The organism is Ancylobacter koreensis, assembly GCF_023016525.1.
Taxonomy (GTDB): Bacteria; Pseudomonadota; Alphaproteobacteria; order Rhizobiales; family Xanthobacteraceae; genus Ancylobacter; species Ancylobacter koreensis.
In genome coordinates this window covers 113,088-168,717 of the sequence record NZ_JALKCG010000006.1, presented here as the reverse complement: position 1 = coordinate 168,717, position 55,630 = coordinate 113,088, and the positions used below count along the sequence as shown (strand labels likewise).

Here is a 55,630-nt window from a genome sequence, read left to right as displayed (position 1 = left end):
ATGCTTTGCTCATATGCGCCTCCTCAGCGACGGACCTTGATGACGAACAGGCCCTGGGGCCGCAGCATCAGGATGATGACCACGCCGAGCAGCGTGAGGACCTTGGCCATCGAGCCGGAGAGGAAGAACTCCATGGTCGACTGGGCCTGCGAGATGGTGAAGGCGGAGGCGATGGTGCCGAGCAGGCTCTGCGCGCCGCCGAAGACGACGACCAGGAAGGTGTCGACGATGTAGAGCTGGCCGGAGGTCGGGCCGGTCGAGCCGATCATGGTGAAGGCCGAGCCGGCAACGCCGGCGATGCCGCAGCCGAGGCCGAAGGTGTAGCGGTCGATCTTCTCGGTGTTGATGCCGACGGCGCCCGCCATGACGCGGTTCTGCACCACGGCGCGCACCTGCTTGCCCCAGGCCGATTTGTACATCAGCAGGGCGACGGCGATGGTGATGGCGATGGTCAGGCCCATGACGAACAGGCCGTTGATCTGCACCTCCACCACCTCGGTCACGGGCAGCGAGCCCATCATCCAGTTCGGCAGCTCGACGCCGACCTCGCGGGGGCCGAAAACGGAGCGGTAGACCTGCTGGAGGATGAGGCTGAGGCCCCAGGTGGCGAGCAGCGTGTCGAGCGGGCGCTTGTAGAGGCGCCGGATCATCAGCCATTCCACCGCCATTCCGAGCGCGCCGGAGGCGAAGAAGGCCAATATCATCGCAATGAAGAAGTAGATGCCGAACAGAGAGGGAATGTAATGAAGAAAAAGCTGTGAGGTGAAATAGGTGACATAGGCGCCGAGGATCATGAACTCGCCATGCGCCATGTTGATGACGCCCATCTGGCCGAAGATGATGGCCAGGCCCAGCGCCATGAGCACGAAGACCGAGAACAGGATAAGGCCGGCGAAGCCTTGCATGATGAAGATCGAGCCGAGCTCGGCCAGCGAATAGTCGGAAAACATTCAGGAATCCCCCGGCGTGCGCGCGTGCGGCGCGGTCCCCGTCAACGGAAAGAGCCCCGGAGAGGGCGAACCCTCTCCGGGTGGGAGCTTCAGGCGATCACTGGTAGCCCTTCGGGAACGGATCCGGCTCGATCAGCTCGGGGGTCTCGAACACCACCTTGAACTGGCCGTCGGCCTGCGCCTGGCCGACGCGGGTCTTCGACCACAGGTGATGGTTCGGGTGGATCTTGACGTAGCCTTCCGGCGCCTTGGTGAACTCGATGCCGGGCGAGGCCTCGGCGATCTTGTCGACGTCGAAGGAGCCGGCCTTCTCGACGGTCATTTTCCACAGCCACGGGCCGAGATAGGCAGCCTGGGTGACGTCACCGATCACGGTCTTCTCGCCCCACATCTTCTTGAAGGCGGCGACGAAGTCCTTGTTGTTCGGGTTGTCCAGCGACTGGAAGTACTTCATGCAGCTATAGGCGTTGACGAAGTTCTCGCCGCCGATGCCGTCGATCTCGTCCTCGGTCACCGAGATGGTGAGCAGGGTCTGCTTGGAGAGGTCGATGCCGGCCGCCTTGAGCTGCTTGTAGAAGGCGACGTTCGAGCCGCCGACGACCGCGGCGTAGATCACGTCCGGCTTGGTGAGCTTGAACTTGTTGATCACCGAGTTGAACTGGGTGTGGCCGAGCGGGAAGTAATCCTCGCCGACGACCTTGCCGGACAGCTTGTTCTCGATGTGCTTGCGGGCGATCTTCATCGAGGTGCGCGGCCAGATGTAGTCCGAGCCGATGAGGTAGAAGCTCTTGGCGCCCTTGGTCTTGTTGACCCAGTCGAGGCCGGCGAGGATCTGCTGGGTGGCTTCCTGGCCGGTGTAGATGACGTTCTTGGACTGCTCGAGGCCTTCATAGAAGGTCGGGTAGTAGAGCATGCCGTTATACTGCTCGACGACCGGCAGCACCGCCTTGCGCGAGGCCGAGGTCCAGCAGCCCATGATGGCGGCGACCTTGTCGTTGACCAGCAGCTTCTTGGCCTTCTCGGCGAAGGTCGGCCAATCGGAGGCGCCGTCTTCCTGGATGAACTTGATCTTGCGGCCGAGCACGCCGCCCATGGCGTTGATCTGCTCGATGGCGAGCTTCTCGGCCTGCACCGAGCCGGTCTCGGAGATCGCCATCGTGCCGGTGACCGAGTGCAGGATGCCGACGGTGACTTCGGTGTCGGTGACGGCGAGGCCCGTGGTGTTCACGGCAGACGTCGCGGGCGCCTGGGCGAAGGCCGGCGTCGAAAACAGGCCGGTATTCGCCAGAAGAGGCGCGGCGGGCAACGCGGCCATGCCCATCAGTAGCTTTCGACGCGTGCTCGAAAACTTGGAAGAATTGTCGTTATTCGAAGACATAAGTTCCCCTCCACGGGTTTGACGTGGCCTTAACAAGCTTATCTGTGGGCTTGCATTGGCTGGATCGTGGAGGCCGATGACGCGATGCAGCAATACGTCGATTGACGTATAGGGGTTTCGCCCCCGCTCCGACACAGTGTCTCCCATAAGCTCGGCGGCGCGTGTGCGTTCGCCGGTGAACTTGTTCGCGCGCGCGTGAAGAAGTTCCATGATCTGGCGACGGTTAACGGGTAAGAGGCGTGCTCCGTTTGTGTTTAATTTGAAAATAAATCATTGACAGTCGCGTCGTGCGGGCCGCCGATACAGAGATGCGACGGGAAGGTCAGCGTGACGCGGGGGATAACGACTTAACTGGAACGGATCGTGCTTGATCCAGTCCGGTGAGGCCGGCATTCCGGCGGTTTCGGCGCAGTGCGGCAGAAAAGCAAAAGTCCGGGGGAGGGTGAGCGCGCAGGCATGTCTGGCGTCGATACGGCGAGGCGGAACCCTATGGCGGCGGAGCAGAAGATCGTTCGCGTACGGCGCCGGTACAATCAATGGGTCGTCAACGAGACGCTGGAAGACTACGCGCTGCGCTTCACGGCCAAGAGCGCGCGCCGCTGGTCGGCGCTGCGTGTGGCCAACACCGCGCTCGGCGCCGTCTCCTTCCTGGCGCTGGAGGCGATCGGCGGGGCGATCACGCTCGCCTACGGCTTCCAGAACGCGGTGGCCGCCATCCTTGTGGTCTGCGCCATCATCTTCGCCGCCGGCCTGCCGATCAGCTACTACGCCGCCAAGTTCGGCGTCGACATCGACCTGCTGACCCGCGGCGCCGGCTTCGGCTATATCGGCTCCACCGTCACCTCGCTGATCTACGCCTCCTTCACCTACCTGTTCTTCGCCATCGAGGCGGCCATCATGGCGCTGGCGCTGGAGATGTGCTTCGGCGTGCCGCTGATGGTGGGCTATTTCATCAGCGCGCTGGTGGTCATCCCGCTGGTCACGCACGGCATCACCTTCATCAGCCGGTTCCAGCTCTGGACGCAGCCCTTCTGGCTGGTGCTGAACATCATTCCGTTCGTCTTCATCTTCGCCATGGCCGACGATCCGCTGGCCGGCTGGACCTCCTTTACCGGGCGGCTCGGCCCGCGCGACGGCTCCTTCGACCTCGTGCTGTTCGGCGCGGCGACGACGGTGGTGTTCGCGCTGGTGGCGCAGATCGGCGAGCAGGTCGACTTCCTGCGCTTCCTGCCGCGCCGGGCGCCGGGGCGCAGCGAGACCGCCCGCAACGTGCTGTGGTGGGTCGCGCTGCTCAGCGCCGGGCCGGGCTGGATCATCCCCGGCGGCATCAAGATGCTGGCCGGCTCCTTCCTTGCCTATTTCGCGCTTACCCAGGGCGTGCCGCTGATCCATGCCACCGAGCCGACCCAGATGTATCTGGTGGCGTTCAAGACGGTGCTGTCGCCCGAGCTGTCGCTCGCCTTCACCGGCGTCTTCGTCATCCTCGCCCAGCTCAAGATCAACGTCACCAACTCCTATGCGGGCTCGATCGCCTGGTCGAACTTCTTCTCGCGCCTGACGCACAGCCATCCCGGCCGCGTCGTGTGGCTGGTGTTCAACGTCACCATCGCGCTCACCCTGATGGCGCTCGGCATCTACAAGGCGCTGGAGCAGATCCTCGGCCTCTACGCCATCGTCGCGGTGGCGTGGGTGGCGGCGCTGGTGGCCGACCTCGTGGTCAACAAGCCGATGGGCTGGAGTCCGCCGGGCATCGAGTTCAAGCGGGCGCATCTCTACGACATCAATCCGGTCGGCGTCGGCGCGGTGCTGGCCGGCACGCTGGTCGGCATCATCGCCTTCGCCGGCTTCTTCGGGCCGACGCTGAAGGTGTTCGCGCCGTTCCTCGCGCTCGCCGTCTCCTTCGTGGCGGCGGCCGGCATCGCCTTCGCCACCGGCGGCCGCTACTACATCGCCCGGCGCACGGCCAAGAACTGGGATGCCCGCCACACGATCAAATGCTGCATCTGCGAGCACAAGTTCGAGCCGGAGGACATGGCGCACTGCCCGGTCTATGCCGGGCCGATCTGTTCGCTGTGCTGCTCGCTGGACGCGCGCTGCAACGACCGCTGCAAGGAAGATGCGCGCTTCCCCGACCAGATACTGGCGGCGATGCGGGCGACCCTGCCGGGCTGGGTGGTGGCGCAGGTCAATTCCCGCCTCGGCCATTACATAGGCGTCATGTCGCTGCTCGCTCTGGTGATCGGCGGCATATTGGGCGTGATCTATTTCCAGGCGACGTTCGCGCCGGCGCCGGAGAGCGAGGCGGTCGGCAACGTCCTGTTCACGCTCTACTTCATCCTGCTGATCATCGCCGGCGTCGCGGCCTGGCTGTTCGTGCTGGCGCAGGAGAGCCGCAGCGTCGCGCAGGAGGAGAGCAACCGCCAGACCTCGCTGCTGATGCGCGAGATCGAGGCGCACAAGCGCACCGACGCCAAGCTGCAGAAAGCGAAGGAAGCCGCCGAGGCCGCCAACCTCGCCAAGAGCCGCTACGTCGTGGGCATCAGCCACGAGCTGCGCACGCCGCTCAACGCGATTCTCGGCTATGCCCAGCTTCTGGAGCGCGACACCGCCATTCCCCCGCACCGGCGCGACGCCATCCGGGTGGTCCGCCGCTCGGCCGAGCACCTGTCCGGCCTGATCGACGGCCTGCTCGACATCTCCAAGATCGAGGCCGGGCGCCTGCACCTCAACCGCGACGAGGTGCGCATCGGCGACTTCCTCGACCAGCTCGTCGACATGTTCCGCCTGCAGGCGACCGCCAAGGGCATCGATTTCGTCTATGTGCGGCCGGACCGGCTGCCGGCGGTGGTCTATACCGACGAGAAGCGGCTGCGGCAGATCCTCATCAACCTGCTCTCCAACGCCATCAAGTTCACCGCCAGGGGCCGGGTGGCGCTGCGCGTCGCCTATCGCAACCAGGTCGCCGAGTTCGAGGTGGAGGACAGCGGCATCGGTATTCCCGCCGCCGACCACAAGCGCATCTTCGAGCCGTTCGAGCGCGGGGAGCGGGCGGGCACCTATTCCACCGCCGGCATCGGCCTCGGCCTCACCATCACCAAGCTGCTCACCGAGATCATGGGCGGGGAAATCTCGCTCTCCTCGACACCGGGGGAGGGCAGCGCCTTCCGGGTGAAGCTGATGCTGTCGGAGGTGACGAATCCGTCCGGCGTTGCCCCGATCCAGCACCGGCACATCGCCGGCTATACCGGCCCGCGCCGCACCGTGCTGGTGGCGGACGACGACACCGCCCATCGCGACCTGATGCACGAGCTTCTGGTGCCGCTCGGCTTCACCGTGCTCGCCGCCGCCGATGGCGTGCAGGCGCTCGACATGGTGCGCGAATGGGATCCGGACCTGCTGCTGCTTGACATCTCCATGCCGGGTCTGAACGGCTGGGAGGTGGTGCGGCTGCTGCGCGACGAGGGGCGTGTGCGCCCGCGCATCATCATGATCTCCGCCAATGCCGGCGAAATCCACGGCGACGGGCTCTCCCAGCACGACGACCATCTGGTCAAGCCCGTGCATCTGCGCACGCTGCTGGAGAAGATGGCCGTCCTGCTCGATATCGAATGGGTGGGCGAAGCCGAGATCACCGCCCGCGCGGTGCAGGAGGTGGTGCCGGTCGGCAGCCTTCAGGCGCCTTCCGGCGTGCATATCGACGATCTCGTGAAGCTCGGCGAGATCGGCTATGTGCGCGGCATCCAGGCCAAGCTGAGCGAGATCGAGAACGCCTCTCCCGACAACCGGGCGTTCGTCACGCATATGCGCGACCTGATGGAAACGTTTGACCTCAAACAATACATGGCCGTCCTGGAGGCGTTGCGCAGCAATGATGCATAGCGTGGAGCGCCGAGACATCGTCCTCGTCGTGGACGATTCGCCCGAGACCCTCAGTCTCCTCACCGACGCGCTGGAGGCGGCCGGCGCCACCGTGCTGGTCGCCACCGAGGGCGCCAATGCGCTGGCGCTGGTCGAGCGCATCACGCCCGACGTCATCCTGATGGACGCGGTTATGCCGGGGATGGACGGCTTCGAGACCTGCCGCCAGCTCAAGCGCAACAAGTCGGTCGCCCATGTCCCGGTCATCTTCATGACCGGCCTTTCGGAGACCGAGCAGATCGTGAAGGGGCTGGAGGCGGGCGGGGTCGACTATGTGACCAAGCCGATCTCGCCGGACGAGCTGATCGCGCGCATCCGCGTGCATCTCGCCAATGCGCGCCAGACCCACAGCGCCCGCGCGGCGCTCGATGCGGCCGGGCGCTACCTGCTCTCGGCGACGCGCGAGGGACGGGTGCTGTGGTCGACCCCGCAGGCGACCGCCCTGCTGACCTCGATCACCGCCTCGCCGCCGGGCGACAGCCTGACGCTCCCGGAGCCGGTACGGCGCTGGCTGGAGGGGCGCAAGGGCGAGGCTGCCGCCCAGCCCGACGCCATCGAACTGGCGGTCGACAGCTCGGCGCGCCGGCTAAGGCTCTCCTATGTCGGGCAGATCGGCCCGGAAGAACTGCTGCTGCGCATCGTCGAGGACGACCACCTGCCACCCGAACAGGTGCTCAAGGTGAAGCTGAACCTTACCGTGCGCGAGGCCGAGGTGCTGATGTGGCTGGCGCGCGGCAAGGCCAATCGCGACATCGGCGAAATCCTCGGGCTGTCGCCACGCACGGTGAACAAGCACCTCGAGCAGATCTACGCGAAGATCGGCGTCGAGAACCGGGCCGCCGCCACGGCGCTCGCGGTGACGGCGTTGACCAGCCGCTGAGAGCACAGCCGCACCTTCCGACGCGAAGACTGTGGCCGCCCTCTGGCAGCCCGCGACGGGCCTCGATCCCCAAACCTTCTCCGCTGACGCGAAAAGAAGCATCGCAAGCGGCTGCAAATCCGTTAGGCGGTCTGCCGGACGGTGTGTGCACACCGCGCGCGAAGATATCGGATGGCACCGAAAAATTCGAATATCGCGCGAAAAAGACGAAAAATAATTTCAAATTTGTTGCCATAAGGGCAACGAAGTGTAAATTCTGCTGCCATATCCACGCTCGACGGGGGTCGGTACGATGGACAAGAAGACTATTCTAACGGGTGGAATGGCACTGGCCTGCGGCGCGACGCTGCTGGGCGGAGTAGCCGTCGCGCAGCCTCGCTGGGCCGGCAGCGATCTGCAGGGCGCGGTGGAGCGCACCTGCGTGGTCGAGATCAGCGCCTCTCCCGGCCGCATCGAGCTGCAGAACCTCTGCTACAATCCGCGCGCGGTGCGCATCAGCTGGGGCGAGGGGCGGCTGGTCGACTACTGCCTCAACAGCGGGGGCGACGTCCGCTTCGTCGCCAAGCTCTCCGACACGTACCGGCTCGTCCGCGAGCAGGACATCCTGCTCTGCCAGTGACGGTCTCCGGCCCGTTCGGGCCGGGGTCGCGCAGCCGGGAATGACGAAACGCCATCCGTCGCCGGATGGCGTTTTTCGTTTATGCGGCGCCGTGCGCTCGCGGGCGGGCTCAGCCGTCCGCACCCTGGCGGGTCGGCACCAGCCGGTCGAGCTCGTCCTCGGCGAACAGGCGCGAGCGGGTGAGGAAGCGCTGGTCGCGCCCGTTCTCCAGGCTGAACATGCCCCCGCGCCCCGGCACCACGTCGATGATGAGCTGGGTGTGCTGCCAGTATTCGAACTGCGACGGGCTCATGTAGAAGGGCGCGCCGCCGATCTCGCCCATCCGCACGTCGCGGTCGCCCACAATGTAGTCGCCCCGCGGGTAGCACATGGGCGAGGAGCCGTCGCAGCAGCCGCCGGACTGGTGAAACAGCACGGGGCCGTATTCGGCGGTGAGCGTGGCGATGAGTTCGAGCGCGGCCGGCGTCGCCAGCACGCGCTCGACCTTGGCGCCGCCGCTCGCGCCTGTCTTCTCCGTCAGCGCCGTATCTGTCAGGGCTGTATCGGTCATGCACCTCTCCCCGAAGAAAAAGGCGCCGCCCCGGGGAAGTGTCGGGGCGGCGCCGAGGCGGGCTGTGGGATCAGAAGAAGCCGAGCTTCTTCGGGCTGTAGCTGACCAGCATGTTCTTGGTCTGCTGGTAGTGGTCGAGCATCATCTTGTGGTTCTCGCGGCCGATGCCGGACTGCTTGTAGCCGCCGAACGCCGCGTGGGCGGGATAGGCATGGTAGCAGTTGGTCCACACGCGGCCGGCCTGGATGGCGCGGCCGAAGCGGTAGGCGCGGTTGCCGTCGCGGGTCCACACGCCGGCGCCGAGGCCGTACAGCGTGTCGTTGGCGATGGAGAGCGCCTCCTCGTCGTCCTTGAAGGTGGTCACCGAAACCACCGGCCCGAAGATCTCCTCCTGGAAGATGCGCATCTTGTTGCTGCCCTTGAACACGGTCGGCTTCACGTAGAAGCCGCCGGCGAGGTCGCCGCCGAGATTGTTGCGCTCGCCGCCGGTGAGGACTTCCGCACCCTCCTGCTTGCCGATGTCGATATAGGACAGGATCTTGTCGAGCTGCTCGGAGGAGGCCTGCGCGCCGATCATGGTCGCGGGATCGAGCGGGGAGCCCTGCACGATCGCCTCGACGCGCTTCAGTGCTTTCTCCATGAAGCGGTCATAGACGCTTTCCTGGATCAGCGCGCGGCTGGGGCAGGTGCAGACCTCGCCCTGGTTGAGCGCGAACATGACGAAGCCTTCGACGGCCTTGTCGAAGAAGTCGTCATCCTCGGCCACCACGTCCTTGAAGAAGATGTTCGGCGACTTGCCGCCCAGCTCCAGCGTGACGGGGATGAGGTTCTGGCTGGCATACTGCATGATCAGCCGGCCCGTCGTCGTCTCGCCGGTGAAGGCGATCTTGGCGATGCGGTTGGAGCTGGCGAGCGGCTTGCCGGCCTCCAGGCCGAAGCCGTTGACGATGTTGAGCACGCCGGGCGGCAGCAGGTCGGCGATCAGCTCGACCAGCACGAGGATGGAGGCCGGGGTCTGTTCGGCCGGCTTCAGCACCACGCAATTGCCGGCGGCGAGGGCCGGGGCGAGCTTCCACACCGCCATGAGGATGGGGAAGTTCCACGGAATGATCTGGCCGACCACACCGAGCGGCTCATGGAAGTGATAGGCGATGGTGTCGTGGTCGATCTCGCTGATGCCGCCTTCCTGGGCGCGCACCGCCCCGGCGAAATAGCGGAAATGGTCGATGGCGAGCGGCATGTCCGCCGCGGTGGTCTCGCGGATCGGCTTGCCGTTGTCCCAGGTCTCGGCCAGCGCCAGGAGGTCGAGATGCTCCTCCATGCGGTCGGCGATCTTGTTGAGGATCAGCGCGCGCTCGGCGGCCGAGGTCTTGCCCCAGGCGTCCTTGGCGGCATGGGCGGCGTCGAGCGCCTTCTCGATGTCCGCCGCGTCCGAGCGGGCGACCTCGCAGATCACGCCGCCGGTAACGGGCGAGGTGTTCTCGAAATAGCGGCCGCCGACCGGCTCGACGAACTGGCCGCCGATGAAATTGCCGTAGCGGGCCTTGAAGGGCGACTGCTTGGTGATGGAGAGTTCTGGCTTGTTCATTGGGTCCTCCCAGACTGGGAGTCCGAGAATTGCAGCGCCTGTGCCAGTCCTTTGCGGCAATGCACAAATTCGATACTGCACGGCGGCAAGATGTTGGTATTGCTGGCGCCGGAGCATCTCTCCCGAAGGGGTGATGATGATCCGCATGGACGCGCCGCGAAAACTTTGCAACAACTGTCCGAAATAACAACAAGACCTGCGACATGTGTGGCATTTTGCAACACTCCGGGAGGATCGCATGCGCCAGGAGGTCTCGTCGCGAACGGTGCTCGCCGCGCGAAAGCAGTTCTTCCAGCACGCCCGGCAGGACCGGCCGCTGGACGCGCTGGTGCCCGAGCCGATCCTGCGCTCGTGGCAGCGCTGTCAGGAGCGCGGGCTCGACAGCGCCGCCCTGCCGCGTCTCGAACCGCTGACCGCCCATGAGCTCAGCGCTATCGCCGAGCGGCACGAGCGGCTGCGCCGGCTGTGCCGGCCGGAGATCGAGAGCCTCTATGCCGACGCCATGCAGACCGGCTGCGTGGTCATCCTCACCGATGCCGACGGGCTGATCCTCGACGCACTCGGCCATGCCGATTTCGCCGCCCGCGCTGCGCAGGTGGCGCTGCGCCCCGGCGTGCTGTGGGGCGAGAGCACCACGGGCACCAATGCGGTGGGCACCGCGCTGGTCGAGGGGCGGCCCATCGCCGTGCATGGCGGCGAGCATTATTACGACCCGCACGGCATCCTTTCCTGCTCGGCGGCGCCGATCCTCGATCCTTATGGCCACACCGTCGGCGCGCTCGACCTGTCCGGCCCGGCGGCGGTCGATCATCGCCACGCGCTCGGCCTCGTGCGCATGGCGGTGGCGCAGATCGAGCACCGCTTCTTCGACGAAGGGTTTGGCGGGCGCCGCGTCCTGCGCCTGCAGGCCGACCGGGCGCTGCTCGGCACGGCGCGCGAGGGCGTTCTGGTGTTCGAGGACGAGCGGCTGGTGGCGGCCAACCGCACCGGCCTCGGCCTTGTTGGCGCCGACTGGTCGGCGCTCGGCGCGGCGCGGGCGGGCGAATTGCTGGAGCGCCTGCCGCGCGCAGATGGCGAGACGGCGGCGCTGCGCGGCGCCGGCGGACAACCGCTCTTTGTCCGGCTCGATGGCGGCGCCGGCGCATCCCACGTGGTCCGGCCCGCCATCCCGGTGCCGGCCCCGCGCGAGACCGGCCCGCTGCTCGGCGCGCCGGAGCGCGAGGCGATCGGCCGCGCCGTGCGCATGGTGGACGCCGACGTGCCCGTGCTGGTGCGTGGCGAGACCGGCACCGGCAAGGAACTGGCGGCGCGCGAGATACACCGGCTGAGCGGCCGCGCGGGCGGGCCCTTCGTCGCCGTGAACTGCGCCTCGATCCCCGAGACGCTGATCGAATCCGAGCTGTTCGGCTATGAGGACGGCGCCTTCACCGGCGCGCGCCGGCACGGCCGCAAAGGGCTGCTGCGCGAGGCCGATGGCGGCGTGCTGTTCCTCGACGAGATCGGCGACATGCCGCTCGCCCTTCAGTCGCGGCTGCTGCGTGTGCTGCAGGAGCGGGAGGTCGCCCCGCTCGGCGGCGGGCGGCCGGTGAAGGTGGATTTCGCCTTGCTCTGCGCCACCCATCGCGATCTGCGCGCGCTGGTGGAGGCCGGCAGCTTCCGGCAGGACCTCTATTTCCGCATCGCCCATTACACGGTGGAGCTGCCGCCGCTGCGCGCGCTTGCCGACCGCGCCGTCCTCGTGCGCGCGCTGTGGCGCCGGCTGGTCGACGATACGCGGCTCACCCTGTCGGAGGGCTGCGAGCGGCGGCTGGCCGCGTATGGATGGCCGGGCAATTTCCGCCAGCTCGCCGGCACGCTGCGCGCGCTCGCCGCGCTGGCCGAGCCCTACCGGCCGGTGGGCGAAGAGATGCTGCCGGCCGACATTCTCGCCGCGCCGACTGCGCCGCCCGCACCGGCGGCAGCCGACACGCTCGACGCGCTGACGGTGGAGGCGATGCGGCGCGCGCTCGACGCCTGCGGCGGCAATGTCTCGCAGGCCGCGCGCCGGCTGGGCGTCAACCGCTCGACGCTCTACCGGCGGCTGTTCCACGCCTGAGGGCGAGGGAACCCGCCAGCCCGCCCATCCGTTGCTCCACACATGCAACGGAGGCCCCCATGGTTCGCGATCCCCGCCAGCTCGACCAGAATCCCGTCGTCATCGATCCCGCCAATGTCGACGCCGTGCTCGACGACCGGCTGACCAAGGTGAGCGATCCGCTCGCCCCGCCGCTCGACGAGGTGGACAACGACAACCGCCCCAGCGACGGAAAGGACACGCGTCGCGACGGCGGGCGCTTCCACAAGGATACGCTGGGAACGGTGGACGGCTCGCTCGACGGCACGCCCGAGGAATCCGAAGATCCGCGTCGATGACTGCGCGCCGCTGACGCTGCGCCGCCGGCCGGGCCTCAGAGCTCGGTCGGCTCGGGGTCGTGCTCGGGCGCGGCCCTGTTGCCTTCCACGCGGTCGCGGTAGAGCGAGGCGCGCGCCAGCAGCATCAGCGTCACCGGCGTGGTTAGGGTGACGAACAGGCCGATGAGTACCTCATGGATCAGAGGCCGGCTCTGCAGCACGGAAAAGCAGATCATCGAGCCGATGAGGATCGCACCGGTGCCGAGCGTGGCGCCGAGCGAGGGCGCGTGCAGCCGCGAATAGAAGTCCGGCAGCCGCCACAGGCCGATGGAGCCGATCAGCGTGACCAGCGCGCCGGCGATGACGAGGGCGGAGACGAGGAGCGCCGCCCAGAGCGGCAGGTCGGGCGCCGCGCTCATTCGATCACCTCGCCGCGCATGAGGAATTTCGACAGCGCCACCGTGCCGACGAAGCCGAGCATGCCGATGACCAGCGCCGCCTCGAAATAGAGCGTCGCGCCGCTGCGTATGCCGAGCGTGAGCAGCACGAGCATGGCGTTCACGTAGAAGGTGTCGAGGCCGATGATGCGGTCCTGCGCGCGCGGGCCGCGGATGAAGCGCATCGCTGCGCAGGCCATGGCCAGCACCAGCAGAACCTGCGCCAGCGTGATCGACCAGCCGAGGATCGCTGCCGCGTTCATTCGAAGATCTCCATCAGCAGGGCCTCGTATCGCTGCTTGATGATGCGCACCCATTCCTTCTCGTCCACGAGGTCGAGCACATGCAGCATCAGGACGCGCCGCGCGGGGTCGTAATGCACCCATTGCGTGCCCGGCGTGCAGGTGAGCACCACGGCGAGGATGGCGAGGCCGTAGCTGCTGGTGAGGTCGAGCCGCAGGCTCATGAAGCCGGAATGGGTGCGCCGCTCGGCATCGCCCAGGATGATGCGCCCCACCGCGACATTCGAGCGGAATACGTCGACGAACACCCGGCCGGCGAGCCGGATCGCCGCCTGCGGGCGCCGCATCCGCACCGGCGGCGGATCGAGCGCCACCATCACCCAGCAGCCGCCGAACGCGACGAGGGAGCCCAGCAGCAGCTGGCCCGGCGAGAGGCTCTGCATCAGCAGCAGCCACATGGCGAGCAAAGCGAGGAAGAGCAGGGGATGAGGCAGTATCCTGCGCAGGAGGCTCACGGCGTGCCTCCCGTTATCGGATGGGTGGTCTGGGAACGGCCGGGCGAGGTCGGCCCGCTTCCGAGCACCTCGCGGGCATATTCGCGCGGCCAGTAGAGGATCTGCGCGGTGGCCTCCATGTAGCGCATGGTCGGCCCGCCCGCGACCGTCATCGCCGCGCACAGGAAGAGCAGCCCGGCGACCGGGATCGCCTCGATGGCGCGCACGCGCGGAATCTCGTTTTCCGCCGGCACCCACAACGTGCGGATGCCGTTGCGCGTCATGGCGATGAGCGTGCCGAGGCCCGAGAGCATCAGCAGCACCACGAAGGCCCAGTGCGAGGCGGGGATGTCGCCGGCCTCGTTGATGAGGGCGGAGAGCATGGCGAATTTGGCGATGAAGCCGGAGAGCGGCGGCAGGCCGGCCAGCAGCGCGGTGCAGGCGACGAAGGCGCCGCCCAGCACGGCGATGGTGGCGGGAATGGCGACGCCGACCTCCTCGTCCTCGTCCTCGATGTCCTCCTCCGGATCGCCGAAGATCTCCAGCGTCACGGCGAGCACGTCGGCACCGGCCGCCTGGCCGCGCTCGATCAGCTCGACGAGGAGGAAATAGGCGCTGATCGCCAGCGTCGAGGTCGCCATGTAGTAGAGCGCGCCGGAGATCACCGCGCTGTTTCCGGTGCCGATCGCGGCGAGCAGCGTGCCGGACGACACCAGCACCGCATAGCCGCCCAGCCGCTGCATGGACTGCGAGGCCAGCACGCCGATGGCGCCGAAGGCGATGGTGGCCATGCCGCCATAATAGAGCCAGAGCGCGCCGAATTCCTCCGACGCGCCCGCCTCGTCGCCGAAGCACAGCAGGAACAGGCGCAGGATCACATAGACGCCGACCTTGGTCATGATGGCGAACATGGCCGCGATGGGCGCGCAGGCGGCGGCATAGGTGGTCGGCAGCCAGAAGCTGAGCGGCCACATGCCGGCCTTCACCAGGAAGGCGATGCCGAGCACCGCCGCGCCCGCCTCCATCAGCACCCGCGCCTGCCCGTCCAGCGTCGGCACGATGCGGCTCAGGTCCGCCATGTTGAGCGTGCCGGTGACGCCGTAGATCACCGCCACGCCGATGAGGAAGAGCGAGGAGGCGACGAGATTGATCGGGATGTAGTGCAGCCCCGCGCGCACCCGCGCCGTGCCCGAGCCGTGCAGCACCAGCCCGTAGGAGGCGGCCAGCAGGATCTCGAAGAACACGAACAGGTTGAACAGGTCGCCGGTGAGGAAGGCGCCGTTCAGCCCGGTCAGCAGCAGCAGGAACAGCGTGTAGAAGCGCGGCCCCGCCTTGTGCCAGCGCGCCAGGGCGAAGAGCAGCGTCGCGCTGCCGAGCAGCGCCGTCAGCAGCAGCATCATCGCCGCCAGCCGGTCCACCACCAGCACGATGCCGAAGGGCGGCGGCCAGTTGCCGAGCGGGTAGACGAAGATGGTGGACCAGCGGTCGCCCGAGGGCATGTTCACCATCACGATCAGCGTGATCGCGATGATAAGCAGCGCCAGCACGGTGGCGAGGCTCAGCACCATCTTGAACAGGCGCCGACGCTCGTCGAACAGCAGCATGAAGGCGCCGACCGCCAGCGGCAGCAGCACCGGCAGGATTGCGAGATGCTCGACCAACGGGGTCGTCGTTCCGGTCATCGCTCAGGCTCCCGCCCGTCGACATGGTCGGTGCCGGTGCGCCCGCGCGCGGCGAGCAGCACGACGAGGAACAGCGCCGTCATCGCGAAGCCAATGACGATGGCGGTCAGCACCAGCGCCTGCGGGATGGGGTCGGCAAGGGCGGAAGGGTCGCCCGCCGTGCCGGAGGCGATGATCGGCGGCGCGTCGACGCGCAGCCCGCCGCCCGCCATGGCGAAGATGAACAGGTTGACCGCGTAGGAGATGAGAGAGAGGCCGATGATCACCTGATAGGTGCGCGGGCGCAGGATGAGCCACACGCCCGAGGCGGCGAAGACGCCGATGCCGATCGAGAGGATGATCTCCATCAGTCGCCTCCCTCCGCGGCCTGCGCGGCGCGCGAGCTGCGCAGCGACTGGTGGGCGAGCGCGATGAGGATCAGCACGGTGGCGCCGACCACGAGGAAGAACACGCCGAGGTCGAACAGCAGCGCCGAGGCCGCCGGCACCTTCCCGATGAAGGGGATGTCCAGATACTGGAAATGCGAGGTGAGGAACGGATAGCCGAACCACCACGAGCCGGCCCCGGTGGCCGCCGAAGTGAGCACGCCGATGCCCATCCAGCGCAGCGGCAGCACGCGCAGATGGTCCTCCACCCAGCGCGTGCCGCTCGCCATGTACTGCACCACGAAGGCGATGGAAAGCGTGATGCCCGCTGCGAAGCCGCCGCCCGGCAGATCGTGCCCGCGGATGAAGAGATAGACCGCGAACACCGCGATGACCGGGAACAGCCAGTTCATGATCAGGCGCGGGATCAGCATGTAGTCCGTCACGGTGTCGCCGGGCGATCGGTCGGGCTCGGCCTCGTCATAGGCGTTCTGCACCCGCTGCTGCTCGGGCGCGGCGATGCTCTCCGGCGCGGGGCGGAAGCGGCGCAGCAGGGCGAAGATGGTGAGCGCGGCAAGGCACAGCACCACGATCTCGCCCATGGTGTCGAAGCCGCGGAAGTCGACGAGGATGACGTTGACGATGTTGCGCCCGCCGCCTTCCGTATAGGCGCGCTCGACGAAGAAGCGCGAGACCGTGTCGGGCACCGGGCGGGTCATCAGGCAATAGGCGAGGAAGGCCATCAGCCCGCCGAGCGAGCAGGAAATGGAAAGGTCGATGCAGCGCCGCACCAGCACCTTCAGCGGCGGGCGCGAGGGATAGACGTTCTCGATCCGCTTGGGCAGCCAGCGCAGGCCGAGCAGCAGCAGCACCGTGGTGACGATCTCGACGAGGAGCTGGGTGACGGCGAGGTCCGGCGCGGAGAGCCAGATGAAGGTGACGCAGGTGACGAGGCCGGCGCCGCCGACCAGCACCAGCGCGGCGAAGCGGTGGTACTTGGCCTGATAGGCTGCGCTGAGCGCGCAGGCGATGCCCACCGCCCACAGGAGCGCGAAGGCCGGCGCCACCGGCGAGCCGGGCAGCCCCCCCGCGCCCACCGCTCCGTTGACGATGAAGGGCGAGAGCGCCGCCGCCACCGCCAGCGCCACCACGATGCGCATCTGCGGCTGGAGATGGCGGGTGCCGAGCGCGGCCTCGGCGGCGCGCGCCCATTGCCAGGAGATCGTTACCAGCAGCTTCTCGAAGATGCGCTGGCCCTTGAAGTCGCGCAGCAGCGGCGGCCCCTCGATTCCGCTTTCGAGATAGCGGCGCAGCGCGACGTAGAGCAGCACGCCGCCGGCCAGCGCGATGAAGCTCATCAGCAGCGGCAGGGTAAAGCCGTGCCAGAGCGCGAGGCTGTAATAGGGCGGGGCGGATTCGAGCAGCCCGCTCACCGCCGTCGCCAGCACCGGGCCGACGGTGAGGCTGGGCACGATGCCGATCATCAGGCAGATCAGCACCAGCAGCTCGATGGGGAAGCGCATCCAGTGCGCCGGCTCGTGCGGGCGGTGGGCGAGGCCGACCGGGGGCGGACCGAAGAACACGCCGAGGATGAAGCGCAGCGAATAGGTGACGCTGAACACGCCCGCCAGCGTCGCCCAGTAGGGCAGGCTGTCGTCGAGCAGCGAGCCGGTATGCTCGGCCACCGCCTCGGCGAAGAACATCTCCTTGGAGATGAAGCCGTTCAGCAGCGGCACGCCGGCCATGGCGGCGGCGGCGACCATGGCCAGCGTCGCGGTGAAGGGCATGTAGCGGTAGAGCCCGCTCAGCTTGCGCAGGTCGCGCGTGCCGGTCTCATGGTCGATGATGCCGGCGGCCATGAAGAGCGAGGCCTTGAAGATGGCGTGGTTCAGCGTGTGGAAGACCGCCGCCACCGCCGCCAGCGGGCTGCCGAGGCCCAGCAGCAGCGTGATCAGCCCGAGATGGCTGATGGTGGAATAAGCGAGCAGCCCCTTCAGGTCCTGCTGGAAGATGGCGATGAAGGCGCCGATGAGCAGCGTCACCAGCCCCGCCGGGACGACGAGGTAGAACCAGGCATCGGTGCCCGCCATCACCGGCCACAGCCGCATCAGCAGGAAGATGCCCGCCTTCACCATGGTGGCGGAGTGCAGATAGGCCGAGACCGGAGTCGGCGCCGCCATGGCGTGCGGCAGCCAGAAATGGAAGGGGAACTGCGCGCTCTTGGTGAAGGCGCCGAGAAGGATCAGCACCAGCGCCGGCTCGTAGAGGCTGCTGTCGACGATGAGGTCGCGCGCCTCCAGCACCTGGTCGACGTCGTAGCTGCCGACGATGCGCCCGATCAGCAGCACCCCGATCAGCAGGCACAGCCCGCCCATGCCGGTGACGGTGAGCGCCATGCGCGCGCCGTCGCGCGCCGTGGCCGAGTGGTGCCAGTAGCCGATGAGCAGGAAGGAGAACAGGCTCGTCAGCTCCCAGAAGAAGACGAGCTGCACCAGATTGCCCGAGGCCACGATGCCGATCATCGAGCCCATGAAGGCGAGCAGGAAGGAGAAGAAGCGCGGCACCGGGTCTTCGCGCGACATGTAGTAGCGCGCATAGAGCACGACGAGCGCGCCGATGCCGAAGATGAGGATGGCGAACAGCCAGGCGAGGCCGTCAAGCCGCAGGGTGAAATCCAGCCCGAGCATGGGCAGCCACGGCAGCCACAGCCGCACCGGCTCGCCATCGGCGATGCCGGCATAGAGAAACACCACGATGCCGGCCCCTGCGACCGCCACGCTCCCGGCCAGAACCGCCGCCGCGTTGCGCGCGTGCGTCGGCAGGAACCCCGCGGCGATGCTGCCCAGGAAGGGCAGGGCCAGCGCGACGAGGAGGAGCGTGCCATTCGACATAGGTAGCGGGAGCCTCCCTGCGGGCGATTTCCTCAGAGTCTTGCGAGATGTCGCCCATTATGGTTGATTTGGCCGTCTTCACGCAAGGCGAAAGCGATGGAATTGGCGCCCGAACAATGCCGCGCCGCACGCGGGCTGCTCAACTGGACACAGGAGCATCTCGCCGAACGCGCCGGCATTTCCCGCAGCACCGTCCGTGATTTCGAGCGGCACCGCCACGTGCTGCATCGTGGCACGGAATCCATGCTCGTCCAGACCCTGCAGGAAGCGGGAATCATGTTGCTGCCGCCCGGCGAGCACGGGCCGGGCGTGCGCATCCGCTGAGCGGAAGGGCGTGCCTCACTTCCACATGGAACGCATGCGCGCGCCGATGTCGATGCGCACCGCCGGCTCGGCGCGGCTGCCGGGCGCCTCGGCCTGCGCCGGCGGCCACGCGCCGGCGCTGAAGCGGGAGAGGATGATCGGCGGGATGAAGCGGGTGCGCGCCGCGTAGACGTGCCGGTCCCCGCGCGCGGCCTGACCGTGCACGAAGAAGCGCTGTGGCAGCATGAGGTGCAGGCTGTCCTTCGCGCGCGTCATGGCGACATAGAGCAGGCGGCGCTCCTCCTCGATCTCCTCGCGCGTGCCCGCGCCAAGGTCGATCGGGATGCAGCCGTCGACCGCGTTCAGCACGAAGACCGACTTCCATTCCTGCCCCTTGGCGGAATGGATGGTGGAAAGGATGAGATAGTCCTCGTCGAGATGGGGCGGGCCGGCCTCGGCGCTGGTGGCGTCGGGCGGGTCCAGCGTCAGCTCGGTCAGAAAGCGCTCGCGCGAGGGATAACCGGCGGCGATCTGCGCGAGCTGCACGAGGTCGGCGAGCCGGCTCGGCGCGTCCTCGTGGATCCGCTCCAGATGCGGCTCGTACCATTGCCGCACGAGGTCGAGCTCGCCGGGCCAGCCGGGGCCGTGCGCTTTCAGCTCGCGCGCCAGCGCGAGGAAGGCCGGCCATTCCTCCTGCGCGCGGGGCGGGGGCGTCACCGCCTCCAGCGCCGGCAGCAGCGTGCCGTGCGTGCCCACCTCGTCGAGGATGCGCCCGGCGGTGGCGGGGCCGAGGCCGGAGAGCAGGCGCAGCGCGCGGAAGCCCGCCACGCGGTCGCGCGGGTTCTCCACGAAGCGCAGCACGCCCAGCACGTCCTTCACATGCGCAGAATCGAGGAATTTCAGCCCGCCGAACTTCACGAAGGGAATGTTGCGGCGGGTCAGCTCGACCTCCAGCGGCCCGCTGTGATGGGCGGCGCGGAACAGCACGGCTTGCGACTTGAGGGCGATGCCGTCCTCGCGGTTCTCCAGCACGCGGGTGGCGACGAAGTTCGCCTGCTCGATCTCGTCGCGCACGCTCATCAGCACGGGGCGCTCGGCGGAGGTGCGTTCGGACCACAGGTTCTTGGCGTAGCGCTCGCTGGCGAAGTCGATCACCGCATTGGCGGCGGCGAGGATGGGCTGGGTGGAGCGGTAGTTCTGCTCCAGCATCACGGTGTCGGCACGCGGGCTGAAATGGCCGGGAAAATCGAGGATATTGCGCACATTGGCGGCACGGAACGAATAGATCGACTGCGCGTCGTCGCCGACCACGGTGAGGCCACGCCCGTCGGGCTTGAGGCCCAGCAGGATGGTCGCCTGCAGCTTGTTGGTGTCCTGATATTCGTCGATCAGCACATGGTCGAAGCGGGCGGAGAGGCCGGCCGCGAGCGCGGGTTCGCCCGCCATCTGCGCCCAGTAGAGCAGCAGGTCATCGTAATCGAGCACGTTCTGGCGCTGCTTGGCCTCGACATAAGCCGAGAAGATCGCCTTCAGCTCGGCGCTCCACCCCGCGCACCACGGGAAGGCGCGGCCGATCACCTCTTCGAGCGGCTGCTCGGCATTCACCGCCCGCGAATAGATCGCGATCAGCGTACCCTTGGTGGGGAAGCGCTTCTCCGTCTTCGACAGGCCGAGCTCGTGCCGCACGAGGTTCATCAGGTCGGCGCTGTCCTCGCGATCGTGGATGGTGAAGTTCGGATCAAGGCCGATCTCCAGCGCATGGTCGCGCAGCAGCCGCGCGCCGACGCCGTGGAAGGTACCGGCCCAGGTCAGCCCCTCGATGAGCGGGCGCGCCTGCGGCCCCATCACCTGCACGGCGATGCGCTCGACGCGGCGCGTCATCTCGGCGGCGGCGCGGCGCGAGAAAGTCAGCAAAAGGATGCGGCGCGGGTCGGCGCCGTTGACAATGAGGTGGGCGACGCGGTGCGCCAGCGTGTCGGTCTTGCCCGAGCCGGCGCCGGCTATGACGAGCAGCGGCCCCGCGGCGATGTCGCCCGGACCGCTCACGCCATGCTCGACCGCCCGCCGCTGCTGCGGGTTCAGCTTGTCGAGATAGGCGGCGGGCTGCATGGGCGGACGAATCCCTGGGCGCGGATCACCCGTCCAGAGAGCACGTTTCGCGTTTTGTTCGCAACCGAGCCCCGAGCGCGTGCCTGCAGCCGTGGCCCGCGCGCCACGAAAAAGGGCCGCCCCGAAGGACGGCCCTCGTCGCAACGGACGGCGCGTGGATCAGCACGCCACCTGGCCGTTGGTGCAGTCGCGATCCGAGCTGCTCTTGCGGTTCTCGGGACTGGTCGGCGCGCTCGGGTCAGAGGTGGTGGTATTGCGGCCCTCGGACGGATCGTTGTCCGGCATGCTCATGCCGGAACCCATCGAGCGGGTATTGGCCGAACCCGGATCGGTGGAGCGGCTCTCCGAGCTGCCGAGGCCGCCGGGCGTGTTGGTCCGGCCGCTGTCGGAATCGGCCGCGCTGTTCGACGAAGCGCCGCCCATGCCGCCGCTGGACTGGGCGAAGGCCGGCGCGCCGAGGGCGAGAAGGGCCGCCAGGGCGGCAGCCGAGGTCATCTTGGCGTTGATCATAGGATCTCTCCTCCTGTTGATGCGGAGTTAATCCATGATCCCGTTGATTGTTCCGAAGAACGACTATCCGGCCGCGAATATTTTACTACCGCAGGGAAGCAAAATAGTATGGATACTACTTCGGTAGTGCTTTGTCGCGGCCGGTGCTCAGGTGCGGAAATCTGCCGGAAGCGGCTTACTCGCCGAACAGCTCGTCCGTCGCGGTGATGAGGCCGATGGACGGGTTGGCGGCGCAGTATTCGCCGAGCTTGCCGGCGTTCTCCACGAACTTGTCGGTGTCGATCACCGGCGGCGCGTCGACGTCCTTGTAGTAGGCGTCGAGCCAGGCCAGCGTCAGCATGATCTCGGTCTTGTCGCTTTCGAGGAACTGGGCACACGTGGTGGTCGAGAGGTCGATCTTGTCCGCCCGCGCGCCGGAGGAGGCGGCGAGGGGAAGGGCGCAGAAGGCGAAGGCCAGGACGAGCTTCTTCATGGTGAACTCGCGGATTGAAGACCCGGCGCGGGTCCACCCGACGTTACCATGGAACCGGCCCGCCGCCGAGACGCCCGCCCGGCGGCGCGGGCGGAATTCCGCCGCGCCCGGCTGCGCTTTCTAGCCGCGCTTGCGCACGAATTCGGTGCGCAGGACGAGGCCCTTTATGCCCTCGTAGCGGCAGTCGATCTCGTCCGGATCGTCGGTCAGGCGAATGGTCTTGATGACCGTGCCCTGCTTCAGCGTCTGGCCGGCGCCCTTGACCTTCAGGTCCTTGATGAGCACGACGGAATCCCCGTCGGCCAGCAGGTTGCCGGAGGCGTCGCGCACCTCGACGACGCCAGCGCGCGCGGCCAGCATTTCCGAGGCCGGGCGCCACTCGCCGGTGGCTTCGTCATAGACATAGGCGTCGTTGTCGTCGGCCATGCGGGCCTCCTGCGTCGTCATCCGGTGAAATGAAAAGGCGAGGCTTGCGGCCCCGCCTTCCCGGTCTCTGGCTCTCGGCTCCGGCGGGTTACGGCACCTGCCGCACCGCGCCCTTGGCGGCGCTGGTGGCGAGCGCGGCATAGGCCTTGAGCGCCGTCGTCACGTTGCGCTTGCGCGGCGCGGCCGGCTTGAAGCCGTGCGCCTGCTGCTCCTCGCGGCGGGCGGCCAGCTCGGCATCGTCCACCGCGAGATGGATGCGCCGGTTGGGGATGTCGATCTCGATCGTGTCGCCCTCGCGCACCAGCCCGATCGTGCCGCCCTCGGCCGCTTCCGGCGAGACATGGCCGATGGACAGGCCCGAGGAACCGCCGGAGAAGCGCCCGTCAGTGATCAGCGCGCAGGCCTTTCCGAGGCCCTTCGATTTGAGGTAGCTGGTCGGGTACAGCATTTCCTGCATGCCCGGCCCGCCGCGCGGCCCCTCATAGCGGATGAGCACGATCTGGCCCGGCTGCACCCGGTTGCCGAGGATGCCCGACACCGCGTCGTCCTGGCTCTCGAACACCACGGCGGTGCCGGTGAACTTGAGGATGCTCTCGTCGACGCCCGCCGTCTTCACGATGCAGCCGTCCTCGGCGAGGTTGCCGTAGAGCACGGCGAGGCCGCCGTCGCGCGAGAAGGCGTGCTCATAGTCGCGGATCACGCCCTTCTCGCGGTCGAGATCGACGTCGTCGTAGCGGGCGGACTGGCTGAAGGCGACCTGCGTCGGCACGCCGCCCGGCGCGGCGCGGAAGAACTCGTGCACCGCCTCGCTCGCATTGCGCTTCACGTCCCAGTGCTCCAGCGCGGCGGCCAGCGTCGGGGCGTGGATGGTGCTGACGGAGGTGTCGAGCAGCCCGGCGCGGTCGAGCTCGCCGAGAATGCCCATGATGCCGCCGGCATGGTGCACGTCCTCGACATGCACATCGGCGACGGCGGGCGCCACCTTGCACAGCACCGGCACGCGGCGCGACAGCCGGTCGATGTCGGCCATGGTGAAGGGCACCTCGCCCTCATGCGCGGCGGCCAGCAGGTGCAGCACCGTGTTGGTCGAGCCGCCCATGGCGATGTCGAGCGTCATCGCGTTCTCGAAGGCGGCGAAGCTCGCCACCGAGCGCGGCAGGACGCTGGCATCTTCCTGCTCGTAGTAGCGGCGCGCGAGATCGACGATGGCATGGCCCGCCTCGACGAACAGCCGCTTGCGGTCGGCATGGGTCGCCAGCGTCGAGCCGTTGCCGGGCAAAGCCAGGCCAAGCGCCTCGGTCAGGCAGTTCATCGAATTGGCGGTGAACATGCCTGAGCAGGAGCCGCAAGTCGGGCAGGCCGAGCGCTCGATCACCTGCACGTCCTCTTCCGACACGCGGTCGTCGGCGGCGGCGACCATGGCGTCGACGAGGTCGAGCGCGCGGGTCTTGCCGCCCAGCACCACCTTGCCGGCCTCCATCGGGCCGCCCGAGACGAAGACGGTCGGGATGTTGAGGCGCAGCGACGCCATCAGCATGCCGGGGGTGATCTTGTCGCAATTGGAGATGCAGACCATGGCGTCGGCGCAGTGCGCATTGACCATGTATTCGACGCTGTCGGCGATCAGCTCGCGCGAGGGCAGCGAATAGAGCATGCCGTCATGGCCCATGGCGATGCCGTCATCCACCGCGATGGTGTTGAATTCCTTGGCGACGCCGCCCGCCGCCTCGATCTCGCGCGCCACGAGCTGGCCGAGGTCCTTCAAATGGACATGGCCGGGCACGAACTGGGTGAAGGAGTTGACCACGGCGATGATCGGCTTGCCGAAATCGCCGTCCTTCATGCCGGTGGCGCGCCAGAGGCCGCGCGCGCCGGCCATGTTGCGGCCGTGGGTCGTGGTGCGGGAGCGATAGGCGGGCATGGAATTCCTCCAAACTCTTTGCCGCGCTTATGCGCCTCACATCCTTCCCGCGCAACCGTTTCGCGCCCGCACGGCGGTGCCGGCGTGCCGGCGGCGCGCCCGCTTGCCAATCGCGCGCGGACGTCCTCTGCTGCCGGACAGGGCATGCGCCGGAACCGGCGCGAGGGGGAGACGCGCCGGAACCGGCGCCAAGGGGGACGCGCCGTGATCACGCTGCACCATCTGGCTTTCTCGCGCTCGACGCGCCTCATCTGGCTGATGGAGGAGCTTGGCCTGCCCTATGATCTCGTCCGCCATGAGCGCGATGCGCGCTTCAAGGCGCCGCCGGCGCTGCGGGCGATCCACCCGCTCGGCAAGGCGCCGGTGATCCAGGACGGCGACCTCGTGCTCGCCGAATCCGCCGTCATCCTCACCTACATCAACGACCGCTACGGCGAGGGCCGCCTCGCGCCGCCGCCCGGCAGCGCCGAGCATTGGCGCCATGAGGAGTGGCTGCACTATGCCGAGAGCACGGCGGCCTTCCCGATCATGACCATGCGCATCGGCGCCATCACCGGCGGCATGACCGACGCGCTCAGGGCCTTCGTCGCGCCGACGCTGGAGGCGACGCTCGACCATATTTCCGGCCGGCTCGCCGGGCGCCCCTATCTGATGGGCGAGGAACTCACGCTGGCCGACATCCAGATGTGCTACCTGATCGAGGTGGCCGAACGCACCGGCCTCCTCGGCGCGCATCCCGCGCTTCCCGCCTATCTCGCACGGCTCAAGGCGCGTCCGGCCTTCCAGCGGGCGGAAGGGATCGGCGGGCCGATGATGCCGCCCGGCTGAGGCGCAGCCCGCCCGCGCTTCCTCAGTTGCGGTATTTGTAGCGCCGCTCGCGGCAGCGCTGGCCGACGAGGCACTGCTTCACGTCGGCCGACGGGACCCAGGCCGGCTCGGAACGCTGCGACATGCAGGCGCCGGCATTGGTGACATAGCGGTCGTAGAGGTTCGGCCCCGTGCTGATGACGGCTGCGCCCTCGCGCTGCACCAGCGCCCGAAGGTCCGCGCAGCGCGTGACGAGCGAATCGGGCTGCGGCTGCGCCTGCGCGGCGAGCGGAAGAGCCGCCGCGAAAAGCACCGCGAGGAAAAGGGCACGCATCGCAGCCTCCCTTGTCGACCCGATATCCGGCATTTGGCCGGCCTGCCGGTCGGCGGATTTGGTGGGCCCGGCAGGACTCGAACCTGCAACCAGACCGTTATGAGCGGTCGGCTCTAACCATTGAGCTACAGGCCCGTTCCGGCGCGCGCTGGGGCGGCGGCGGGCGGCGGAAGCTAGCAAATGCGTGGCACGACGCCAACCGGGAGGCGAAGGTCATCCACCTGTCGCCGTCGCGACCCGCGCGGAAACGGGTGCGCGGGAAGCGCGCAAGGCGCGCGCGGGGTCTCCTTTGCCGGCCATTTCCAGGTAGAGCTGCGCCGTGAAGGCGGGCCCGCCGCAATGCCGCCGCCTTCCCGAAGTGGTGTCGGGGCTGCCGTTTCGTCATCCGGCTGGTTCGAGGAAGTTAGATCATGAAGCTCATCCGTGCCTCCCTGTGCGCCGCCGTGCTGGTGGCCGGCCTGTCGCCGCTCGCCGCGCAGGAGATTTCGGCCGGCGCCCGGCGCACCACGCTCACCGTGAGCGGGGAGGGGACGGCGAGCGCCGTGCCGGATACCGCGACGCTCTCCTCCGGCGTGGTGAGCGAGGGCAAGACCGCGCGCGAGGCGCTGGACGCCAATTCGTCGGCGGTGGCGGCGGTGATCGAGGCGATCAAGGCGGCCGGCATCGAACCGCGCGACATCTCGACCTCGGGCTTCTCGGTGCAGCCGAGCTACGCGCCGCCCAAGAAGGACAGCAACGACGCCCCGCGCATCGTCGGCTACCAGGTGAGCAACGGCGTCACCGTGCGGGTGCGCGACCTGTCGAAGCTCGGCGACCTGCTCGACCAGCTCGTCACAAAGGGCGCCAACCAGATCGGCGGCATCGCCTTCGACATCGCCGAGCCCGGCAAGCTGGAGGACGAGGCGCGCGTCGCGGCGGTGAAGGATGCCCGCCACCAGGCCGAGATCATCGCCGAGGCGAGCGGGGTGCGGCTGGTGCGCGTCGTGTCCATCGCCGCCGATGGCGGCGCGCGCCCGATGGTGCGCCAGTTCGCGGCGGCGCCGGCGCTGATGAAGGCGGATTCGGTGCCGGTGGAGGCGGGCGAGACGACGCTGCGCGCCGGGGTCACCATCACCTACGAGATCGAGCCGCGCTGAGGCGCCCTCACTCGGAATCCGATTCGTCCGGCGCCGGCGGCACCAGCACCTTCAGGGCGCCGGGCATGATGCGGTAGTCGAGCGGCACGTTCTCGCGGCCGAGCTCGCCATCGGTCGACACCCAGACGCGGTTGCGGTTCGGCCGGCGCAGCACGATGTGCCGGCCGGTGAGGCTGACGATGCCGGGATTGCCGCGCCAGCTGTCCGTCACCATGTCGGCGCCGGCCTTGAGCAAAGCGAGGGCGCCGCGGTCCTCGGCGACGTGGAGTTCCAGCACGCCTTCGTCGAGCCGGCCGCGCCGCCAGCCGGGACCGCTGAAGCGGTTGACCGACAGCAGCGCGGCGAAGGCGCTGAAGCGGTGCTCGGTGCCGTCCACCGTAACGTCGAGGTCGAAGCGCCCGCTGCGCCGCAGCGCATAGATGGCGGCTATGGCGACGGCGAGGAAGCGCCATAGCTTCCATTGCCGTGCCGTCTCGCGGGCGCGCGCCATCTGGCTGAAGAAGCCCATGCCGGAAATGGTGTGGAACGGGCGCCCGTTCAGCGCGGCGAGGTCGATGGCGCGGGGCTGCGCCGCGTCGAGGGCCGCGAGCGCCGCCTCGATGTCGGTGGGCATGCCGAGGTCGCGGGCCAGCAGGTTGAGCGTGCCGAGCGGCAGGATGCCGAGCGTCTTGCCGGTGCCTTCGAGGCTGCGCGCCGCCAGGCTCACGCTGCCGTCGCCGCCGCCCACGATCACCGTGTCGTGGTCGCCGCGCCCGGACTCGCGGATGGCGCGCACGAGGTTCTTGCCGCCCAGCAGATGCACCTCGACCGTGCGGCCGGCGCCTTCCAGCGCCTGCTCGACAAGGGAGCGCACCTCCTCCGCGTCGCGGTCGAGGAGCGTGCCGGCGCGGGCGTTCAGCAGGACGAGGAGATGGCGCATCGGGACCGTGCGAATCGTGCAGCCGGAATCGGCGGCGCGGCGGGGATCATTCCCTGCAATTCATACGATGCGAAGACGTTCCTTTGGGGAAGTGAAGGCGCAGCAGGTCAGGTCGTGAAAATGCCGTCCCGGCGCGGGGCCGGGACGGCACGTTCAGCTTGGACATGCTCAGCCGCCCACGAGGTCGCGGCACAGCGCGACGAGGCCGGCATCGTAGGAGCGCACATCGGACAGCACGCCCGTGCAGCGCATCTTCTTGGCCGCCATGTCGCTGGAGGCGGGGCTGCGCGCGGGTGCACCGGCCGCAGTGCCGGGCGTCGTGCCGGGGCCCACGCCGGGACCACCGGGGGTGCCGGGCCCGCCGGGCGTACCCGGGCCGCCGGGCGTGCCGGTGCCGCCGCCGCCGATGCCGATACCGACACCGACCGCCGCCGTGCTGGAGCCGCCGACGTCGACGCTCGCGCTCGCCCGGGCGCCCCTCGGGCCGCCGATGGTGGTGGTGCTGTCAATGTCGGCCGCCTGCGAGCCGCCGACCACGGCGCTTGTCTGGCTGTTCACGCCGCGCGGACCGAAGGCCGAGATGCCGACATTCGCGTCAGCCACGCTGCTGGAAGCCGGACTGCGGCCCGCCACGGTGGCGTCGACATCCGCCGCGACGCCGCGCGCGCCAAGGGTCCGCACCCCGACATTGGCGTTGGCGAGGCTGCGCGAGGCCGGACGGCGATCCCCGACGGTGGCATCCACATTGGTCGCCACGCCGCGCGCGCCGCCGATCCCGAGCCGGGCATCGGCCCCGACCGCGCGGGAGCGCGTCGAACCGACCGTGGCGTCCGCCGTGACGCCGCGCTCGCCGAGGAGCTGCGCATTGACGTCGGCGACGTTGCCGCTGGGGGCGCGGCCGAAGGCGAGCGGCGCGCGGCGACGCAGCAGGTCGACCTGCACGCCGACCACATTGGCGGAGACCGGCGCGCGGCCCGTAGCGGAGGTGGTGGAGTCACCGCGCGCCGTGTCACGCGTGATGGTGTCGCCGACGCCGCCCAGCGCCGAGCCGACAGCCGAGCCGAGGCCGGAGGTGGCACCGGTCACGCCGCCGCCCGCCGCGTCGCCGATGCTGCCCACCGCGTCCCCGACACTCGACACCGCGCTGCCGACGCCCGAGACGGCGCCGCCGATGCCTGAGGCAGCGCTGCCTACGCCGGAGGCCGAGCCGACGCCGCCAAGCGAATTACCCACGCCCGACACCGCGCCGCCGGTGGCACGGCCGAGACCTGAGACCGCCCCGCCGACCGAACGGCCAACGCCCGACACGGCACCGCCGACCGAGCGGCCGCCGCCGCCGACCGCACCGCCGAGACCCCCGAGGCCGCCGCTGCTGCGACCGACACCGCCACCGCCGAAGCCGCCGGGCCCGCCGCGGCCGCCGGGCCCGGCATCCGCTGTCGCCGCGAGCAGCAGCGAGACCGCCAGCACGCTTGTGCCTATCAGGGCCAATCCTCGTATGTTCTTTTCGACTTTCAACATTGCAACGCTCTCCGTTTGAGGGCGTGCAGGCCCGATTGTCCGCCGCCCGGAGGATTAAAGCGGAGGGCTTACTCAGGGTTTCAGAAGCAGACCGTGGGAAATGCTGCGATTTTGTTGGTATAACAGTATTTGCGCCGCTTTTCGGTACCATGCGGTTCCATCGTCGGTACTCGGAAGGGTAGGGCGTCGCCGGTTGTACACGAGATGTTGAACGCTCACCGCGGATTGTGGCGAAGCGTCAGCGCTGCCTTCATCTGCCGGACCAGCGCGGCGAGCCGTGTGCGCGGCCCTGCCGGCGGGCGCGAAGCGAGGTCCTCGCGAGGGACGGCGAGCCCGGCCTGCTCGGCCTCCCGCGCCCGGGCGAAAAGGCGCGCCGCCGTCTGCGGATCGGGCGTGCCGCCGAGGCCTTCGGCAAGCGCGCCGGCGTAGCGGCGCAGATCGGCCGGTTCCCCGGTCTCCGCCGCGCGTTCGAGCGCGTGTAGGGCCAGCCGGCGCAGCTCAGGCTGCGGCGCGGCGCGCAGCGCCTCGGCGACGTGGCGGCAGAAGGCGGGCACGCCGCGTTCGATGGCACGGGCGAACCCCTCGCGCGCCCTTCCGACGTCGCCGGTCAATTCCAGCGTCAGGCGGGCATGGTCGAACAGGCCTCGATAATCGTCGCCGGCCGCCCCGCGCGCATACCAGCGCAGCGCCGCCGCCGGACGGGCAGCGCGGTCCCAGCCCAGTTCGAGATAGCGCCCGATCATCGACATCGCCTTTGCCCGGGCGTCGCCGCGCCGGGCCGCGCGCGCGTACCATGCGAGCGCCTCGCGCCGGTCGGGCGCGACGCCGCTGCCGTGCAGCAGCAGGGTGGCGAGGTTGAACTGCGCCCAGCCGTGCCCGGCCTCGGCGGCCTGTCGGTAGTAGCAGGCGGCCGCCCTCGGGTCGGCGGGCACGCCCCAGCCGAGCTCGTGGCAGCGGCCGACCATGTTGATGCCCTCCGCGCTGCCGGCCTCGGCGGCGACGCGGAACCAGCGCAGGCCCGCCTGCGGGTCGCGCGCCACGCCGTGGCCGTCGACCAGCATCTGCCCCCAGGCGATCTGCGCGTTGACCAGCCCGTTGAGTGCCGCCGCCTCCACCCAGCGGGCGGCCTGTCCGGGCTGCTCACTGATGCGTTCGCGCAACAGTTCCGGCCCCATTCGCTGGAGCTCGGTAAAGGAAATCCACTCGTCGCGCATGACTTTGCCGTTTTCGTCGCTGCCGGGCAGGCCGCGCGTGACGCACGGACGTCGCCCGAAATCCTTTCGTCACATAAGGTCTGACGTAGAGAAACGGCAAGGCGCCCGCTCACGTTTTAGATTTGAATAATTTAAAACTAGAGATTTGAATCGATGTAAGAAGTCGATGTTGGAACAGATAAAAAACATAATGTTTGAAACGGCTTGGAATCACGTCTAATAGCCAAATCAAGCAATTCATAAGGGGTTTGTGTCCAATGAAGACATTGAAGACGCTACGGGATACTGCGCCGAATGCGGCCCTCACCGCCGGCCTTGCCGTCACCATGTCGGCGCTGCCGATCTTCGCGGCTTCCGCGCAGCAGGCGAGCACGGCTGCGACGGAAGAAGAGCTGCCGACCGTGACGGTGGAAGGCGAAGGCTCGCCGGCCAATACGCTGGAGGCCACCACCGGCATCTCGCGTCTGCCCGGCACGGTGCAGGACACCCCGCAGGTCGTTCAGGTCATCACGCAAGAGACCATGCAGCAGCAGGGCGTCACCACGCTCGAACAGGCGCTGCGCAACGTTCCCGGCGTCACCGTCGGCATCGGCGAGGGCGGCGGCGGCATGAACGGCGACCAGTTCCGCATCCGCGGCTTCCAGTCCAAGGGCGACGTCTACATCAACGGCCTGCGCGACTTCGGCGTCTATGTCCGCGACAGCTTCGCGTATGAGAGCGTCGAGGTGCTCAAGGGCCCTTCCTCGGAGAGCTTCGGCGCCGGCACCACGGGCGGCGTGATCAACTCCACGCTCAAGCAGGCCCATCTCGGCGACAAGTATGATTTCGAGGGCCAGTTCGGTTCCGGCCCGCTCTATCGCGGCGTCATCGACCTCAACAAGCAGCTCGACGCCACCACCGCCTTCCGCATCGTCGGCATGGTCAACGAGCAGGACGTGGCCGACCGCGACCACGTGGAATCGAACCGCTACGGCCTGATGGCCGACCTCGGCTTCGGCCTCGGCACCGACCAGACCCTTCACCTCAACTATCTCTACCAGAACGGCAGCCGCACCCCGGATTACGGCGTGCCGGTGGTGACGCCCGGCTACAGCGACGTGGCGCGCTTCGGTTCGGTCGGCAAGCCGGTGACGGAATGGGGCGTGCCGCGCTCGACCTTCTACGGCAAGGTGACCGATCACGACGACACCGAGGCCAACATGTTCACCGCCAACTTCAAGCGCGAGGTGAACGACTGGCTGACGGTGACCAACGATTCGCGCGTCGGCTACTACACCCGGAACTTCGCGACCACGGTGCCGGGCTGCGGAGCGACGACGACGGGGTTGAGCGGCGAGGCGGGCTACGAGGCCAGCTGCACCGGCCAGTTCTTCGACGGGCTGAACCCGGCGATCAGCTTCGGCGGCGGCAATCCCGGCTTCATCCAGGAAAGCTGGTCGGGCCAGAACATCACTACGGCCATCGCGAAGTTCAACACCGGCTTCCTGCGCCACGAGGTGATCGCCGGCCTCGATATGTACTTCGTCAATGACGAGCGCACGCTGGTCTCGGTGAACGGCTCCAAGGGCACCTCGACGATCTGGAACCCGATCTACGAGAACACCACCGGCTATTTCCTCTACGAGAATCCGCTCGGCAATAACGGCCAGCGCAACTCGACCGCCACCGATGTCGGCCTGTTCGCCAGCGACCGCGTGTGGCTGACCGACCAGCTCTCGATCCTGGGCGGCATCCGCTACGACAGCTACAGCGCCGACTACAGCTATCTGTGCGTCAATGGCGGCAGCACCACCTGCCCGATCGTGGGCGTCCCGTCGCAGTGGGTCAATGCCGACAGCACGACCCAGTTCTGGAGCCCCAAGGCCAGCGTGATCTGGGAGCCGACCGCCGAGCAGACCTACTACGTCTCCTGGGCGCGCTCCTATTCGCCGCAGGGCATGTTCCCGACCAACGACATCACGGTCGTGAACCCCACCCAGAACAATCTGGAGCCGGAAGAGAACGAGACCTACGAGGCCGGCTTCAAGATCTCCACGCTCGGCGGCCGCCTCGGCTTCACCGGCTCGCTGTTCCGCGTCGAAAAGAGCAACGCCTACTACGTCGACCCGGTGACGTTCGACACGGTGGAGACCGGCGAGAAGCAGCGCGTGCAGGGCGTCGAGCTCGGCATGACCGGCAACATCACCGACGCGTGGACGATCCAGGCGGCCTACGCCTATTACGACAGCGAGATCCTGACCTCGACCACGGACAGCTATGTCGGCAACGAGGTGCCCTTCGTGTCGCCGAACAACTTCACCCTGTGGACGACCTACGACCTGACCAAGGGCCTGTGGACGACGCTGCCGGGCCAGCTGCTGGTGGGCGCCGGCATCACCTATGCCGACCAGTACTACACCAACAGCGCCAACACGGCGATCATCCCCGACACCTTCTCGCTCGATGCGCTGCTCTCGTACAAGTACGAGAACTACCGGATCGCGCTGAACGGCTACAACCTGACCGACGAGCTGAACTACGCTGCGGGCTGGGGCAACCGCGCGGTGCCGGCCTCCGGCCGCACCTTCACCCTGACCATCGGCGCGACCTTCTGATCGCGCCGTCTTCGGACTGACCGTCCATCTGGGGGAAGGCCGGGCGATCCGGCTTTCCCCCTCTTTTCGTTCGCCCTTGTCGACGGTGGAGCCGCGCCATGCTGATCCAGATTCCCGATATCCTCACCCGCGAGGAAGTCGCTCATTGCCGGCGCGTGCTGGAGGGCTCGCCCTGGGTCGACGGGCGTGTGACGGCGGGCCAGCAGGCGGCGAAATCCAAGCTCAACCTGCAGATCCCGGTGGACTCGCAGGAGGCGGCCGAACTGGGCGACCTCGTGCTGCGCGCGCTCGGGCGCAGCCCGGTGTTCAATTCGGCGGTGATGCCGCTGCGCGTGCTGCCGCCCATGTTCAACCGCTACGATGTCGGCATGAAGTTTGGCGCTCATGTCGACGGCTCGATCCGCACCGTGCCCGGCGCCGGCATCCGCATGCGGGCCGACGTCTCGACCACCATCTTCCTCACCGAGCCGGAAGACTATGACGGCGGCGAACTCGTCATCGAGGACACCTACGGCACGCATGAGGTGAAGCTGCCGGCCGGCCACGCCGTGGTCTATCCCGCCTCCAGCCTGCACAGCGTCAACGAGATCACCCGCGGCAGCCGCTGGGGATCGTTCTTCTGGTCGCAGTCGATGATCAAGGATCAGGAGCGGCGGGCCATGCTGTACGACCTCGACCGCGCCATCATAAGCACCCGCACCCGGCTGCCGGACGACGATCCGGCGGTGCTCTCGCTCGCCAATGTCTATCACAACCTGCTGCGCCACTGGGCGGAGCTGTGAGCGGCCGGCCCGCCGCCTGATTGACAGGAATCGGGCTGCGTGAGAACGCCAAGGCCGAACGTGGCCCGAGACGTGTCCACCGGGCGCGCGAGGCGGATGCGATGGTCGGCTCTTCCCTTTCCACCGAACTGATCGGCGGCGTCGCCGCGCTGCTGACGACGCTGTGCTGGCTGCCGCAGGCGCTGAAGATCCTGCGCACCCGCGAGACGCGCGACCTTTCGCTCGTCGCCTATCTCGCCTTCGCGGCCGGGGTGGCGCTATGGCTGGTCTATGGCGTGCTGATCGGCTCGATTCCGGTCATCATGGCCAATGCCGTGACGCTTCTGCTGCTTCTCGGCATCCTGTCGCTGAAGCTACGCTACGGCTGAACGGGCAGGGCACCCGCACTCTGGCGATGGAAACGCGATGACCGGCCTCATTCCCCCGGCACTGACCCCGATCCTGCTGCTGTTCGCCTCGAACGTCTTCATGACCTTCGCCTGGTACGGCCACCTCAAGCACAAGTCGGCGCCGCTGCTGATCGCCATCCTGGCGAGCTGGGGCATCGCCTTCTTCGAGTATTGCCTCGCCGTGCCGGCCAACCGCTACGGTTCGGCGGTCTATTCCACGGTGGAGCTGAAGACCATTCAGGAGGTCATCACACTGGTGGTGTTTGCCGGCTTTTCGGTGCTGTGGCTGAAGGAGCCGTTCCACTGGAACCACCTGATCGGCTTCGGCTTCATCGCGCTCGGCGCGTTCTTCATCTTCCAGAAGTGGTAGGGCTTCAACCGGCGGGGCCGAGGCGCAGCAGCCGTCCGTCCGAGGGGTCGTCGGTCAGCAGCCACAGCGCGCCTTCCGGTCCCTGCCGCACATCGCGGATGCGCTGGCCGCGCCCGGCGAGCAGCACCTCCTCGTCGACGACGCGCTCGCGCGCCGCGTCGAGGCGCAGCCGCACCAGCCGCTGGCCGGAGAGCCCGCCGGTGAACAGGTCGTCCTTCCAGGCGGGGATGAGGCTGCCGGTGTAGAAGGCAAGGCCCGAGGGCGCGAAGGACGGGTCCCAGTATTTCACCGGCTGTTCCATGCCCTCCTTCGCCGTGCCCTCGCCGATGGCGGCGCCGCTGTAGTCGCGGCCATAGGTGATAACGGGCCAGCCGTAATTCCTGCCGGCCTGCGGACGGTTCAGCTCGTCGCCGCCGCGCGCGCCGTGCTCGATGGTCCAGAGCTGGCCGGTGACGGGATCGAGCGCGGCGCCCTGCACGTTGCGGTGGCCGTAGCTCCAGATTTCCGGCCGGGCGCCGTTGCGGGAGCGGAACGGGTTGTCCTGCGGCACCGAGCCGTCCGGCGCGATGCGCACGATCTTGCCGATATGGCTGGAAAGCTGCTGCGCCTGATCGCGCAGCGCGTAGCGGTCGCCCAGCGTGACGAAGAGCGTGCCGTCGCGCGCGAAGACGAGGCGCGAGCCATAATGGCTGCCGCCGGCGGCGGCCGGCGACTGGCGGAAGATCACTTCCAGCCCTTCCAGCCGGGCGTCGCCGCCCTCCTCGACCAGCTTCGCGCGGGCCACGCTGGTGCCGGAAGCGCCCTCGCGCGGCTCGGCATAGGAGAGATAGATCAGCCGGCTATCGCCGAAATCAGGCGCCAGCGCCACGTCGAGCAGCCCGCCCTGTCCGCGCGCGAAGACCGGCGGCACGCCCGCCACCGGCGCCGACACGGTGCCGGAGCGCGAGACGATGCGCAGCCGCCCCGTCCGCTCCGTCACCAGCATGCGCCCGTCCGGCAGGAAGGCGAGGCCCCACGGGCTGGCAAGGCCCGTGGCGACCGTCTCGATCTCCAGCGGTCCGGCCGACGAATCGACCCGCTCGGGCTCCTGAGCGGCCGCGAACGACATCAGGCCCGCGAGGACGGCGAGGGGAAGCAGGCGGCGGAAGGCTCTGTGGCGGAGGGCGCGCAAGAGAGGGCTCCGTGCTTCGGGGCGACGGAGCGCATGGTTAGAGCACCTTGGCCCCCGCGCCAACTCGCGCGGGGTGACAAGGGCGTGACGGAGGGTCAGGCGGACGGTCAACCCTGCCGGCGGCGGGGCGCCCGCGAGGCGCGGGCCGGCTGCAGGGTCTGGCGCAGCATGAAGGTGGTCAGGCCGCACAGCCCGACGAAGGCGGCCAGCAGCACGGCGCCGGCGGCCAGCCGGCCGTCCGAGGCGGCGGCGGGGCCAAGCTCCAGCGCCGAGGCGCGCTGCAGGCCGAACATGCAGAGCACGGCGACGATGGCGAAGGTAAGGGAGAGCACGACGCCCGCTTCCATCAACGCCCGGCGCAGGCGCCGGCCGGCGGTGTGCCGGGCCGTGACCGTGAGCGGGTGAGCCGGGGTCTGGCGGGGAAACGTCTGAGCGTCTGACGGCTGCTGCATGGTGAACATCCTCCGGTCAGGTGGGCATCCAGTCCCTCCAACGAGAGGTAATCTCGACTGCGAACGGGGCTCCGCTTCGGCGCGACTTGGGGTAAGCCGGCGCCATTTCGAGGCCATTTCGCGGCAAGTCGTTAAGCCATGTTAACCAATTGGTTGCGCGGCTCCGGACGCCAGTCCATGCCGACATGGCCGGGCAGAGCCGCCACCCGCGCGAGCCACGCCCGCACCGAGGGAAAGCCGCCGAGATCGAAATCGCCCTCGGCCGCCGCATGGGTGTGGGCGTAGAGGGCGATGTCGGCGATGGTCAGCCCGCCATCGACGAAGAAGGGCCGGCGCGCGAGATGGCGCTCCATGACGCCGAGCGCGGCGTAGCCCTCTTCCATCCAGCGGTCGATGTCGTGGGTGCGCAGTTCGCGTCCGCCGCGCACCAGCTTGAGCCAGAAGCGCGCCGCGCCGATGTTCGGCTCATGGCTGTGCTGCTCGAAGAACATCCAGCGCAGCACCTCGGCCCGCTCCAGCGGCGCGCCGGGCAAAAGGTGCGTGCCCTCGGCGAGATAGAACAGGATGGCGTTGGATTCCGGGAGATAGCGTCCGCCGGGCAGCTCCAGCAGCGGCACGCGCCCTTCCGGGTTCTTCATCAGGAAATCGGGCGTGCGGTTCTCGCCACGCAGCAGGTCGACGTCGATCAGCTCGAACGGCACGCCGAGCTTGGACAGCAGCAACCGCACCTTGTAGCAGTTGCCGGAGCTCTGCATGGCGTAGATCTTGAGCATGCGAGGTCTCCGGCTCGGGCAGGCGACGAGGATGAGCAGCGGCAGGATAACGCACTGCCGGGGCGCGCCGCACGTAGGGAATCGCTTGCCGGGGCGCAAGGGCTCGACTAGTTGTCGCGCGCAAAACATCCTCAAGGGAGCTCGGCCATGAGCCTGATATCCGCCGCCCTGAAGCGCATCAATCCCTCGCAGACGATCGCCATTTCGAACAAGGCGCGGGAGCTGAAAGCGGCCGGTCGTGACGTGATCGCGCTGGCCGCCGGCGAGCCCGATTTCGAGACGCCGGACAACATCAAGGAAGCCGCGATCAAGGCGATCCGCGACGGCCAGACCCGCTACACCGCAGTCGACGGCATCCCGGAGCTGAAGGCGGCCATCGTCGCCAAGTTCAAGCGCGAGAACGGCCTCGACTACAAGCCGAGCCAGGTCACGGTCGGCACCGGCGGCAAGCAGGTGCTGTTCAACGCGCTGGTGGCGACGGTCGACGCGGGCGACGAGGTGATCATCCCCGCGCCGTACTGGGTGAGCTACCCCGACATCGTGCAGTTCTGCGGCGGCACGCCGGTGGCCATCGAGACGAAGCTTGAGGACAATTTCAAGCTGAAGCCCGAGGCGCTGGAAGCGGCGATCACGCCGAAGACCAAGTGGCTGATCTTCAACTCGCCCTCGAACCCGACGGGCGCGGCCTATACCCGCGCGGAGATGAAGGCGCTGACCGACGTGCTGGTGAAGTACCCGCAGGTGCTGATCCTCACCGACGATATGTACGAGCACCTCGTCTATGACGACTTCGAGTTCGTCACCCCGGCGCAGGTCGAGCCGGCGCTGTACGACCGCACGCTGACCATGAACGGCGTCTCCAAGGCCTATTGCATGACCGGCTGGCGCATCGGCTACGCCGCCGGCCCGGAGGCGCTGATCAAGGCCATCGGCACGCTGCAGTCGCAGTCCACCTCGAATCCCAACTCCATCGCCCAGTGGGCGGCGGTCGAGGCGCTGAACGGTCCGCAGGACTTCATCGCCGCGAACAACAAGGTGTTCAAGGAACGCCGCGACCTCGTGGTGTCGATGCTCAACCAGGCCAATGGCCTCACCTGCCCGAAGCCGGAGGGCGCCTTCTACGTCTACCCCTCCTGCGCCGGCCTGATCGGCAAGAAGACGGAAGCGGGCAAGGTGATCGACACCGACGAGACCTTCGCCTCCGAACTGCTGGAGGCCGAGGGCGTGGCGGTGGTGCACGGTTCGGCCTTCGGCCTCGGCCCGGCCTTCCGCATCTCCTACGCCACCGCGACCAACGACCTCGAAGAGGCGTGCCTGCGCATCCAGCGCTTCTGCGGCTCGCTCCGCTGAGGTAGAAGAGTATTGACCGGCCGGGAGGCGCGCCCCGGCCGGCAAGCGCCGCAATGGCGGGGGCGCCGGTTCCCTTGAGCCGGATGCGCGTCATCGTCAGGAGATTTCCATGTTCCGTTCCGTTCTGTCGCGCGGGCTGCTGGCCGCCGCGCTCGTCGCCGGCACCGCGACCCTCGCGGCTGCGCCCGCCTCCGCCCAGACCAAGCGGGTCGAGGCCGGTTCGCTCGCCTGCAAGGGCTCCAAGTCGGTGAGCTTCATCATCGGCTCGAAGCGCACGCTCGACTGCACCTTCACCACCGTCGGCGGCAAGAAGTTCTCCTATGAGGGCAGCATCCGCCGCTGGGGCCTCGACCTCGGCGTGACCGGCCGCAACATCCTGCTGTGGACCGTGCTGGCGCCGTCGCGCGGCGTGCGCAAGACCGACCTCGACGGCACCTATGTCGGCGTGTCCGGCTCGGTGGCGCTGGGCGTCGGCGTCGGCGGCAACGTGCTGGTCGGCGGTTCCAACAAGACCATCGCCCTGCAGCCGGTCAGCGTCGAGGGACAGACCGGCGTGAACGTCGCGCTCGGCGTCGGCGATCTGCGCCTGACTTCGAAGTGACGATTACACAAGTGAGGATTACCGGCGGGCGAGCTGCCGCGTCGGCTCGCTAACGGTGAAGAATGCAAGCCCGGCGGCCAACCGCCGGGCTTTTTTGCGGGTTTGCACGACAAGTTGAAATGCCGCCCGTAATAAACCGCCTCCGGGGTGCGTAGAGTCGGCAGCACCACCGAGGAGGCCGCCATGCTGATCCGCCGCCGTCGTTCCTGGGAAATCCCTGAGAGCGCCGCCACGCCCGAATCCGCCTATCTCTCCCGTCGCGGCCTTCTCGGCGCCGGCGTCGGGCTGCTGGGCATCGGCCTTGGGGCGGGGCTCGCGCCCTTCGCGGAAGCCGCTCCCGAGCCGGGCGACCCGGCCAACGACCCCACGCGCGACCTCTACCCCGCCAGGCGCAACGATGCCTATACGCTGGACCGGCCGGTGACGCCGGAGGACATTTCCGGCAACTACAACAATTTCTACGAGTTCGGCTCCGACCGTTCCTACTACCAGATCGCCGATGTCGCGGCCCGGATGCCGCGCCGGCCGTGGACGGTGAAGATCGACGGGCTGGTGGAGAACCCGCGCGAGGTCGGCATCGACGACCTCATCCGCGCCATGCCGCTTGAGGAGCGGCTCTACCGCCACCGCTGCGTCGAGGCGTGGTCGATGGCGGTGCCGTGGACCGGCTTCCCGCTGAAGGATTTCGTCGCCTGGGCCAAGCCCATGTCGGGCGCGAAGTTCGTTCGTTTCGAGACCTTCGTGAAGCCGGACGTGGCGCTCGGCCAGCGCCGCTTCATCTATCCCTGGCCCTACATCGACAGCCTGACCATCGAGGAGGCGACCAACGAGCTGCCGCTCCTCGTCACCGGCATCTATGGCAAGCCGGCGCCCAACCAGTTCGGCGCCCCGCTGCGCCTCGCCGTGCCGTGGAAATACGGCTTCAAGTCGGTGAAGTCGATCGTGCGCATCTCCTTCGTCGCCGAGCGGCCGGTCGGCCTGTGGGAACAGGTGCAGGGGCGCGAATACGGCTTCTGGGCCAATGTGAACCCGGGCGTCCCGCATCCGCGCTGGAGCCAGGCGACCGAGCGCGACATCGGCACCGGCGAGCGGCGCCCGACGCTGATCTACAACGGCTATGGTGAGCAGGTGGCCGGCCTCTACAAGGGGATGACGGCCGAGAAGCTGTTCATGTGAGGGCAGGCCGAAGCGAGGGGGGCGCTGCGCGCGGCCCCTGAGAAGGCCCCGAAAAGAAAAAGCCGGACTCCAGAGGAGCCCGGCAAAAGTTTTCGCTGCCGGAGCAGCGAACCTTCCAGAGGGGAACAGCCGAAGCGATGTCGCATCGGCGTCTCCCCACATATGATCAAACACAGGGCAGTCTGCAATAATGTATGCCTGCATGGCAGGCATGCGCTTTTGCATCCGGCCTGTTGTGCGGCTGTCATTGCCCGCGAATTGAGCGGCGGCGCGTAGGGCCGGGGCTGGCGGTCACGGCGGAGTTGCGCGATCCTGTCCCCAGGGTCGCCTCGGAGCGGCCATCGCCGTTGGGAATCGCCGGAGGGAACCGCCATGTCTCTCGATGCCATGTCCGGCCTTCGCCTCGCGCCGTGGCTCGGCGGCGCCGCGTTGTGCCTTTGCGCCGCCCTGCCGGCCTCCGCTACCGAGGCGCAGGGCGCGGTGCAGGTCGCCATCGCCGATATCGGCTTCACCGATTCCTCGGGCGAGGCCCGCGATCAGGGCGCCGAACACGAGACGCGCCGGCTCGCCCTCACGCGGGAACTGCGCTCGGGTATCGAGGGCGAGGATCTCGGCAGCCTGGCGCTCACCTGCGCGGGCGCCTGCCGGCTCGATGCGGAAGGGGTGGATGAACTGCGCCGCCGGGCGGGCGCTGCGGGTGCGGCCTATGTGCTGGTCGGCAGCGTGCACAAGATGAGCACGCTGGTCATGTCCATGCGGGTGGCGGTGCTGGAGGCCGGCTCGGGCAAGCTGGTGATGGAGCGGCTGCTGAGCTTTCGCGGCGACAATGACGAGGGCTGGCGCCATGCCGGCGCCTATGTGACGCGCGAAGTCGCTGCCGCCCTGCCGCCGCGCTGAGGCTCAGAAGCTCCAGCGCTGCGCCTTGGCGACGAGGAAGTCGCGGAAGACCTGGATGCGCGCCACCGAGCGCATCTCCTGGGGGTAGACGAAATAGGCTTCCAGCGTCGGCGTCTCGCGCTCGGGGAAGAGCTGCACCAGCGTCGCCGAATCCTCCAGCAGGTAGTCCGGCACGATGCCGACGCCGACACCGCGCTCCACCGCGCGCTTCAGGCCCAGCACATTGTTGACGGAGAGGGCGGGCACGCGCGATTCCTGCCCGTCCTCCAGCCCCGCCCGCTCCAGCCAGTTCAGGCCCTGGAAATAGGACGGGATCGGGCCGCCGAGCAGGATGATGCGGTGCTTCTCAAGCTCGTCCAGCGTGCGCGGATGGCCGTTGCGCTTGAGATACTCGGCCGAGGCGAAGGCGTGGAAATGCACGGTGAACAGCTTGCGCTGGATCAGGTCCGGCTGCACCGGCTGGCGCAGGCGGATGGCGACGTCGGCCTCGCGCATGGCGAGGTCGAGCTCGTCGTCGGTGAGGATCAGCGTGATGCGGATATCGGGATAGAGTTCGAGGAACTCGCCGATGCGGGCGGTCAGCCAGTGGGTGCCCAGCCCCATGGTGGTGGTCACGCGCAGCTCGCCGTTCGGCTTCTCGCGCGAGTCGGTCAGCTTGGCGCGCGCCGCTTCCAGCTTCATGAAGACTTCGTGCGCGGTGCGGTACAGCAGGTCGCCCTGTTCGGTCAGGATCAGCCCGCGCGCATGGCGGTGGAACAGCGGGATGTTGAGTTCCTGCTCCAGCGCCGAGACCTGCCGGCTCACCGCCGACTGCGAGAGGCCGAGCGCCTCGCCCGCATGGGTGAAGGAGCCGGCTTCCGCCGCGACGTGGAACACCTTGAGCTTGTCCCAGTCCATGTCGCGGGCCCGGTTGGCCTTGTTGTCCATGCGGTCGGCCCCCCTGGCCATCATTCTGCGGCGTGGGCGAGCGGCTCGCGGGCGGCGAGGAAGCGCTCGGCCTCCAGCGCCGCCATGCAGCCTAAGCCGGCGGCTGTCACCGCCTGGCGGAACGTGTCGTCGGCGACGTCGCCGGCGGCGAAAACGCCCTCGATCGAGGTTTGCGTAGAGTGCGAGGCCGTCCACACATAGCCGCTCGGCTTCAGCTTGAGCTGGCCGGCGACGAGGTCGGTCGCCGGAGCGTGGCCGATGGCGATGAACACGCCGTCCGCCCTGCGCTCCGAATAGGCGCCCGTCACGACGTCCTTCAGCACCACGCCGGTGACGTGGGGCGGCTCCTTCTCGCCCTTCACCTCGTGCAGGGCGGCATTCCACACCACCTCGACCTTGGGGTGGGCGAAGAGGCGCTCCTGCAGGATGCGCTCGGCGCGGAAGCTGTCGCGGCGGTGCACGACCGTGACCTTGGAGGCGAAATTGGTGAGGAACAGCGCCTCCTCGACGGCGGTGTTGCCGCCGCCGACCACGATCACTTCCTTGCCCCGGTAGAAGAAGCCGTCGCAGGTGGCGCAGGCGGAAACGCCGTGGCCCCGGAAGGCCTGCTCGGAATCGATCTCCAGCCAGCGCGCCTGCGCGCCGGTGGCGAGGATGACGGTCTCGGCGATCCACACCGTGCCGGAATCGGTCTCGGCGCGGAACGGGCGGCTGGAGAGGTCGAGCTTCGTCACCAGATCGTTGACGATGCGCGTGCCCATCTTCTCGGCCTGCGTCTGCATCTGCTCCATCAGCCACGGACCCTGGATCGGGTCGGCGAAGCCTGGGTAGTTCTCGACGTCGGTGGTGATGGTGAGCTGGCCGCCGGGCTGGATGCCCTGGATCAGCACCGGCTCCAGCATGGCGCGCGCGGCATAGACCGCGGCGGTGTAGCCGGCGGGGCCGGAACCGACGATCAGCACCTTGACGTGGTGGGACAGGCTGGCGGAAGAGGCCGGCGACATGGAAGGCTCGCTCAGTTGCGGCGAGGCGGATCTCGCCCGGACGGGAATGCGTTCCGGCTGCCCGGAGCGCCCATGCATCTGTCGCACGGCGCGGCTGCGGAAGCCATGCGAAAATGTAGGGGCTCGCCGAACCCGCCGCAAGGACGGGCGCGTCTATCCCTTAGTTTTCCAGAAGGAAGATTGCGCGGGACAGGCGCGCAAGATAATTGCTCACGTCATATTTCTCGCCGGCCGCTTCGCTATCGTCGCGGCCGGAGGCGTGCCGTGCCCCGGCCGCCGCAACCGGAGACGCCCGCGTGGCCCGCCGTATCGACGCGATCGACTGGAACATACTGCGCGAGCTTCAGGGCGATGGCCGCATCACCAATGTCGAACTGTCCCAGCGCGTCGGCATTTCCGCCCCTCCGTGCCTGCGCCGCGTGCGCGCGCTGGAAGAGGAGGGCATCATCAAGGGCTACCGCGCCCTGCTCGACGAGAAGAAGCTCGGCTTCGACCTGATGGCCTTCGCCATGGTGCATCTCGTCAGTCAGGCCGAGGCGGACCTCTCGGCCTTTGCCGCGCAGGTGGAGCGCTGGCCGCTGGTGCGCTCCTGCTGGATGCTCTCTGGCGAGACCGACTTCATCCTGCTCTGCGTCGCCCCGGACCTGCGCACCTTCCAGAATTTCGTGCTGGAGCTGACCGGCGCGCCCAATGTGCGCAACGTGAAGACGGCGCTGACGCTCACGCAGAGCAAGGACGCCGCCGTGGTGCCGATGGAAGGGGACGTGCCTTGATCGTCGCCACCGCGACCGACACTACCTATGTCGAGCTGACCGGCATCCTGCTCGCCTCGCTGGCCGACCGGGCGGCGGGCGATTTCGACGTCGTGCACGTCTATTGCGACGGCGTGTCGGAGGCGGACAAGGCGCGGCTGCGGGCGAGCTACGGGCTGCCGAACATCGACTTCATCGACCTCACCGACGAGATGGCCCGCCATTTCGCCGCGCGGCCGGAGAACCACCATCTCTCGCGCACCGCCTATGCGCGCATCCTCATGCCGCTGAGCCTGCCGGAGGCGACCGGGCGGCTGCTCTATATCGACTGCGACACCGTGGTGAACGCCCCGCTGGCGCCGCTGGCCACCCTGCCGATGGAAGGCTTCGCGCTGGCGGCGGTGGACGATATCGCCCGGCAGGTGCCCGAGCGCCACGCGAAGCGCAACCGCGACATCGGCCTTCCCGACGACATGCGCTACTTCAACAGCGGCGTGCTGCTGATCGACCTTGAGCGCTGGCGGGCGGAGCGCGTCAGCGAGCGCACCATCGCCTTCATCGAGGATCACCCGACCCTGCCGATGATGGACCAGGACGCGCTCAACGGCGCCTTGCAGGGCCACTGGCTGCCGCTCGACGAGAGCTGGAACCTGCACCGCCGGTTGGAGAAGGGCGTCTACACCGACGATCCCGCGATCTGGAAGGCTGCGCGCATCGTCCACTTCATCGGTCAGGTGAAGCCCAACTACACCGACTGCAACCACCCCGCGCGCGACCTCTTCCTCGCCTATCGCGCCCGCACCCCCTTCGCGGCCGATCCGCTGAAGTCGAAGTTCGGGCGCAAGGTGGAGAAGAAGGGGCGCAAGCTGCGGCGGTTCTTCACCAAGCTCAAGCGGCGCATTCTCGGAGCCTAGGGATGGCACACAGCCTCGTCGACGAATATGCGAAGCTGCATGCGCGCCACCGCTACGGCGCCACGGCGCGCCACGCGCTGGCCGACATGCTGCCGCACATCCTGGCGCTGAAGCCCGCCTCGCTGATCGATTTCGGCTGCGGCCAGAGCAATCTGGCCTACCTCATCGCCGCCAAGGCCGGCATACCGGACGTCCACCGCTACGACCCGGCGATCCCCGAGATTTCCACCCTGCCGGGCCGGCGGGTGGAACTGGCGGTGAATGTCGACGTGATGGAGCACATTCCGGACGAGGAGATCGACGCGGTGCTCGCCTCCATCGCCGCGAGCGCGCGTGAGGCGCTGTTCGTCATCGACACCGGCCCGGCCAAGCTGCTGCTGTCGGACGGGCGCAACGCCCATGTGTCGCAGCACGGCGCCGACTGGTGGCTGGCGCGGCTGAAGCCGCATTTCCCGGCCATTCGCGAGATGCCGATCCACCGCCGCGCCCGTGTCGCCTTCAAGACCTGGGACGGCGAGGTGAGGGGCCTTGCCGGCCTGGGCGTGCGCGCCCGCGAGCGGGTGATCTACCGCACGCAGAAGCTCGCCCGCTCGGCGCACCGCAAGCTGTTCGGGACGAAGCCGCGCGGAGCTTCCCGGTGAAGCTGCTCGTCCTGCGCGACAAGAAGCCGGGGCATTTCAATCAGGCCGAAGGCGTCGCGCTGGCGATTGGTCGGCTGGCGGCTACCGAGGTGACGCGGCTCGACGTGCGCCCGACATGGTTTGCCCATGACGACGTGCGCAAATTCATCATGCGCCGCTGGGGCCGCGACGCGCGCTACTGGCTGAAGGCGATGTACGCCATCGACGCCGACAGCCTTGAAAAGCCCGACGTCATCGTCGGCTCCGGCCGCCCGACCGTGGCGGCCGGCATCCTCGTCAGCCGCGCCTTCGGCGGCGTGCCCTTCGTCTATTCCGGCGGCATCGGCGGCTACGACACAAGCGAGGTCAGCCTGATGATCGTCGCCTCGCCGCGCGCGGCGGGCAATCCGCGCTCGGCCTGGGCACCCATCCCTTCCGTCGTCGACCGCGCCGACTACGCCGCCCCGCGCCGGCTCGCCACTCCCGACACGCTGCGCGGGGCGGAAATCGCGCTCCTCATCGGCGGCACCGCCTATCGCAAGGAGTGGCCGCAGAACGAATGGGACGCGCTGATTGCCGTGGTGCGGGACCTCGCGCGCGATCACGGGGTCCGCTGGCGCGCCACCACCTCGCGGCGCACGCCGGACGAGGTGAGCGCGCGCTTCGCCGCTCTCGCGGGCGAGGGCGTGCTGGCGGAATTCGTCGACTACCGCACGGCCGGCCCCGGCTCCGTGCGCGCGCTGTTCGGTGCCGACGCCATCGCGGTGACGGAAGATTCGATGAGCATGCTGGTCGAGGGGCTCACCGCCGGCCGGCCGGTCATCGGCCTGCGCTCGGCTAAGGTGCATGACGGCTATGCCAGCGAGGCGATTTCCGCGTGGGTGGCGAAAAGCTGGGCCGCGCCGTCCTTCGCGCCCAGCCTCGCCATCCTGCCGCTCGGCACGGTGACGGCGGACCAGTTCGCCGCGACCCTTACGCGGCTGGAGCCGCCGACGCTGGACGTGCGCGGCGAGATTGCCGCCCTCGTCGCGCCGGTGATCGGCCGCGCGCCGAAGGGCTAGGACGCCGCCCAGGCGGCCGCGTAGACGGCGTTGATCTTCTGCGCCTCGACCTCGATGGAATGGGTCTCGACGACGTGGCGGCGCGAGGCGGTGGACGCCTCCGCGCGCGCGGCGTCGTCAAGCTGCATGAAGGCCTGCACGGCGCCCGCCATCTCGCCGACGTCGCCCGGCGGCACCATGGTGCCGGTGCGCCCTTCCACCACCAGCTCCTCGAAGGCGCCGACCGTGGTCGCCACCACGGGGACGCCGCAGGCCATCGCCTCCAGCGGGGTGACGCCGAAACCCTCCCAGCGCTGCGGCGCGACATAGAGGTCGAGGGCGCGATACCAGCGCGCAATATCCGAGGTGGGAACCTCGCCGGGGAACAGGATGCGGTCGGCGAGGCCCGCCTTCGCCACCTTCTCGCGCTGCTCGGCAAAGAAGGCGGTGTGGGCGCCGGTCGCCCGCCCCAGCACCACGCCGCCCCAGCCGGGATGGTCGGGCAGGATACGGATCAGCGCGTCGACGAAGACGTCCGTGCCCTTCTGCGCCCGGATGCGGCCGAAGCAACCGACCATCTTCAGCTCCTCCGGCAGGCCGACCTCGCGGCGTGCCTGCGCCTTGTCGGGCGGCGGTGCGAAGGCGTCGACATCGATGCCGTGATGGATCACCGTCGAGGGGCGCTGCATGTAGGAGGCGGTCTTCTCGGAGGTCGCGATCACCGCGTCCATGCGCGAGATGAGGAAGCGGCTCCAGCGCGTGTGCCAGCGCTGCGAGGCGGAGGTGAAGACCAGCGTCAGCTTCATGCGCAGCACGTCGCGCAGCACGAGGCCGCCCAGCATCTCGACATTGCGCCGCGCGTGCCAGATGCGGGTGCGCCGGCGCGCCGGCCGGCTCCAGAAATGGCGCAGATCGAGAAAGCCGATGCGCGGCACGCTGGCGGCGAGCCCCGGCCCGAGCGCGGCGATGCCGACCTCGCGGGCCTGGTAGGGCAGCACGCGCTCCAGCGTCGAGGTGACGCCGGAGAGGCGGCGCTTGAAATTCGGCGCCACGACTTCGAGCCGGGCCGGTTCCATCGCCGCCTTCCGTGTCATGGGGAGCGTCTTCTTCCGCTCAGGCGAAGCGCACCTTGGCGATCTCGTAGGAGCGGGCGCCCTTGGGCGTGACCACTTCCACCGAGGCGCCGCGCTGCTTGCCGATCAGCGCCCGCGCCAGCGGCGAGGAGATCGAGATGCGGCCTTCCTTGGCATCGGCTTCCATGTCGCCGACGATCTGCCACACGCGCTCTTCCTCCGTGTCCTCGTCGATGAGGGTCACGGTGGCGCCGAACTTCACGACATCGCCGGTGAGCTTGGCGACGTCGATGATCTCCGACCGCGAGAGCTTGTCTTCCAGCTCGGCGATGCGGCCCTCGTTCAGGGCCTGCTGCTCCTTGGCGGCGTGGTACTCGGCGTTCTCGGAGAGATCGCCATGCGCCCGCGCCTCGGAAATCGCCTCGATGATGCGCGGGCGCTCGACCTGCTGGCGCCGCTTGAGCTCTTCTTCCAGGGCGGCATGGCCGCCGGCGGTCATCGGAATCTTTTCCATCGGTCTTTTCTTGACCTCCCAAAAGCAAACGAAGCCCCCGCGAGGGTCCAGCCGGGCCGAAGCGGCCTCGATGAACCTCCCGCGCGGGGCTTATTCAGTGTTCGCGGCGGACTGCCTGCGCCGTCAGGCGCCGTCAGTGCCGGCCGGAGCCGAAATAGTCCTGCAGGGCGCGCACTTCCAGATCACCGCCGATATAGGCCTTGATCCCGCGCGCCGCCGCTATGGCTCCCGACAGCGTGGTGTAATACGGCACTTTGTGCAAGAGGGCCGCCCGGCGCAGCGAACGGGAATCGGCCAGCGCCTGCGCCCCCTCGGTGGTGTTGAAGACGAGCTGCACGCCGCCGTTCTTGATCTGGTCGACGATGTGCGGGCGCCCTTCCAGCACCTTGTTGATCTTGGCGCTCTCCACACCGTTCTCGGCGAGGAAGCGCTGGGTGCCGGACGTGGCGATCACCTTGAAGCCGAGCGAAACCAGCAGCCGCGCCGTGTCGAGGATGCGGGCCTTGTCCTCGTCGCGCACCGAGATGAACACCGTGCCGGAGGTCGGCACCTTGGTGCCGCCACCGAGCTGGCTCTTGGCAAAGGCGACCGCGAAGGACGTGTCGAGGCCCATCACCTCGCCGGTGGAGCGCATCTCCGGGCCGAGCACGGTGTCGACGCCGGGGAAGCGGGCGAAGGGGAACACCGCCTCCTTCACAGCGACGTGATCGCCGGCGAAGGGCGTGAGGCCGAAGGAGGCCAGCGCCTCGCCGGCCATGACGCGGGCAGCGATCTTGGCGAAGGGCTGGCCCACCACCTTGGCGACGAAGGGCACGGTACGCGAGGCGCGCGGATTGACCTCCAGCACGAAGATCTTGCCGTCCTTGATGGCGTACTGGACGTTCATCAGACCGCCGACGCCGAGCGCCAGTGCCATCTTGCGGGTCTGCGCCTCCAACTCGGCGATCGTCTCCGGCGACAGCGAGTAGGGCGGCAGCGAGCAGGCCGAATCGCCGGAATGGATGCCCGCTTCCTCGATGTGCTCCATGATGCCGCAGACGAAGGTGTCGCGGCCGTCGGCGAGGCAGTCGACGTCCACCTCGATGGCGTCGGAGAGGTAGCGGTCGAACAGCAGCGGGTTCTTGCCCAGCAGCGTGTTGATCTGCCCGGTCTTGTCGTTGGGATAGCGCGCCTTGATGTCGTTCGGCACCAGGCTGGGCAGGGTGCCCAGCAGGTAGTCGCCGAGCTGGCTTTCCTCGTGGATGATCTGCATCGCCCGCCCGCCCAGCACATAGGAGGGGCGCACGACGAGGGGGTAGCCGAGGTCCGCCGTGACGAGGCGGGCCTGCTCGACCGAATAGGCGATGCCGTTGGCCGGCTGGCGCAGCTTGAGCTTGTCGAGCAGCGTCTTGAAGCGGTCGCGGTCCTCGGCGAGGTCGATGGCCTCGGGCGAGGTGCCCAGGATCGGGATGTCGGCCTCTTCCAGCGCGCGGGCGAGCTTGAGCGGGGTCTGTCCGCCGAACTGCACGATGACGCCGTGCAGCGTGCCGTTGGAGCGCTCGCGGTCGAGGATCTCGATGACGTCCTCGGCGGTCAGCGGCTCGAAATAGAGCCGGTCCGAGGTGTCGTAGTCGGTCGAGACCGTCTCCGGGTTGCAGTTGACCATGATGGTCTCGTACCCGGCATCCTTCAGCGCGAAGGCCGCATGGCAGCAGCAATAGTCGAATTCGATGCCCTGGCCGATGCGGTTCGGCCCGCCGCCGAGGATGGCGACCTTCTTGGCGTTCGAGGGGCGCGACTCATCGGCGAGCACGCCGGCGAAGGGCATCTCGTAGGAGGAGTACATGTAGGCGGTCGGCGCGGCGAACTCGGCGGCGCAGGTGTCGATGCGCTTGTAGACCGGGCGCACGTCGAGCGCGCGGCGCTGGGCGCTGACCTCGGCCTCATGCAGCCGAGCGAGGCCCGCGAGGCGCGAATCGGAGAAGCCCATGGCCTTGAGCCTGCGGAACGCGCCGGCGGTCTTCGGCAGGCCGTGCGCGCGCACCTTGGCCTCGGTCTCGACGATCTCGCGGATCTGTTCGAGGAACCACGGGTCGATCTTGCAGCCGGCGTGGATCGCCTCGTCGTCGAGGCCGAGGCGCATGGCCTGCGCCACCTTTAGCAGGCGGTCCGGCGTCGGCGTGCCGATGGCGGCGCGGATGGCGTTCTTGTCGTCGCCGAGGCCCAGACCCTCGATCTCGATCTCGTCGAGCCCGGTGAGCCCGGTCTCCAGCGAGCGCAGCGCCTTCTGCAGCGATTCCTGGAAGGTGCGGCCGATGGCCATCGCCTCGCCGACCGACTTCATCGAGGTGGTCAGCACCGGGTCGGCGCCGGGGAACTTCTCGAAGGCGAAGCGCGGGATCTTGGTGACGACGTAGTCGATGGTCGGCTCGAAGGAGGCCGGCGTCGCCCCGCCGGTGATGTCGTTGGCGATCTCGTCCAGCGTGTAGCCGACCGCGAGGCGCGCGGCGACCTTGGCAATGGGGAAGCCCGTCGCCTTGGAGGCCAGCGCCGAGGAGCGCGAGACGCGCGGGTTCATCTCGATGACGATCATCCGGCCCGTTTCCGGGTCGATGGCGAACTGCACATTGGAGCCGCCAGTCTCGACGCCAATCTCGCGCAGCACGGCGAGGGAGGCGTCGCGCATGCGCTGATATTCCTTGTCGGTCAGCGTCAGCGCGGGGGCGACGGTGATGGAATCGCCGGTGTGAACGCCCATCGGGTCGATGTTCTCGATGGAGCAGACGATGATGCAGTTGTCCGCCTTGTCGCGGACGACCTCCATCTCATACTCTTTCCAGCCCAGCACGCTCTCTTCCACCAGCACCTCGTTGGTGGGGGAGGCGTCGATGCCGCGCTCGATGATCTCGATATATTCGGACTTGTTGTAGGCGATGCCGCCGCCCTGGCCGCCCATGGTGAAGGACGGGCGGATGATGGCCGGCAGGCCGATCTCCTCCAACGCCTCCAGCGCCTGCGGCAGGTTCTTGATCTGGCGCGAGCGCGGCGTGTCGAGGCCGATCTTGGTCATCGCGTCGCGGAACAGCTCGCGGTCCTCGGCCTTGTCGATAGCTTCGGCGGTGGCGCCGATCATCTCGACGTCATATTCGTCGAGCACGCCCATCTTGCGCAGCGAGAGCGCGCAGTTCAGCGCCGTCTGGCCGCCCATGGTGGGCAGCAGCGCGAAGCCGCCGGGAACGGCGTGGCGCTCCTTGGCGATGATCTTGGCGACGATCTCAGGGGTGATCGGCTCGATATAGGTGGCGTCGGCCAGATCCGGGTCCGTCATGATCGTCGCCGGATTGGAATTGACGAGGACGACCCGGTAGCCCTCGGCCTTCAACGTCTTGCACGCCTGCGTGCCGGAGTAATCGAACTCGCAGGCCTGGCCGATGACGATGGGGCCGGCGCCGATGATCAGGATGGTGGAAATATCTGTGCGTTTCGGCATCGGATCCCGTGCGGCTCGCGCATTTGTCCGGGCGCACGAAAAAGGACGCGCTGTGCAACGCGTCCTTGGGCGGACCCGGATTGAACTTTCTGGGCGAGGGCAGCCCCCGCAATTGGGGGCTTCCCATAAACCAGATTCCTTCGGGGGGGAAGGGCGCGCGGCGCGAACGCCGCCGCATCACGCGTCGCCCGCTACGCCTTCCAAAGCCGGACCAGCGCGCCGCTCCTTCCGCCCACCGGATCGGCCGACGGCAGCGGCACCCGCGCGATGGTCGCGAGCCGCCTGTCGGTGAGCGCCTCGTCGGGCTTCTCGATCTCGTAATCCTGTCCCGGGGGATAGGCGCCGACGACGAGGAAATCGTCGCTCGCCTCAAGGCACATGTGCCCGGTGCCGGCCGGCAGTACCAGCACGTCGCCGGCATGGAGCGCGACTTCCGCACCATCCTCCCCGCCGAGCCGCACGCGGGCATGGCCGCGCGCGATGGCGAGCGCCTCATGGGCGGTGGAGTGGAAGTGATGGAAGTCGAAGATGCCGTCGCGCCATCGGCAGTCCCAGCCATTGGCGCCGATATGGGCTTCCATCGCCCCTGCGTCAGCGGGCAGCGCGCCCTTGTAGATCAGCACCGGCAGGGACGGGTTGTTGGGCACCCCGTGCGAGGGCGGGAACAGGCGGGTCTGCGGTTCGGGCATCGGCTCCTCCTTTAGGCTCCCTGCGAAAAGGGCAAAGCCGCCGCGCGGGTTCCCGCCGTCGCCGGGCGAGGCGCCGCCCTCACGCCGCCAGCGCCTTCGCTGTGGCAAGGTCAGCCACCAACGCGGCATAGGCCTCGCGCCGGGCGGCCTCGTCTGGCAGGCGCAGCAGATAGGAGGGGTGGAAGGTGACATATCCGTCATGCGCGCCCAGCCGGTGCGGGCCGCGCTCGCGAGTCACCGCCAGCGCCTTCCCAGTGAGCGCGAGCGCCGCCGTGCCGCCCAGCGCGACGACGAGGCGCGGGCGCACGAAATCCAGCTCCTTCTCCAGCCACCAGCGATAATGCTTCACCTCGCCGGCGGTGGGCTTCTGGTGCAGCCGGCGCTTGCCACGCTGGACGAACTTGAAGTGCTTCACCGCATTGGTGAGATAGACCGCCTCGCGCGTCAGCCCGGCCTCTCCCAGCGCCTTCATCAGCAGCTGGCCGGCCGGGCCGACGAAGGGGCGGCCGGCCTCGTCCTCCTGGTCGCCCGGCTGCTCGCCGACCAGCGCGAGGCGCGGGTTGAGCGGGCCCTCGCCCAGCACGGCGCAGGTGCCGCCGGCGACGAAGGGCGGGGTGGAAGCAATCACCGCGTTCAGTTCTTCAAGATTTGCGGGTGCCTGACGCGCCATGGCCGCCACCGCCCTTTCCGGGTCGCGCTTGCGCGGCGCGGCGGCCTCGCGCGCCAGCATCTCCGCCACGCGGGCCGGGGCGGTTTCCAGCAGCGCGGGGATGATGCGCGCCTCCGGCAGATTGGGCCAGTATTTCCTGGGCATCTCGTTCCGCATCATCGCCGGGTTGGCGCGGGCGGGGTTGAAGGCGCTGGCGTAATAGGCGAGCCAGCCTTCCTCGAACCCGTCGCCCTCCGGCAAAGGCGGCCGGCTCGCCGGCGGGCCGAAGGCGAGGGCGTCGCCGTTCCAGCCGACGGTGCCGAGCGGGGTCAGTATCGCCCAGTCCATGGCAGGAAAGCGGGTGCGGAAGAACGGCGCGGCGGCCTCCAGGATGAAATGCTCGGGTTCGAACCAGGCGAGGTAGCGCTCCCGGCCGTTCTCCGAGCCCCGCACCTTGAAGCGAACGAAGGCGTGCATCTTGTGGATGTCGCGGCGCACCGCCTTCGCCATGTGCCCGAGGCGATGCACCAGCGGGTCGGCGGGGTTGTCGGCGAGCTGCCTTTCGCCGTGAAGCACCCTAGAGATCAGCGTGTAAAGAAGAGCGAAGCGCGTGGGGTCGCGGTGGCAAAGCACGAGGTCGACGAGGTTCGCGACCGCGCGCGGCAGGGAGAGGGGCGGGGCATCGGCGGGCGCGGCTGCCGGCGCGGCGGTGCCGAACAGGTCCACGCTGCCCGCTTCGGCGGTAGACTCCGCCGCTGCCGCCATCCGCCACACCACGCGGTCCGGCGAAACGCCCTGCGCCACCAGCGCGCGGACGGCGGCGCGGAACCCCGCGTGGTCGGCGCCGTAGCGCAGCATGATCGCGCGGCTGGCGTCCGCCGCGCGCGAAGGGGAGGGCGCGCTCACGCGAACAGCTCCAGCTGCCGCGCCGGCGGGGCGAGCCGCTCGCGCAGGTCGGCGCGGTCGGTGAGTTTGAGCGGGTGATGGTCGGCGGTGATGAGGAAGGCGCGTGCCCGCCGCACCCCGGTGCTGAGGCGGGCGACGTCGTCCAGCCTCAGCCGTGTCTGGCGCCGGGCGCGCAGGATGCGGTCCACCGCCCGCGCGCCGAGGCCCGGCACGCGGAGCAGCGCCTCGCGGTCGGCGGCGTTGACGTCGACCGGAAACTGTTCGCGGTGCTTCAGCGCCCAGGCGAGCTTGGGGTCGATGTCGAGGTCGAGCATGCCGTCCGCTCCGCCGGCGGCGATCTCGTCGACCGTGAAACCGTAAAAGCGCAGCAGCCAGTCGGCCTGGTAGAGCCGGTTCTCGCGCCGCAGCGGCGCCGGCTTCACGGGAAGAACGCGGCTCGCCTCGGGAATCGGGCTGAAGGCCGAGTAGTAGACGCGCTTGAGGCCATAGCCGCCATAAAGGCCGGCGCTCGTCTCCAGCACCGACGCATCGGTGGTGGCGTCAGCGCCGACGATCATCTGCGTGCTCTGGCCGGCGGGGGCGAAGCGGCGCTTTTCCCCGCGCGCCTCGGCGATGCGCTCGCGCATCTGGCCCATCGTCGCCTTGATGCGAGGGGCGTCCTTCTCCGGCGCCAGCGCCTTCAAGCTGATGTCGGAGGCGAGCTCCACATTCACCGACAGCCGGTCTGCCCACAGCCCCGCCTGCTCCACCAGCCAGGGGCTGGCCTCGGGAATGGCCTTGAGGTGGATATAGCCGGCGAAGCCGTGATCCTGCCGCAGCCGGCGGGCCACCAGCATCATCTGCTCCATCGTGTAGTCCGGCGAGCGGATGATGCCGGAGGAGAGGAACAGGCCCTCGATGTAGTTGCGCTTGTAGAAGCCGAGGGTGATGGCGACCACTTCCTCGACCGAGAAGCGCGCCCGGCGGACATTGGACGAGCGCCGGTTGATGCAATAGGCGCAATCGAACAGGCAGTAATTGGTCAGAAGGATTTTCAGCAGCGACACGCAGCGCCCGTCCGGCGTGTAGGAATGGCAGATGCCCATTCCCGTGGTCGAGCCGATGCCGTCCTTCTCCGCCCTGCGCCCGCGCGCGCCGGACGAGGCGCAGGAGGCGTCGTATTTGGCGGCGTCGGCGAGGATGCCGAGCTTGGTCCTGAGGGTGTCGTCCACGCGGAAATCCTCCCGCGTTCACTTTATGTTCTCTTCTTCGCCGGTCAACCCTGCGGCGATACCGCCGCCCCGGCGCGCGACCGGGGCGGGAAACGGCGGGAAAGCAAGGCGGTGCTCAGGCCGCCTTCTTGGTGTTCGCGATCAGCTCGACGAAACGGTCGAACAGATAGTGGCTGTCCTGCGGGCCGGGGCTGGCTTCGGGGTGGTACTGCACCGAGAAGACCGGCCTGTTGGTAAGCTGTATGCCCGCGTTCGAGCCGTCGAACAGCGAGACATGGGTCTCCTGCGCGGTGGCCGGCAGGCTGTCGCGGTCGACCGCGAAGCCGTGGTTCATCGAGGTGATCTCGACCTTGCCGGTGGTCATGTCCTTGACCGGGTGGTTCGCGCCGTGATGGCCCTGGTGCATCTTCACCGTACGCCCGCCGACCGCGAGGCCGATCATCTGGTGGCCGAGGCAGATGCCGAAGGTCGGCACGCCCTGCGCGATGATCTCGCGGATCACCGGCACCGCATATTCGCCGGTCGCGGCCGGGTCGCCGGGGCCGTTGGAGAGGAACACGCCGTCGGGCTGCAGCGCGAGGATCTCCTCGGCGGAGGTCGTGGCGGGCACCACGGTGACCTTGCAGCCGGCGCGCGCGAGCAGGCGCAGGATGTTGCGCTTCACGCCGTAGTCGACCGCGACGACGTGATGGGCCGGCGCCTTCTGCGTGCCGTAGCCCTCGGGCCAGCTCCAGGTGGTCTCGTCCCAGGTGAAGCGCTGGGCGGAGGTGACCATCGGCACGAGGTCCATGCCGACGAGGCCGGGCCAGCCCGCTGCTTCCGCCTTCAGCGCCGGAAGGTCGAACTTCCCGTCCGGGGCGTGGGCGATCACCGCGTTCGGCATGCCGCCGTCGCGGATCAGCGCGGTCAGCGCGCGGGTGTCGATGCCGGAGATGGCGATGATGCCGCGCGCCTTCAGCCAGGAGTCGAAATGGCGGGTGGCGCGGTAGTTCGAGGGATCGGTGATGGCGGAGTGCAGCACCACGCCGCGCACGCCGGAGGCGCCGGCCATCGAGATCGTCTCGATGTCTTCCTCATTGGTGCCGACATTGCCGATATGGGGGAAGGTGAAGGTGATGATCTGCCCGGCATAGGAAGGATCGGTCAGGACTTCCTGATAGCCGGTCATCGCCGTGTTGAAGCACACTTCGCCGACCGCGTGGCCCGTCGCGCCGAGGCCGAAGCCCTCCAGCACGGTGCCGTCGGCCAGC

General features: G+C 68.5%; 52 protein-coding genes and 1 tRNA gene (2 of these 53 only partly in view). 20 read left to right on the top strand and 33 right to left on the bottom strand.

Features of this window, described 5'->3' with window-relative positions:
• The 3 genes from urtC to urtA form a co-directional block, all read right to left on the bottom strand.
• Window positions 1-13: the beginning of an urea ABC transporter permease subunit UrtC gene (gene urtC, locus MWN33_RS14800; protein ID WP_247201807.1), read on the bottom strand. The gene continues 1,148 nt to the left of window position 1, outside the view; only the first 13 of its 1,161 coding nucleotides appear in the window; it begins with the start codon at window positions 11-13; the stop codon falls past the left edge of the window.
• 10 nt (window positions 14-23) lie between these two features.
• Entirely contained in the window at window positions 24-950 is a 927-nt protein-coding gene (gene urtB, locus MWN33_RS14795) for an urea ABC transporter permease subunit UrtB (RefSeq protein WP_247201806.1), read from the bottom strand.
• Window positions 951-1,047: 97 nt separating this feature from the next.
• Entirely contained in the window at window positions 1,048-2,328 is a 1,281-nt protein-coding gene (urtA, locus tag MWN33_RS14790) for an urea ABC transporter substrate-binding protein (RefSeq protein WP_247201805.1), read from the bottom strand.
• A gap of 489 nt (window positions 2,329-2,817) precedes the next feature.
• Between urtA and MWN33_RS14785 the strand changes: the two genes are divergently transcribed.
• The 3 genes from MWN33_RS14785 (at window position 2,818) to MWN33_RS14775 (ending at window position 7,745) form a co-directional block, all read left to right on the top strand.
• On the top strand, window positions 2,818-6,207 hold the full coding sequence (locus MWN33_RS14785; RefSeq protein WP_247201804.1) for a hybrid sensor histidine kinase/response regulator: 3,390 nt from the start codon (window positions 2,818-2,820) through the stop codon (window positions 6,205-6,207).
• Window positions 6,197-7,126, top strand: coding sequence for a response regulator (locus tag MWN33_RS14780; protein ID WP_247201803.1), 930 nt, complete (start codon window positions 6,197-6,199; stop codon window positions 7,124-7,126). Before MWN33_RS14785 ends, MWN33_RS14780 begins: the two co-directional genes overlap by 11 nt.
• Before the next feature lie 292 nt (window positions 7,127-7,418).
• Window positions 7,419-7,745, top strand: coding sequence for a hypothetical protein (locus tag MWN33_RS14775; protein ID WP_247201802.1), 327 nt, complete (start codon window positions 7,419-7,421; stop codon window positions 7,743-7,745).
• A gap of 109 nt (window positions 7,746-7,854) precedes the next feature.
• Here the strand turns inward: MWN33_RS14775 and MWN33_RS14770 are convergent, their stop codons facing one another.
• Window positions 7,855-8,295 carry a DUF779 domain-containing protein gene (locus MWN33_RS14770; RefSeq protein WP_247201801.1) on the bottom strand — a complete coding sequence of 147 codons (441 nt, stop codon included), beginning with the start codon at window positions 8,293-8,295 and terminating at the stop codon, window positions 7,855-7,857.
• Between the two features lie 70 nt (window positions 8,296-8,365).
• A complete protein-coding gene (adh, locus tag MWN33_RS14765; RefSeq protein WP_247201800.1) occupies window positions 8,366-9,883 on the bottom strand; it encodes an aldehyde dehydrogenase in 1,518 nt (505 codons plus the stop codon).
• 238 nt (window positions 9,884-10,121) lie between these two features.
• Between adh and MWN33_RS14760 the strand changes: the two genes are divergently transcribed.
• Window positions 10,122-11,978, top strand: a complete 1,857-nt coding sequence (locus MWN33_RS14760; RefSeq protein ID WP_247201799.1) for a sigma-54-dependent Fis family transcriptional regulator — start codon at window positions 10,122-10,124, stop codon at window positions 11,976-11,978.
• 59 nt (window positions 11,979-12,037) lie between these two features.
• Window positions 12,038-12,295, top strand: coding sequence for a hypothetical protein (locus MWN33_RS14755; protein WP_247201798.1), 258 nt, complete (start codon window positions 12,038-12,040; stop codon window positions 12,293-12,295).
• Between the two features lie 35 nt (window positions 12,296-12,330).
• Here MWN33_RS14755 and mnhG read toward each other — a convergent pair whose 3' ends face one another.
• Genes mnhG through MWN33_RS14725 form a run of 6 tightly spaced genes read right to left on the bottom strand, consistent with a single transcriptional unit; the run spans window position 12,331 to window position 18,385 of the window.
• Window positions 12,331-12,693 (bottom strand): monovalent cation/H(+) antiporter subunit G, encoded by a 363-nt coding sequence (gene mnhG / locus MWN33_RS14750; RefSeq protein WP_247201797.1) that lies wholly within the window; start codon window positions 12,691-12,693, stop codon window positions 12,331-12,333.
• Window positions 12,690-12,974, bottom strand: a complete 285-nt coding sequence (locus MWN33_RS14745; RefSeq protein ID WP_247201796.1) for a K+/H+ antiporter subunit F — start codon at window positions 12,972-12,974, stop codon at window positions 12,690-12,692. Before MWN33_RS14745 ends, mnhG begins: the two co-directional genes overlap by 4 nt.
• Window positions 12,971-13,459, bottom strand: coding sequence for a Na+/H+ antiporter subunit E (locus MWN33_RS14740; RefSeq protein WP_281493798.1), 489 nt, complete (start codon window positions 13,457-13,459; stop codon window positions 12,971-12,973). The genes MWN33_RS14745 and MWN33_RS14740 overlap by 4 nt, the downstream gene beginning before the upstream one ends.
• Before the next feature lie 5 nt (window positions 13,460-13,464).
• The gene (locus MWN33_RS14735) at window positions 13,465-15,129 is read right to left on the bottom strand and encodes a monovalent cation/H+ antiporter subunit D (RefSeq protein ID WP_247201794.1); all 1,665 of its coding nucleotides are present in this window, start codon (window positions 15,127-15,129) and stop codon (window positions 13,465-13,467) included.
• The gene (locus MWN33_RS14730) at window positions 15,126-15,476 is read right to left on the bottom strand and encodes a Na+/H+ antiporter subunit C (RefSeq protein WP_247201793.1); all 351 of its coding nucleotides are present in this window, start codon (window positions 15,474-15,476) and stop codon (window positions 15,126-15,128) included. Before MWN33_RS14730 ends, MWN33_RS14735 begins: the two co-directional genes overlap by 4 nt.
• Entirely contained in the window at window positions 15,476-18,385 is a 2,910-nt protein-coding gene (locus MWN33_RS14725; protein ID WP_247201792.1) for a monovalent cation/H+ antiporter subunit A, read from the bottom strand. The genes MWN33_RS14730 and MWN33_RS14725 overlap by 1 nt, the downstream gene beginning before the upstream one ends.
• A gap of 96 nt (window positions 18,386-18,481) precedes the next feature.
• Here MWN33_RS14725 and MWN33_RS14720 point away from each other — a divergent pair, with 96 nt between their 5' ends.
• Window positions 18,482-18,709, top strand: coding sequence for a helix-turn-helix domain-containing protein (locus tag MWN33_RS14720; protein WP_247201791.1), 228 nt, complete (start codon window positions 18,482-18,484; stop codon window positions 18,707-18,709).
• Window positions 18,710-18,724: 15 nt separating this feature from the next.
• On the opposite strand, the gene MWN33_RS14715 is transcribed toward MWN33_RS14720, so the two are convergent.
• From MWN33_RS14715 to ilvD, 5 genes are all read right to left on the bottom strand, one after another.
• On the bottom strand, window positions 18,725-20,797 hold the full coding sequence (locus MWN33_RS14715) for an ATP-dependent helicase (protein WP_247201790.1): 2,073 nt from the start codon (window positions 20,795-20,797) through the stop codon (window positions 18,725-18,727).
• A gap of 159 nt (window positions 20,798-20,956) precedes the next feature.
• Window positions 20,957-21,307, bottom strand: a complete 351-nt coding sequence (locus MWN33_RS14710) for a hypothetical protein (protein ID WP_247201789.1) — start codon at window positions 21,305-21,307, stop codon at window positions 20,957-20,959.
• A 175-nt stretch (window positions 21,308-21,482) separates the two neighbouring features.
• The gene (locus MWN33_RS14705; protein WP_247201788.1) at window positions 21,483-21,779 is read right to left on the bottom strand and encodes an HdeA/HdeB family chaperone; all 297 of its coding nucleotides are present in this window, start codon (window positions 21,777-21,779) and stop codon (window positions 21,483-21,485) included.
• Between the two features lie 120 nt (window positions 21,780-21,899).
• Complete coding sequence (locus MWN33_RS14700) at window positions 21,900-22,205, bottom strand: zinc ribbon domain-containing protein YjdM (protein ID WP_247201787.1); 306 nt, start codon at window positions 22,203-22,205, stop codon at window positions 21,900-21,902.
• A gap of 88 nt (window positions 22,206-22,293) precedes the next feature.
• A complete protein-coding gene (gene ilvD / locus MWN33_RS14695; RefSeq protein WP_247201786.1) occupies window positions 22,294-24,126 on the bottom strand; it encodes a dihydroxy-acid dehydratase in 1,833 nt (610 codons plus the stop codon).
• A gap of 204 nt (window positions 24,127-24,330) precedes the next feature.
• Between ilvD and MWN33_RS14690 the strand changes: the two genes are divergently transcribed.
• Complete coding sequence (locus tag MWN33_RS14690) at window positions 24,331-24,954, top strand: glutathione S-transferase family protein (protein ID WP_247201785.1); 624 nt, start codon at window positions 24,331-24,333, stop codon at window positions 24,952-24,954.
• 22 nt (window positions 24,955-24,976) lie between these two features.
• On the opposite strand, the gene MWN33_RS14685 is transcribed toward MWN33_RS14690, so the two are convergent.
• Together MWN33_RS14685 and MWN33_RS14680 are read right to left on the bottom strand one after the other, a co-directional pair.
• A complete protein-coding gene (locus MWN33_RS14685; RefSeq protein WP_247201784.1) occupies window positions 24,977-25,267 on the bottom strand; it encodes a hypothetical protein in 291 nt (96 codons plus the stop codon).
• 59 nt (window positions 25,268-25,326) lie between these two features.
• Window positions 25,327-25,402, bottom strand: a tRNA-Ile gene (locus tag MWN33_RS14680).
• Between the two features lie 275 nt (window positions 25,403-25,677).
• Between MWN33_RS14680 and MWN33_RS14675 the strand changes: the two genes are divergently transcribed.
• Window positions 25,678-26,403: an SIMPL domain-containing protein gene (locus MWN33_RS14675; protein ID WP_247201783.1), complete on the top strand. Its 726-nt coding sequence runs from the start codon at window positions 25,678-25,680 to the stop codon at window positions 26,401-26,403.
• Between the two features lie 7 nt (window positions 26,404-26,410).
• Here the strand turns inward: MWN33_RS14675 and MWN33_RS14670 are convergent, their stop codons facing one another.
• The 3 genes from MWN33_RS14670 to MWN33_RS14660 all read right to left on the bottom strand — a co-directional run bounded on the left by MWN33_RS14670 (window position 26,411) and on the right by MWN33_RS14660 (window position 30,057).
• A complete protein-coding gene (locus MWN33_RS14670) occupies window positions 26,411-27,322 on the bottom strand; it encodes a diacylglycerol/lipid kinase family protein (protein WP_247201782.1) in 912 nt (303 codons plus the stop codon).
• A 168-nt stretch (window positions 27,323-27,490) separates the two neighbouring features.
• Window positions 27,491-28,813, bottom strand: a complete 1,323-nt coding sequence (locus MWN33_RS14665) for a hypothetical protein (protein ID WP_247201781.1) — start codon at window positions 28,811-28,813, stop codon at window positions 27,491-27,493.
• A 245-nt stretch (window positions 28,814-29,058) separates the two neighbouring features.
• Window positions 29,059-30,057 (bottom strand): tetratricopeptide repeat protein, encoded by a 999-nt coding sequence (locus MWN33_RS14660; RefSeq protein ID WP_247201780.1) that lies wholly within the window; start codon window positions 30,055-30,057, stop codon window positions 29,059-29,061.
• A 257-nt stretch (window positions 30,058-30,314) separates the two neighbouring features.
• Here MWN33_RS14660 and MWN33_RS14655 point away from each other — a divergent pair, with 257 nt between their 5' ends.
• The 4 genes from MWN33_RS14655 to MWN33_RS14640 all read left to right on the top strand — a co-directional run bounded on the left by MWN33_RS14655 (window position 30,315) and on the right by MWN33_RS14640 (window position 34,192).
• Entirely contained in the window at window positions 30,315-32,651 is a 2,337-nt protein-coding gene (locus MWN33_RS14655; protein ID WP_247201779.1) for a TonB-dependent receptor, read from the top strand.
• A gap of 98 nt (window positions 32,652-32,749) precedes the next feature.
• Window positions 32,750-33,433 (top strand): Fe2+-dependent dioxygenase, encoded by a 684-nt coding sequence (locus tag MWN33_RS14650; protein WP_247201778.1) that lies wholly within the window; start codon window positions 32,750-32,752, stop codon window positions 33,431-33,433.
• Window positions 33,434-33,534: 101 nt separating this feature from the next.
• Window positions 33,535-33,801: a SemiSWEET family sugar transporter gene (locus MWN33_RS14645; RefSeq protein WP_247201777.1), complete on the top strand. Its 267-nt coding sequence runs from the start codon at window positions 33,535-33,537 to the stop codon at window positions 33,799-33,801.
• A gap of 37 nt (window positions 33,802-33,838) precedes the next feature.
• Complete coding sequence (locus MWN33_RS14640) at window positions 33,839-34,192, top strand: DMT family protein (protein WP_247201776.1); 354 nt, start codon at window positions 33,839-33,841, stop codon at window positions 34,190-34,192.
• 4 nt (window positions 34,193-34,196) lie between these two features.
• On the opposite strand, the gene MWN33_RS14635 is transcribed toward MWN33_RS14640, so the two are convergent.
• The 3 genes from MWN33_RS14635 to MWN33_RS14625 form a co-directional block, all read right to left on the bottom strand.
• Window positions 34,197-35,300, bottom strand: coding sequence for a PQQ-dependent sugar dehydrogenase (locus MWN33_RS14635; protein WP_247201886.1), 1,104 nt, complete (start codon window positions 35,298-35,300; stop codon window positions 34,197-34,199).
• Window positions 35,301-35,470: 170 nt separating this feature from the next.
• Window positions 35,471-35,815 carry a hypothetical protein gene (locus MWN33_RS14630; RefSeq protein WP_247201775.1) on the bottom strand — a complete coding sequence of 115 codons (345 nt, stop codon included), beginning with the start codon at window positions 35,813-35,815 and terminating at the stop codon, window positions 35,471-35,473.
• A 131-nt stretch (window positions 35,816-35,946) separates the two neighbouring features.
• Entirely contained in the window at window positions 35,947-36,588 is a 642-nt protein-coding gene (locus MWN33_RS14625) for a glutathione S-transferase family protein (RefSeq protein ID WP_247201774.1), read from the bottom strand.
• A 147-nt stretch (window positions 36,589-36,735) separates the two neighbouring features.
• Between MWN33_RS14625 and MWN33_RS14620 the strand changes: the two genes are divergently transcribed.
• From MWN33_RS14620 to MWN33_RS14605, 4 genes are all read left to right on the top strand, one after another.
• Window positions 36,736-37,938 carry a pyridoxal phosphate-dependent aminotransferase gene (locus tag MWN33_RS14620; protein WP_247201773.1) on the top strand — a complete coding sequence of 401 codons (1,203 nt, stop codon included), beginning with the start codon at window positions 36,736-36,738 and terminating at the stop codon, window positions 37,936-37,938.
• Between the two features lie 109 nt (window positions 37,939-38,047).
• On the top strand, window positions 38,048-38,539 hold the full coding sequence (locus MWN33_RS14615; protein WP_247201772.1) for a DUF992 domain-containing protein: 492 nt from the start codon (window positions 38,048-38,050) through the stop codon (window positions 38,537-38,539).
• Window positions 38,540-38,722: 183 nt separating this feature from the next.
• On the top strand, window positions 38,723-39,715 hold the full coding sequence (gene msrP, locus MWN33_RS14610; protein ID WP_247201771.1) for a protein-methionine-sulfoxide reductase catalytic subunit MsrP: 993 nt from the start codon (window positions 38,723-38,725) through the stop codon (window positions 39,713-39,715).
• Window positions 39,716-40,087: 372 nt separating this feature from the next.
• Window positions 40,088-40,612, top strand: a complete 525-nt coding sequence (locus tag MWN33_RS14605) for a DUF2380 domain-containing protein (protein ID WP_247201770.1) — start codon at window positions 40,088-40,090, stop codon at window positions 40,610-40,612.
• Between the two features lie 3 nt (window positions 40,613-40,615).
• On the opposite strand, the gene MWN33_RS14600 is transcribed toward MWN33_RS14605, so the two are convergent.
• Window positions 40,616-41,509: a LysR family transcriptional regulator gene (locus MWN33_RS14600; RefSeq protein ID WP_247201885.1), complete on the bottom strand. Its 894-nt coding sequence runs from the start codon at window positions 41,507-41,509 to the stop codon at window positions 40,616-40,618.
• Window positions 41,510-41,559: 50 nt separating this feature from the next.
• Window positions 41,560-42,543, bottom strand: coding sequence for a thioredoxin-disulfide reductase (trxB, locus tag MWN33_RS14595; protein ID WP_247201769.1), 984 nt, complete (start codon window positions 42,541-42,543; stop codon window positions 41,560-41,562).
• Between the two features lie 296 nt (window positions 42,544-42,839).
• Between trxB and MWN33_RS14590 the strand changes: the two genes are divergently transcribed.
• The 4 genes from MWN33_RS14590 to MWN33_RS14575 are packed head-to-tail and all read left to right on the top strand — an operon-like array spanning window position 42,840 to window position 45,890.
• Entirely contained in the window at window positions 42,840-43,316 is a 477-nt protein-coding gene (locus MWN33_RS14590) for an Lrp/AsnC family transcriptional regulator (protein ID WP_247201768.1), read from the top strand.
• Window positions 43,313-44,209 (top strand): glycosyltransferase family 8 protein, encoded by an 897-nt coding sequence (locus MWN33_RS14585; RefSeq protein WP_247201767.1) that lies wholly within the window; start codon window positions 43,313-43,315, stop codon window positions 44,207-44,209. The genes MWN33_RS14590 and MWN33_RS14585 overlap by 4 nt, the downstream gene beginning before the upstream one ends.
• Before the next feature lie 2 nt (window positions 44,210-44,211).
• Window positions 44,212-44,850: a class I SAM-dependent methyltransferase gene (locus MWN33_RS14580; RefSeq protein WP_247201766.1), complete on the top strand. Its 639-nt coding sequence runs from the start codon at window positions 44,212-44,214 to the stop codon at window positions 44,848-44,850.
• Window positions 44,847-45,890, top strand: coding sequence for an ELM1/GtrOC1 family putative glycosyltransferase (locus MWN33_RS14575; RefSeq protein ID WP_247201765.1), 1,044 nt, complete (start codon window positions 44,847-44,849; stop codon window positions 45,888-45,890). The genes MWN33_RS14580 and MWN33_RS14575 overlap by 4 nt, the downstream gene beginning before the upstream one ends.
• Here the strand turns inward: MWN33_RS14575 and MWN33_RS14570 are convergent.
• The 7 genes from MWN33_RS14570 to carA all read right to left on the bottom strand — a co-directional run.
• Window positions 45,887-46,963, bottom strand: coding sequence for a glycosyltransferase family 4 protein (locus tag MWN33_RS14570; protein WP_247201764.1), 1,077 nt, complete (start codon window positions 46,961-46,963; stop codon window positions 45,887-45,889). The genes MWN33_RS14575 and MWN33_RS14570 overlap by 4 nt on opposite strands.
• A 19-nt stretch (window positions 46,964-46,982) precedes the next feature.
• A complete protein-coding gene (greA, locus tag MWN33_RS14565; protein ID WP_247201763.1) occupies window positions 46,983-47,456 on the bottom strand; it encodes a transcription elongation factor GreA in 474 nt (157 codons plus the stop codon).
• Window positions 47,457-47,589: 133 nt separating this feature from the next.
• Window positions 47,590-50,925, bottom strand: a complete 3,336-nt coding sequence (carB, locus tag MWN33_RS14560) for a carbamoyl-phosphate synthase large subunit (RefSeq protein WP_247201762.1) — start codon at window positions 50,923-50,925, stop codon at window positions 47,590-47,592.
• Window positions 50,926-51,116: 191 nt separating this feature from the next.
• Window positions 51,117-51,614: a cupin domain-containing protein gene (locus tag MWN33_RS14555; RefSeq protein WP_247201761.1), complete on the bottom strand. Its 498-nt coding sequence runs from the start codon at window positions 51,612-51,614 to the stop codon at window positions 51,117-51,119.
• A gap of 79 nt (window positions 51,615-51,693) precedes the next feature.
• Window positions 51,694-53,121: a UdgX family uracil-DNA binding protein gene (locus MWN33_RS14550; RefSeq protein WP_247201884.1), complete on the bottom strand. Its 1,428-nt coding sequence runs from the start codon at window positions 53,119-53,121 to the stop codon at window positions 51,694-51,696.
• 44 nt (window positions 53,122-53,165) lie between these two features.
• On the bottom strand, window positions 53,166-54,380 hold the full coding sequence (locus MWN33_RS14545; RefSeq protein WP_247201760.1) for a putative DNA modification/repair radical SAM protein: 1,215 nt from the start codon (window positions 54,378-54,380) through the stop codon (window positions 53,166-53,168).
• Window positions 54,381-54,495: 115 nt separating this feature from the next.
• A protein-coding gene (carA, locus tag MWN33_RS14540) for a glutamine-hydrolyzing carbamoyl-phosphate synthase small subunit (protein ID WP_247201759.1) crosses the window boundary here: on the bottom strand, window positions 54,496-55,630 show its 3' portion. It continues 71 nt past the right edge of the window; the window shows 1,135 of its 1,206 coding nt (coding positions 72-1,206); the start codon falls outside the window, past its right edge; it ends in the stop codon at window positions 54,496-54,498.

What these genes read in the sequence shown, in the direction of transcription:
- MWN33_RS14645 (WP_247201777.1), top strand. Translation starts at nt 33,535, where the DNA reads ATGGTCGGCTCTTCCCTTTCCACCGAACTGATCGGCGGCGTCGCCGCG.
- MWN33_RS14660 (WP_247201780.1), bottom strand. Translation starts at nt 30,057, where the DNA reads ATGCGCGACGAGTGGATTTCCTTTACCGAGCTCCAGCGAATGGGGCCG.
- MWN33_RS14570 (WP_247201764.1), bottom strand. Translation starts at nt 46,963, where the DNA reads ATGACACGGAAGGCGGCGATGGAACCGGCCCGGCTCGAAGTCGTGGCG.
- MWN33_RS14635 (WP_247201886.1), bottom strand. Translation starts at nt 35,300, where the DNA reads ATGTCGTTCGCGGCCGCTCAGGAGCCCGAGCGGGTCGATTCGTCGGCC.
- MWN33_RS14785 (WP_247201804.1), top strand. Translation starts at nt 2,818, where the DNA reads ATGGCGGCGGAGCAGAAGATCGTTCGCGTACGGCGCCGGTACAATCAA.
- MWN33_RS14655 (WP_247201779.1), top strand. Translation starts at nt 30,315, where the DNA reads ATGAAGACATTGAAGACGCTACGGGATACTGCGCCGAATGCGGCCCTC.
- MWN33_RS14675 (WP_247201783.1), top strand. Translation starts at nt 25,678, where the DNA reads ATGAAGCTCATCCGTGCCTCCCTGTGCGCCGCCGTGCTGGTGGCCGGC.
- greA (WP_247201763.1), bottom strand. Translation starts at nt 47,456, where the DNA reads ATGGAAAAGATTCCGATGACCGCCGGCGGCCATGCCGCCCTGGAAGAA.
- MWN33_RS14555 (WP_247201761.1), bottom strand. Translation starts at nt 51,614, where the DNA reads ATGCCCGAACCGCAGACCCGCCTGTTCCCGCCCTCGCACGGGGTGCCC.
- MWN33_RS14770 (WP_247201801.1), bottom strand. Translation starts at nt 8,295, where the DNA reads ATGACCGATACAGCCCTGACAGATACGGCGCTGACGGAGAAGACAGGC.
- MWN33_RS14720 (WP_247201791.1), top strand. Translation starts at nt 18,482, where the DNA reads ATGGAATTGGCGCCCGAACAATGCCGCGCCGCACGCGGGCTGCTCAAC.
- MWN33_RS14725 (WP_247201792.1), bottom strand. Translation starts at nt 18,385, where the DNA reads ATGTCGAATGGCACGCTCCTCCTCGTCGCGCTGGCCCTGCCCTTCCTG.
- MWN33_RS14640 (WP_247201776.1), top strand. Translation starts at nt 33,839, where the DNA reads ATGACCGGCCTCATTCCCCCGGCACTGACCCCGATCCTGCTGCTGTTC.
- MWN33_RS14550 (WP_247201884.1), bottom strand. Translation starts at nt 53,121, where the DNA reads ATGCTGCGCTACGGCGCCGACCACGCGGGGTTCCGCGCCGCCGTCCGC.
- trxB (WP_247201769.1), bottom strand. Translation starts at nt 42,543, where the DNA reads ATGTCGCCGGCCTCTTCCGCCAGCCTGTCCCACCACGTCAAGGTGCTG.
- MWN33_RS14605 (WP_247201770.1), top strand. Translation starts at nt 40,088, where the DNA reads ATGTCTCTCGATGCCATGTCCGGCCTTCGCCTCGCGCCGTGGCTCGGC.
- mnhG (WP_247201797.1), bottom strand. Translation starts at nt 12,693, where the DNA reads ATGAGCGCGGCGCCCGACCTGCCGCTCTGGGCGGCGCTCCTCGTCTCC.
- MWN33_RS14615 (WP_247201772.1), top strand. Translation starts at nt 38,048, where the DNA reads ATGTTCCGTTCCGTTCTGTCGCGCGGGCTGCTGGCCGCCGCGCTCGTC.
- urtA (WP_247201805.1), bottom strand. Translation starts at nt 2,328, where the DNA reads ATGTCTTCGAATAACGACAATTCTTCCAAGTTTTCGAGCACGCGTCGA.
- MWN33_RS14775 (WP_247201802.1), top strand. Translation starts at nt 7,419, where the DNA reads ATGGACAAGAAGACTATTCTAACGGGTGGAATGGCACTGGCCTGCGGC.
- MWN33_RS14650 (WP_247201778.1), top strand. Translation starts at nt 32,750, where the DNA reads ATGCTGATCCAGATTCCCGATATCCTCACCCGCGAGGAAGTCGCTCAT.
- MWN33_RS14670 (WP_247201782.1), bottom strand. Translation starts at nt 27,322, where the DNA reads ATGCGCCATCTCCTCGTCCTGCTGAACGCCCGCGCCGGCACGCTCCTC.
- ilvD (WP_247201786.1), bottom strand. Translation starts at nt 24,126, where the DNA reads ATGCCCGCCTATCGCTCCCGCACCACGACCCACGGCCGCAACATGGCC.
- MWN33_RS14705 (WP_247201788.1), bottom strand. Translation starts at nt 21,779, where the DNA reads ATGAAGAAGCTCGTCCTGGCCTTCGCCTTCTGCGCCCTTCCCCTCGCC.
- MWN33_RS14730 (WP_247201793.1), bottom strand. Translation starts at nt 15,476, where the DNA reads ATGGAGATCATCCTCTCGATCGGCATCGGCGTCTTCGCCGCCTCGGGC.
- MWN33_RS14620 (WP_247201773.1), top strand. Translation starts at nt 36,736, where the DNA reads ATGAGCCTGATATCCGCCGCCCTGAAGCGCATCAATCCCTCGCAGACG.
- MWN33_RS14630 (WP_247201775.1), bottom strand. Translation starts at nt 35,815, where the DNA reads ATGCAGCAGCCGTCAGACGCTCAGACGTTTCCCCGCCAGACCCCGGCT.
- MWN33_RS14580 (WP_247201766.1), top strand. Translation starts at nt 44,212, where the DNA reads ATGGCACACAGCCTCGTCGACGAATATGCGAAGCTGCATGCGCGCCAC.
- msrP (WP_247201771.1), top strand. Translation starts at nt 38,723, where the DNA reads ATGCTGATCCGCCGCCGTCGTTCCTGGGAAATCCCTGAGAGCGCCGCC.
- MWN33_RS14780 (WP_247201803.1), top strand. Translation starts at nt 6,197, where the DNA reads ATGATGCATAGCGTGGAGCGCCGAGACATCGTCCTCGTCGTGGACGAT.
- urtB (WP_247201806.1), bottom strand. Translation starts at nt 950, where the DNA reads ATGTTTTCCGACTATTCGCTGGCCGAGCTCGGCTCGATCTTCATCATG.
- adh (WP_247201800.1), bottom strand. Translation starts at nt 9,883, where the DNA reads ATGAACAAGCCAGAACTCTCCATCACCAAGCAGTCGCCCTTCAAGGCC.
- MWN33_RS14735 (WP_247201794.1), bottom strand. Translation starts at nt 15,129, where the DNA reads ATGACCGGAACGACGACCCCGTTGGTCGAGCATCTCGCAATCCTGCCG.
- carB (WP_247201762.1), bottom strand. Translation starts at nt 50,925, where the DNA reads ATGCCGAAACGCACAGATATTTCCACCATCCTGATCATCGGCGCCGGC.
- MWN33_RS14600 (WP_247201885.1), bottom strand. Translation starts at nt 41,509, where the DNA reads ATGGACTGGGACAAGCTCAAGGTGTTCCACGTCGCGGCGGAAGCCGGC.
- MWN33_RS14625 (WP_247201774.1), bottom strand. Translation starts at nt 36,588, where the DNA reads ATGCTCAAGATCTACGCCATGCAGAGCTCCGGCAACTGCTACAAGGTG.
- MWN33_RS14700 (WP_247201787.1), bottom strand. Translation starts at nt 22,205, where the DNA reads ATGGCCGACGACAACGACGCCTATGTCTATGACGAAGCCACCGGCGAG.
- MWN33_RS14760 (WP_247201799.1), top strand. Translation starts at nt 10,122, where the DNA reads ATGCGCCAGGAGGTCTCGTCGCGAACGGTGCTCGCCGCGCGAAAGCAG.
- MWN33_RS14710 (WP_247201789.1), bottom strand. Translation starts at nt 21,307, where the DNA reads ATGATCAACGCCAAGATGACCTCGGCTGCCGCCCTGGCGGCCCTTCTC.
- MWN33_RS14745 (WP_247201796.1), bottom strand. Translation starts at nt 12,974, where the DNA reads ATGAACGCGGCAGCGATCCTCGGCTGGTCGATCACGCTGGCGCAGGTT.
- MWN33_RS14755 (WP_247201798.1), top strand. Translation starts at nt 12,038, where the DNA reads ATGGTTCGCGATCCCCGCCAGCTCGACCAGAATCCCGTCGTCATCGAT.
- MWN33_RS14685 (WP_247201784.1), bottom strand. Translation starts at nt 25,267, where the DNA reads ATGCGTGCCCTTTTCCTCGCGGTGCTTTTCGCGGCGGCTCTTCCGCTC.
- MWN33_RS14715 (WP_247201790.1), bottom strand. Translation starts at nt 20,797, where the DNA reads ATGCAGCCCGCCGCCTATCTCGACAAGCTGAACCCGCAGCAGCGGCGG.